Origin of the sequence: Micromonospora sp. NPDC051196, from assembly GCF_040682415.1 — a bacterium.
Lineage (GTDB): Bacteria > Actinomycetota > Actinomycetes > Mycobacteriales > Micromonosporaceae > Micromonospora.
Window position 1 is genome coordinate 166,318 of sequence record NZ_JBFBAY010000011.1, and the last position, 46,998, is coordinate 213,315.

A 46,998-nucleotide genomic window follows, 5' to 3' on the forward strand; every position below is an offset into this window, starting at 1 on the left:
CCGCAGCACCGCCGCATCCTCGTAGCGCTGGTCGGCCGCCAGCGCCTCGATCCGGGCGAGCAGGGCGTCCACCACCGGCCGGGGGTCGCCGGTGGTGGCCTCGGCGAACGGCGTCACCGCGACCGCGTCGTACTCCTGCGGGGTGATCCGGTGCTCGCAGGGTGCCGGGCAGCGGCCCAGCTCAGCCAGCGCGCAGGCCGGCGTGACGGTGCGCAACGACAGCCGGTGGGTGCACTGGCGCAGTGGCACCGCGTCGTGGAAGCCGGCGGCGGCCAGCTCCGCCGTCCGCCGCGAGGAGAACGGCCCGAGGTAGGCGCGGTCGTCGGGGGAGATCTCCCGCACCACGGACAGTCGGGGGTAGGGCCCGTCGGTCAGCTTCAGCCAGACCACCCGCTCCGGATATTTCGACCGCCGGTTGTACGGCGGCGCGTGCGCCCCGATCAGCCGCAGCTCACGGACCTCCGCCTCGAGCGAGTGGGCGCACTCCAGCGCCTCGACCCGCTCGGCGGCGGCCAGCATCTCCGAGATCCGGGCGCGTTTCTCCGCTGCGGTGAAGTAGCTGCGGACCCGGGTGGCGATGTCGCGTGAGGTGCCGACGTAAAGGGGACGGTCGTCGGCGGCCCGGAAGATGTAGACCCCGGGAGAGCGGGGCAGACCCTCGGCCAGGTGCCGCTTGCGGCGCTGGGTCGGGGTGACCGCACGGGCGAACTCGATGGCCTCGCCGATGGTGTCGACCCGGTGACCGCCGAGCCGCCCGATCAGCCCGTGCAGCACGTCCACGGTCGCCCGGGCATCGTCCAACGCCCGGTGGGTCGGCGTGGTGCCGGCCCGGAAGTAGGCGGCCAGCGTGCCGAGTTTGCGGTTGGGCACCTCGTCGCGCAGCAACACCCGCCGGGCCAGCGCGGCGGTGTCCAGCACCCGGGGGTTCGGCCAGCGATAGCCGTGCCTGGCGCAGGCGGCCTTGAGGAACCCCACGTCGTACGGCGCGTTGTGGGCGACCAGCACGGCATCGGAGACGAACTCCAGAAAGCTCGGCAGCACCTGTTCGATCGGTGGCGCGGGCAGCAGCATCGCCTCGGTGATGCCGGTCAGCACGGTGATGAACGGTGGAATCGGCACACCCGGATTGACCAGGGTGGCCAACACTCCCAACTCCTCGCCGCCGCGCACCTTCACCGCGCCGATCTCGGTGATGCCCCCGCCGTCCGGTGCCCCGCCGGTGGTCTCCAGGTCGACCACCACGAACGTCGTCGCGTACAGCGGCAGCGCCGGGTCGACACCGTCGGTGGCCGGGTCGAGTCCGGCCAGTGCCGGCTGGAGGTACTCCTGTGCTGCCATCGGCGGCACGGTAACCGCCCCGTCCGACACTCGCGCCCCACCGGCCCCATTCGCCACCACCGGTCTAGGATGAGAGATCGGCTCACTCACCGGGCGGTGGGCCCGGTCGCGGTGGGAGACTTGCCACATGCCCCTCACCGAGCCGCACGACGACAACCTCTCCCAGGAGGAGCAGGTCGTCGCGGTGCCGGCTGCCGGTGACGCCGCTGATGTGCCCGCTCCCGACGCCCCGGCCGACACGCCGCGCGTCGAGGCCGCTGCCGACGGCGATCCTGCCGGGACCGCCCCCACCGAGACCGCTGCCGACGGCGGATCGTCCCGAGCGGAGATTGCTGCCGACGGTGATGCGGCGGAGCCGCCGGAGCCGGAGCCGATCCTGCCCGAGCCGGTTCGGCAGCGGATCGTTTCGCTCACCGCCACCGTGCTGCCCGGCCTGCCGGCCGACGAGGTGCCCGTGCCGCTGCGTCGGGTCGCCAAGTTCGCCCCCAACCGGCGGGCCCGCCTCGGCGCGCCGGTGATCGCCGCCCAACTCACCGCCGACCCGCTGTTCCGCCAGCGGGTCACCGCCCGCGTACTGGCCGACGCCGGTGACCTGGGCGCCGCCGTCATCGAGGGGACGGCCCCCGCCGCCGCCGACCCGGTCGAGGTGGCTGCCCTGGCCTACCTGGCCCGGCCGCGCGGTTGGCGCCAGCTGATCGAGGCCAGCGGTGCGGTCGTGCGCGCTGAGGCGGACACCGCCGTGGTGGCCGAACTGGTCCGCCAGGCCGAGCAGCGGGCCACCCGGGCCGAACACGACCGCGCGGTGGCCCGTGTCGAGGCCGACAAGCTGCGCGACGAACTGGCCCGGGTCCGCGAGGAACTGGGCCAGCTGCGCGAGGAATCCCGTCAGCTGGCCCGTACGCTGCGGGAGAGTCAGGCACGCGAGCGTAAGGCGAGCGAGTTGCTGGCCACCGAGCGGGGCCGCGCCGCGCGGGCGGCGGCGGACGCGGACGCCGAGTTGCGCCGTGCCCGGGCCCGGCTGGCCGAGGCCGAGGCGACGGCCGGCGTGGCCCGGGCCAGCGCCAAGGAGGCCCGCTCGGTCGACGACGCCCGCCTGTGGCTGCTGTTGGAGACCATCGGTCAGGCCGCCGTCGGGCTACGCCGGGAGCTGGCGCTGGACCCGGTGGAGAAGCTGCCCGCCGACTTCGTCGCGGACTCCTTCGCCGACTCCTCGACGGCCACCTCGACCGGGGCCGCCGCCCGGGCCCGGGACACCGACGACCCGGCCCGGCTGGACCAGTTGCTCGCCCTGCCCCGCGCCCATCTGGTGGTCGACGGCTACAACGTCACCAAGCGGGGCTTCGGCGAGATGTCGCTGGAACAGCAGCGCAAGCGTCTGATCACCGGCTTGGGTGGGATCGCCGCGCAGACCGGTGACGAGATCACCGTGGTCTTCGACGGAGCCGAACGGATGCACGGGCTGCCGCCCACCCCACGCGGGGTGCGGGTGCTCTTCTCCCGCAAGGGCGAAACCGCCGACGAGCTGATCCGCCGACTGGTCCGCGCCGAGCCGCCGGGCCGTCCGGTGGTGGTGGTCTCCTCCGACCGCGAGGTCGCCGACGGGGTGCGCCGACACGGCGCGTACCCGTTGGGCGCGGACTCGCTGCTGCGGCGGCTGTCCCGGTCCTGATCGATGCGGCTGTGCTCGACTCGCAAGGGGGACAGCGCGGGCCGGGCAATAGGATTGGCGCCCATGGCGACAGGAGCGACGGTATGAGGCGCAGAGCGGACGGCCGGTCCGGTCCCGGTCGCTGCGGCGGCTCGCCGCAACCGGGCGGGGCGGCCCGGTGAGTCCGCGCGGCTGGGCCGTACTCACCCTGGCCGGTCTCGGCCTCGCGGTGCTGGTGGCGGTGCTGGTGCTGATCCCCTGGAGCCGCCCGCCGGCGCCCCGCGCCGACCAGCTCGCCGCACTGCGGGAACTGCCCGCCGACCAGGTGGAGCGGGCCCGGCAGTTCCGTTCGGCGCTGCGCCCCGGCAGCTGGGCGGCGCTCGGCGTCGGGCTGCTGGTGGCGCTCGCGCTCGGGCTCACCCCGCTGGGCAGCCGCCTGATCGAGCTGGCCGGGCGCCCCTTCGGTGACCACTGGACCGCGCAGGCGATCCTCGGCGGGCTCGCCGTGGTGCTCGTGGCCGACCTGGTGACGTTGCCGTTCGCCGCCTGGCGCCACAACGTGCTCACCCGGTACGGGCTGGCCACCAACGGCTGGGGTGGCTGGGCCGTCGACCTGCTCAAGTCGTACGCGGTCAGTGCCGTCATCGGCGCGGTGGCGCTGCTCGGCTTCTACACCGTCGTGCGGCTGGCACCCCGTTGGTGGTGGGCGTTCGGCGCGGCCGGGGCGGCGACCCTGGTGGTGCTGCTCTCCTTCGTGCTGCCGGTGCTGGTGGAGCCGGTGTTCAACCGGTTCAGCCCGATGGAGCCGGGGCCGCTGCGTACCCAGCTGATGGACCTGGCCGCCCGCGACGGCGTACCGGTGCGCGACGTGCTGGTCGCCGACGCGTCCCGGCGCACCCGGGCGGTCAACGCCTACGTCTCGGGATTCGGCCCGACCCGCCGGGTGGTGGTCTACGACAACCTGCTGCGGGAGGCGACCGACGCCGAGGTGACCGCCGTGGTCGCCCACGAACTCGGCCACGCCAAGGACCGGGACGTGCCGGTCGGCACCCTCACCGGCGCGCTCGGCGCCGCAGCCGCCGTGGTGGCGCTCTACCTGATCGGCTCCTGGCCGCCACTGCTGCGCCTGGCCGGCGTCGACTCGGTCGCCCAGCCGCGCGCGTTCGGGCTGCTGCTCGCCCTGGTCACGGTGACCGGTCTGGTCTTCGCGCCGGTGCAGGCGTTGATGTCGCGGCGGGTCGAGGCCCGCGCCGACGCGCACGCGCTGGCGCTCACCGGTGACCCGGCCGCCTTCGAGTCGATGCAACGGCGGTTGTCCTCGGTCAACCTCTCCGACCCGGATCCGCCCCGATGGGAGTACCTCTACTCGGCCTCCCACCCCTCCACCGTGGAGCGGATCGCCGCCGCCCGCGCGTACGCCAGAAAGGCCGGTTGATGGGTCGCACGTTGCTGGTCACGAACGACTTCCCGCCCCGGCCCGGTGGCATCCAGTCGTTCGTACACAACCTGGCGGTACGCCAGCCGGCGGGCTCGGTCGTGGTGTACGCGTCGAGTTGGCCGGACGCCGACAAGTTCGACGCCGACCAGCCCTTCGAGGTGATCCGCGAGCGCACCCGGATGTTGCTGCCGACCCCGCTGGTGGCGCGCCGCGCCGCCCGGCTGGCTCGGGCCTACGACTGCGACAAGGTCTGGTTCGGCGCGGCCGCCCCGCTGGGCCTGCTCGCCGCGGGGCTGCGCCGGCGGGCCGGCGTACGCCGGGTGGTCGCCCTCACCCACGGGCACGAGGCGGGCTGGGCGGCGCTGCCGCTGGCCCGGACCGCCCTACGGCGCATCGGTCGGGGCACGGACGTGGTCACCTACCTGGGGGAGTACACCCGCAGCCGGCTGGCTCGCGCCCTGGACGGGCTGACCGAGCTGCGGCAACTCGCCCCGGGTGTGGACACCGGGCTGTATCACCCGGCGGTCGACGGCACCGACGTACGACACCGGCTGGGACTGACCGACCGGCCGGTGGTGGTCTGCGTCTCGCGGCTGGTGCCCCGCAAGGGCCAGGACATGCTGATCCGGGCGATGCCGCTGATCCGCCGCCGGGTGCCCGACGCGGCACTGCTGGTGGTCGGTGGCGGACCGTACCGAGCGACCCTGACCCGGCTGGCCCGTCAGGTCGGCGTCGAGCGGGAGGTGGTCTTCACCGGCTCGGTGCCCGCAGCCGAACTACCCGCCCACTACGCGGCCGGTGACGTGTACGCCATGCCCTGCCGTACCCGCAACCGTGGCCTGGACGTGGAAGGGCTCGGCATCGTCTACCTGGAGGCGTCGGCGACCGGCCTGCCCGTGGTGGCCGGTGACTCCGGCGGGGCACCGGACGCGGTGCGGCAGGGGGAGACCGGGTACGTCGTCAACGGTCGGGATCTCGCCGAGCTCGCCGACCGGGTGTCCACCCTGCTCGCCGACCGGGACCTGGCGCGTACCTTCGGCGCGGCCGGTCGTGCCTGGGTGGAACGGGAATGGCGCTGGGAGACCCAAGCCGAGCGCCTGACCGCTCTGTTGAACAGCTGACTGTTAACAGGGGTCCCCTGCTCTACCGCAGGCGTTAACAGGGTGCCCTTCCTTACACCTCAGCGCAGGCGGGCGAGGATGTGGTCGGCGGGGGCGGGGCGGCCGAAGTGCCAGCCCTGGCCGGCGTCGCAGCCGATCGCGCGCAGCCGTTCGGCCTGCCCGACGGTCTCCACGCCCTCGGCGGTCACCGTCAGGTCCAGCGCGTGGGCCAGCGAGACCAGCGAGGCGAGGATCCGCTCGTCGGCGGCCTCCGGGGCGCGTAGGCCCCGGACGAACTCGCCGGCCACCTTCAGCTCGGTCACCGGCAGGTCCCGCAGGTAGGCCAGGTTGCTGTAGCCGGTGCCGAAGTCGTCGATGGCGATCCGTACCCCGAGGTCGGCAAGCGCCCGTAGGGCCCGCACCGGCTCCTCGGCGCTGCTCATCATCATGCTCTCGGTGATCTCCAGCTGGAGCCGGTTCGGTGGCAGGCCGGTACGCCGCAGCAGGCCGCACACCTCCTGCACCAGGTCGGGGCGGCGCAGCTGGCGTACGGCCAGGTTGACGCTGACGTACGGCGGTTCGCCGGTGGCGGCCGACCAGCCGACCGCCTCCCGGCAGGCCTCGCCGAGCACCCAGGAGCCGAGCGGCACGATCAGCCCGGTCTCCTCGGCCAGCCCGATGAAGCTGTCCGGACGCAGCACCCCCAACTGCGGATGCTGCCAACGCACCAACGCCTCGACCCCGAGCACCGAACCGTCCTGCAACGAGGTCAACGGCTGGTAGTCGAGGTAGAACTCGCCCCGCTCCAGCCCGCCGGGGATGGCCGCGCTGAGCGCCTGCCGAGCCTGCTCCCGGCTGTCGCGTTCGGCGTCGTACAGCGCCCAGCCCGCACCGCCGGCGCTCTTGGCCCAGTGCAGCGTGCTGCCGGCGGCCCGCCACAGGTCGTCCGGTGTGGTGCCGGCGACCTGGCGTTCCACCACGCCGACACTCGCGGTGACCGTGACGTCGTGCCCGTCGACCAGCACCGGCTCGGCGAGGGCGGCCAGCGCCGACTCGGCGACCGCCACCACGTCCCCGGTGCCGGTGGAGCGTTCGACGAGGATCATGAAGGCGTCCCCGCCGAGGCGGGCCACCAGGTGAGGTTCCACGGCGCGGCTGAGCCGGTGGGCCGCCGCCACCAACGCCCGGTCGCCGATCTGGTGCCCGTACGAGTCGTTGATCCGTTTGAACCGGTCGATGTCGAGGAAGCACAGCCCGACCCGGTGGACGTCGTCGCGGTGCTCGGTGCAGACCGCGGCGAGCCGTTCGGCGAACAGCGTCCGATTGGGCAGGTCGGTGAGTGGGTCGTGGGTGGCCTGGTGCCGGAAGCGTGCCTCGCTGGCCCGCAGCGCCCGTTCCGCGTCGGCCCGGGCGATCAGGGCGGCCCGCCGGATCGCCTCCTGCTCGTCCAACGTCCGGTCGCGCAGCGCGCGGGCGTAGCCGGTGGCGATCGCGGCGAGCAGCCGGGCCATCCGGTCGGCGATGTCGTCGGCGACCAGGTCGAGGTCGCGGACCAGCCGGAGTTGGATCACCTCGACGGTACGACCGAGCGCCTCGGCGGAGGCGATGTGCGCGGCGACGAGTTCGGTCGCCACCCGGTGCCCCGTGCGCAGGTCGAGCGGCTCCGTCCGCAACGCCTCGGCCAGCTGATCGGTGAGCCGCTGCAACAGCGTCTCCAGTTGGGCGTGCGTCATCGGGAGGTAGCTGGTGCCCGACAGCGCCTTGGCCCAGGCCCGGGCGAACGCTCCGGGGCGGGCAGTGCCGTCCGGAGGCTCAGCCACCGAGCCGCCCGACCCCACCCAGGAAGACCGCCCGCTCGGCGTCCTCGACGCTGTCCAGGGTCTCCGGACGCCACTGCGGCACCCACACCACCCCCGGCTCGACCAGCTCGAAGCCGTCGAAGAACGCGGTCAGCTCGGCCCGACTGCGGACCCACAGCGGGTTGTCGGTGCGTTGGTAGACCTTCCGCGCCTCATCCCGTTCGGCAGCGCTGCGGCCGTCGTCGCTGGCCTGCGACAGCACCAGGTAACTGCCCGGGGCCAGCGCCGCCCGCAAGGTGCGCAGCACCTCGGCCGGACGGTCGTGCTCGCCGACGAAGTGCAGCACCGCCACGACCAGTACGGCGATCGGCTGGGAGAAGTCGAGCATCGCGCGTACGTCCGGGTGGTCGAGGATGCGCTCGGGGTGGCGCAGATCCTCCTGGACCACCGTCGCGCCCTCGTTGCCGGCCAGGATCTCCCGGCTGTGCGCCACCGCCACCGGGTCGACGTCGACGTAGACCACCCGAGAGTCAGGGGCGTGTCGCTGGGCGATCTCGTGCACGTTGCCGACGGTGGGGATGCCTGAACCGATGTCCAGGAACTGCCGGATCCCCGCGTCGGTGAGGAACTGCACGGCCCGGCGCAGGAAAGCGCGGTTGGCCTGGGCCATCAGCGGGGCCTCCGGCACCGCAGCCACCATTGCCTGGGCCGCTGCCCGGTCCACCGCGAAGTTGTGTGAACCGCCGAGGTAGTAGTCGTACATTCGAGCGACGCTGGGCCGCTCGACATCGATCGTCTCGGGTGCCCAGTCCGGCCGCTGCAATGTTCTCACTCCTCCGCACACCGTGTCGGGCGTGAGTGCCCCGGCGGGTATTCTGCCCCGCTTTCGTCAGCGAGGCCAGAGCGCGTTGCGTACGGCGGTTGATACGGAGGATCCGTGCCCGCACGGGTGGCGGACACGGATCCCCCGTCGACGTGGGTGCTTTAGAACTTGGGCGCGTCCGGCGCTTCGAGCAGACCGAGCCGCAGCGCGGTCATCAGCGCCTGGGCCCGGTTGGCCGCACCGAGCTTCTCGTAGAGCTTGGAGATGTGCGTCTTGGCGGTCGACTCGCTGACGAACAGCTGCTTGGCGATGCCGGCGACGCTCATGCCGTCGGCGAGCAGTCGCAGCACCTGACCCTCGCGCGGCGACAGCTGCGGCCCGGACGGGGCGAGCCGGCGCTTCATCGCCTCGGCCAGGTCGGCTGCGGTGAAGGCGCTGGGGGAGGAGGCGGCGTGCCGGGCGGCGGCGACGACCTCGTCGGCCGGCGCGGTCTTCGGGACGAACGCGCTCGCCCCGGCCTCCAAGGCACCGAAGAGCTGGTCGTCGCCCGCGTACATGGTGAGCACCACGATGCCCATCGACGCGCTGGACTTGCGCAGCGCCCGGGTGGCCTCCAGGCCACTGCCGTCGGGCAGCCGCAGGTCCATGATCACCACGTCCGGCTGCAACGCGCCGGCCTGCCGTACGCCCTCCGCCGCGGTGGCGGCCTCGCCGACGACCTCGAACTGCCGGTCGCGCTCGAAGGCGTGCCGCAGGCCTTTACGGATCAAGTCGTGGTCGTCGACAAGGAGGACCTTGGTACGGGTAGCCGGTGTCGGACTTGTGGTCATCCTCGGGTTACTCCCCTTCTGCTGCGGCGGCGCTACCGCGAAGGTTATCGCGCCGGGGCGAGGAGCCGACCACCACTGCCACGGTCGTCCCACTGGGCTGACGTGGTCTGATCTCCAACCGGCCCCGGATACGTTCCGCTCTCTCGGCCATGATCGCAAGCCCATAGTGCCCGTCGGAACGTTGGTCGCCTATGCCGTGACCGTCATCCGACACTTCGATCTGGGCGTACGGGGGATCCACCTCACAGGTGACCCAGAGATTGGACGCCCCGGCGTGCTTGCGGGCGTTGGTCACCGCCTCCTGGGCGATGCGCAGCAACTCGGCCTCGGTGGCTGCGGGCAGCCGGGCGGTGGACTCGTCCAGCGACAGGTGCACCCGCAGTCCGCCGGAGGCACCGACGGTGCGGGCGTACTCGGCGATCGCGGCGGCCAGGCCGCCGTGCCGGTCCACCTCGCTACGCAACTCGAACAGGCTCAGCCGCAGCTCGGTGATCACCCGGGTGACCTCCTGTCGCAGGGTGCGCAGGCTCTCGGCGGTCTCCTCGGTGTCGTCGTGCACGGTGGCCAGGGCGTTGTCGATGCCGTAGCCGACCATCACCAGTTCCTGGGCTACCCCGTCGTGGATCTCCCGGGCCAGCCGCTGCCGCTCCTCGTTGGTGGCCAGCGACCGCACCTCGTCGAAGAGCAGGGCGGCCTCCAGCCGCAGCGCGGCCGGACCGGTCAGCCCGGTCACCTGGGCCGTCACCGATCCCGGGTACGCGTGGTTGGCGTCGGCCTCCAACACCACCAGTCCGACCGTGCGGACCCCGGCGACCAGCGGCACGATCAGCGCCGACACCTCGCCGCCACGGTGGGAGCGGGACTGCGAACGGGCCGCGGTCTGCGGCTGCTGACTGGCCCAGGCGTCGGCGATGGCCGAGTCCGCGTCGAGCGTGGTCTCCCAGTCGACCCGGTCCGCACCGATCTGGGCGAGCACCACCAGCCGCCCCCCGCCGCTGGCGGACAGCACCGCCCCCCGGTCGGTGCGGGCCACCGTACGCAACTCCTCCAGCAGGTGCTCGGAGATCCCACCCGGGTCCAGCGTCGCGCCGGGCAGTTGGCGGGCGACGGTACGCAGCTGGGTCAGCAGCCGGGTCGCCTCCGCGTACGGCTGGGGTTTGGCGTCCTGTCGCAGCTGCATCACCCGGTGCAGGGTCTGCGCCGCGTAGAGGCCGAGCACGGCCAGGATCAGCCACTGGGCGCAGACCGCGAGATAGCCCGTCTGGCTCACCTGGCGCGCTCCGCCGACCTCGGTGAACGCACCCGCGATGAACAGGGTGCCCGCGACGGTCGCGATCAGCAGGGTGCCCTCGCGGAAGCGGCGTCGCAGCGCGGTGACCGTCACCGGCACAGCCAGGTACGGCAGCACCGCGGAGGCACCGAGCCCGTCGATGTGTCCGCCGATGGTGGCGACGGCCGCGACCTGGCTCGCCGCCAGGCCGAGCACCACCACCTCCGCCGTCCGGCTGATCGGTCCGATCAGCCAGTGCTCGGGGGCCAGCGACGCGGGCATGCCGGCGACCGCGAGCAGGACGATCCACCAGAGCTGGGTCAGGTCACGGGTGGCGAGCAGGGTCAGGACGGCGACCAGTGCGAGCACGACCACCCGCGTCGCCGAGGCGAGCGGATGCGAGCGGGCCAGGGCGGTTGTCGAGGCGGGCACGTGACGGATGGTAGTCAGCTGCGGTAGATGTCCGCGATTTCCGCCGCGTACGTCTTGTGTACGACTTGACGCTTGACCTTCATCGACGGGGTCAACTCGCCGGTGGCCTCGGTGAAGTCCCGGGGCAGGATCCGGAACACCTTGATCGCCTCGGCCCTGGAGACCGACTGGTTGGCCCGGTCCACCGCGGCCTGGATCTCCGCCCGCAGCCCCTCGTGCTCGCGCAGCGTCTCGGCGCTGGTGTCGGCGGGCAGGCCGACCGACTCCAACCAGGCGGGCAGCGCCTCCTCGTCGAGGGTGATCAGCGCGGCGATGAACGGCTGCCGGTCGCCCACCACCACGCACTGGCTGACCAGTTGGTGTGCTCGCACCTGGTCCTCCAGCACGGCCGGGGCGACGTTCTTGCCGCCGGCCGTCACGATGATCTCCTTCTTCCGGCCGGTGATGGTCAGGTAGCCGTCGCTGTCGAGCGAACCGAGGTCGCCGGTACGGAACCAGCCGTCCGGGCTGATCGCCTCGGCGGTGGCCTCGTCGTTGCGCCAGTAGCCCTGGAAGATGATGTCGCCGGCGATGAGGACCTCGCCGTCGTCGGCGATCCGGATGGTCACGCCGGGCAGCGGCCGACCGACCGTGCCGATCCGGGTGAAGCCCGGCAGGTTCGCCGACGCGGCCGGCGAGGTCTCGGTGAGGCCGTACCCCTCGCAGACGGTCACCCCGACGCCCCGGAAGAAGTGTCCCAACCGGGCGCCGAGCGGCGCCCCTCCGGAGATCGCGTCACGGCAGCGCCCGCCGAGCGCGGCGCGCAGCTTGCCGTAGACCAGCTTGTCGAAGAGCGCGTGCTGGACTCGCAGGGCCAGACCCGGCCCGGCGGAGGTCTCCAGCGCCTCGCTGTAGGCGATGGCGACCGCCTCGGCGCGGGCGAAGATCTTGCCCTTGCCGGCGGCCTCGGCCTTCTGCCTGGCGCCGTTGTAGACCTTCTCGAAGACCCGGGGTACGGACAGCACGAAGGTCGGCTTGATCTCTTGCAGTTCGGCGACCAGGTTCTTGGTGTCCGAACAGTGCGCCATGGTGGCCCGGGCCTGGATCGCGCCGATCTGGATGAGCCGGGCGAAGGCGTGCGCGAGCGGCAGGAACAGCAGCGTCGAGGCGTTCGGACCGAACAGGTTCGGCAGCACCGGCACCGCGTTGGCGATGTCGGAGTACATGTTGCGGTGGGTGAGCACACAGCCCTTGGGTCGGCCGGTGGTGCCGCTGGTGTAGATGATGGTCGCGACGTCGGAGGAGCGCAGTCCGGCCCGCCGTTGCTCGACCTCGGCGGGCTCCACCGTGGCGCCCGCGGCGACGAGGTCGTCGATCCCGCCGAGGTCGATCTGCCACAGGTGCGCCAGTTCGGGCAGCCGGTCGCGGACGCCGGCCACCAGCGTGGCGTGCGCGGTGCTCTCCACCACGGCGGCCACCGCGCCGGAGTCGGCCAGGATCCAGGCGGCCTGTTCGGCGCTGGAGGTCTCGTAGACCGGCACGGTCACCGCGCCGGCGGCCCAGATCGCGTAGTCGGCCAGGGTCCACTCGTAGCGGGTCCGGCTCATCAGCGCGACCCGGTCGCCGGGTCGTATTCCGGCGGCGACCAGACCACGGGCGACCGCCACCACCTCGTCGCGGAACTGGCGGCAGGTGACGTCCACCAGCCCACCGGTGGCGTCGCGACGGATGAACTGCACCGCGTCCGGCGCAACCTCGGCGTTGTCCCAGACGGGATCGGTGAGGTTGGCCGAATCGCCGACGGTGACGATCGGCGGGACGGAGAACTCGCGCACCTGCACTCCCTCGTGCTTGCACTGGCCGGTCGGGGGCGCCACCGGCGGGGTCGGCTCTGTCGAAACCTACCTGCCCGGCCTTTGCCGAGCACACCGCAGGTGGGGCGGCGCGGCACGACTGTGGCCCGGGACGGGTAGCCTCCCCCCATGGCGGACTCCTCCACCCAGTCGATCATCATCGGCGCGTCACCGGACCAGGTGGCGGCGGTCATCTGTGACTTTCCGAGCTATCCCCAGTGGGCCGACGCGGTGCGCCGGGCGGAGGTCGTCGAGGAGTACGAGGACGGTTACGCGAGTCAGGTCCGGTTCGTCCTGGATGCCGGTGTGATGGCCGACGAGTACGTGCTGGAGTACGCCTACGCCGAGGACCTGTCCCGCATCGAGTGGCACCTGGTGGCGCCGTCGAAGATGCAGAGGCTCCAGCGCGGATCGTACGACCTGGTCGGCAACGCCGACGGGAGCACCACCGTGACCTACACCCTGGAGGTGGAACTCGCGGTCGGGATGCTCGGAATGTTTCGGCGCAAGGCCGAAAAAATGATCATGGACGCCGCGTTGAAGCAGCTCAAGCGCCGGGTAGAAGCAACTGGTTCGGCGCAGTGACGCGTCTGGCGACGCGTTCGCCACGGCAGAGGGGCCCAGGATGGGTGCAACGGATCCGGGTTCGGCCCGGGAGGAGGCGGAGCGGCTCGTCGCCACTCTGCTGGCTAGCGCGCGGTTGGCCTCCGCCAGCCCGAATGGGGGCCCCTTGGGCTCACTGGGCGGGATCGTGACCAGTGTCCTCGGTCACAACGATGCGCCGCACTCGTCCACGGACGCACCTCGGGCGGGTTTCGCCACCGGTGCGGCGGAATGCTGCGTCTGCCCGGTCTGCCGGGGAATCGCCGCGTTACGTGACCCGAGTCCGGAATTCGCCGAGCGGTTGGCCACCGGCGCGGGCGATCTGGCCGCCGGACTGGCGAGCTTTCTGCGGGCCTTCGCCCCCGCCGAGCCGTCCAGCGACCCCTCCGACGGGCCGGGCGAGGGCACCGAGGACGACCACGTGTGGCGCGAGGCGACCCGTACCGGGCATGATTCTCAGCCGGCACCGGATCGGCACGTCTGGACCGCCGCGACTCGGGCGGAGGATGTCGCCGTCCCGGCCGTCCCGCCCGTCGATGCCGCCGGGCCGGTCGCGGACGCCGTAGTCCCGACGCCGGAGGCCGGTCGCCCGGTGGTGCCCACCTCGCGGACGCCGGACGACGTCGACCGGACCGCCCCGGACGCCGTGGCGCCCACCGGCGCCGAGCAGCAGGGCGCACCAGGCGACGAAGCCTGATCTCAGGACGACCCGCACCACCGGCCAGGGCAGGTACGGCGCGGGGCACAGCAGAGGGGAGTGGCAGCGGTGACGCTGACCATCGGAGTCGACGTGGGTGGCACGAAGGTGGCCGGCGGTGTCGTCGACGACACCGGCACGGTGCTGGTGCAGACCCGACGGGACACCCCCGCCGACGATGTGGGCAAGACCCGCGACGTCATCACCGAACTGGTCACCGAACTGGCCGCCGGGCACGACATCCAGGCGGTCGGCATCGGCGCGGCCGGCTGGATCGACGCCCGCCGTTCCACCGTGCTCTTCGCCCCGAACCTGGCCTGGCGGGACGAGCCACTGCGGGCGTACGTCAGCACGGCGGTCGGGCTGCCGGTGATCGTGGAGAACGACGGCAACGTGGCCGCCTGGGCGGAGTTCCGCTACGGCGCGGCCCGGCACGCCGACGACTCGATGGTCATGTTCACCATCGGCACCGGCGTCGGCGGCGGCATCGTGCTGGGCGGCGAACTGGTCCGTGGCGCCAACGGCATCGCCGCCGAGTTGGGCCACATGCTCACCGTCCCGGACGGGCACCAGTGCGGCTGTGGGCGGCTCGGCTGCATCGAGCAGTACGCCAGCGGCAGCGCCCTGGTCCGCTTCGCCCGGGCCGCGGCCCGGCAGGAGCCGCAGCGGGCCACCGCACTGCTGGAACTGGCCGGCGGCGAGGCGGAAGCGATCACCGGTCCGATGGTGACCGCCGCGGCCAAGGGCGGCGACCCGGTCTCCGCCGAGGCGTTCGCCCAGGTCGGGCGCTGGCTCGGCACCAGCCTGGCGGACATGGCGCAGATGCTCGACCCGCAGGTGCTCGTCGTCGGCGGTGGCGTCATCGACGCCGGTGACCTGCTGATGGGTCCTACCCGGCGGTCCTACACCGAGTCGCTCGCCCAGCGCAGCCGGCTGCCGGTGGCCGAGATCCGTCCCGCCGAGCTGGGTAACTCCGCCGGGGTCATCGGTGCGGCCGACCTGGCCCGGAAGATCAACTGAGGTGGCCGACTCCGGTGTGCCGCTGCGCGTCGTGTCGTACAACGTGCACGGCCAGCGCGACGACGTCGCCGCGCTGGCCGCGGTCGTCCGTCAGGTGGCCCCCGACGTACTGATCGTCCAGGAGGGGCCGCGGCGGTTCGGTTGGCGGGCGAAGTCGGCCACGCTGGCCGCCTCGCTCGGTCTCGTGGTCGCCGCCGGTGGGTTGCCGTCACTCGGCAACCTGCTCCTGGTCAGCCTGCGGGTACGGGTGACCGGGGTGCGCCACCAGCGGTTCCCGCTGACCCCCGGCCGCCATATGCGCGGTGCCGCGTACGCCGACTGCCTGGTGGGCACCGGCGCCCGGTTCACGGTGGCCGGCTCGCACCTGGCCACCGACCCGGCTGAGCGGCCTGAACAGGCGAAACTGTTCAAGCGGGAACTGGATTCCGCGCCGTTGCCGGTGATCGCGGCGGCCGACCTCAACGACGAACCGGGCGGGCCGGCCTGGCACACCGTCGCGCACGGACTGACCGACGCGGCGGTGGCGGCGGACCGGGCCGACCGGCTCACCTACTCCTGCGCGAACCCGCGGCGGCGCATCGACGGGGTCTTCGTCGACCCCCGGATCACCGTGGTCGACTACGACGTGCCGGACACCCCGCTGACCCGCCGCGCCAGCGACCATTTCCCGATCGTCGTCGATCTGCTCCTACCCGCCGCCGGCTGAGCTGCGGCGCTCGGGCCGGGCTGGACATACCGCGCGGATGTGGAGAGGATTTCGCGCGACCCGGCATGCGTGCCGAGACGAAGGAGATCCCCGGTGCCCACCCACACCGAGCACGGCCGGCCCGATCCGGAGACGACCACGCTCGCCCGCAGCCACGACGGTCGCCCGGTCTCCGACCGGGGTGACACCGTCTGTGTCATCGGCGCCGGAGCCAGTGGTCTGACCGCGATCAAGAACCTCGCCGAGCACGGCTTCGGTGTCGACTGCTACGAGCGGGAGACCGGCATCGGCGGCGCCTGGAACTGGCGACACGACCGCAGCCCGGTGTACGCCAGCACCCACCTGATCTCGTCGCGGCCGTTCACCCAGTTCCCCGACTTCCCGATGCCCGACGACTGGCCGGACTACCCGCACCACAGCCAGCTGCTGTCCTATTTCGAACGCTACGCCGACCACTTCGACCTACGCCGGCACATCTGGTTCGGCACCGAGGTGGTACGCGTCGAGCCGGTCGCCGGCGACCGCTGGGACGTGACCACCCGCAGCACCGGTGGCTACGGGCCCGAGCGCACCTCCCGGTACGCCGCCGTGGTGATCGCCAACGGGCACAACTGGTCACCGAAGCTGCCCCGCTACGACGGGCTGGAGCAGTTCCGGGGCGAGGTGATGCACGCCTCCTCCTACAAGGACCCGGCGCAGCTGCGCGGCAAGCGGGTGCTGGTGGTGGGCGCCGGCAACACCGGCTGCGACATCGCGGTGGAGGCCGCGCAGCAGGCGTCGCGCTGTTGGCACTCCACCCGCCGGGGCTACTGGTACGCCCCGAAGTACGTCTTCGGTCGTCCGGCCGACCAGGTCAACGACACCCTGCTGGCCCTGCGGGTGCCGCTGCGCCTGCGGCAGTGGCTCTACCACCGCACGTTGCGGTTGACCGTTGGCGACCTGACCCGCTTCGGCCTGCCCGAACCGGACCACCGGGTGTACGAGACCCACCCGATCGCCAACAGCCAGCTGGTCTATCACGTCGGCCACGGCGCGATCACCCCGGTGCCGGACGTCGCCCGGTTGCATACCCACTCGGTGGAACTGACCGACGGCCGGCTCATCGATCCGGAGTTGGTCGTCTTCGCCACCGGCTACCTGCCGCGCTTCGAGTTCCTCGACGCGAAGATCCTCGGCGACGACGAGGGGGTGGGCCGCCCCCGGCTGTGGCTCAACGCCTTCGTGCCGAACTATCCGACCCTCGCGGTGGCCGGTCTGGTCCAGCCGGACTCCGGCATCTTCCCGCTGGTGCACTGGCAGGCGGTGTTGTTCGCCCAACTGTTGCGCAGCCGCACCACCCGCCCGGATCGGGCCGACGCCTTCGCCGCCCGGGTCTCGGCGGGCGCGGGCGAACGCTACTCGGGGCGGGTCAAGGACTCGACCCGGCACTGGTTCGAGGTCGGCCACGTCGACTACCTGCGCGCCCTGGAGCGTGCGCTGCGCGACCTGGAGGGCAAGTGACGCAGTTGAGCGAGCGGGCGCGGGTGGTGCGCAGTTGGGAGTGGGCGCGCCCGGTCCGCCCGGTCCGGCGTGAGGTGCTCAGCGCCAGCCCGGAACTGGAGGAGGGGCATCCGCCGCTGCTGTTCGTACCCGGCTTCGGTCACGGCGCCTGGGCGTACGCCGAGCACTGGCTCGGGCACACCGCCTCCCGGGGCTTCCCGGCGTACGCGGTGAGCCTGCGCGGACACGGCGGCAGCGGCCCGGCGCCGGAGGCGGACCTGCGGGCGTACGCACACGACGTGGTCCAGGCGGCGGCGGGCCTGCCGAGCCAGGCGGTGCTGGTGGGGCACGGCGCCGGTGCCCTGGTGGTGGCGCACGCCCTGGCCCGCTACCCGGCCCGGGCGGCGGTGCTGGTGGCCCCGGTGTTCGGTGGCTGGGCGAGCTTCGGTGCCGCCCTGCGCCGTAACCCGTTCGGCACCCTACCGGCGGTGTTCGGTGGCGGGCTGCGGTTGAGCCGCAGCCAGCTGTTCAGTCGGGAACTGCCCGATGTCGACGCCCGGCAGTACACCGCTCGGCTGGGCCGGGCCGCCCGACGCGCCCAGTGGCAGCTGCTCACCGGCGGGGACCCGGAGCCGGCGGTGGGCGCTCCGCCGGTGCTGGTCCTGGGCAGCCCGGACGACCGGGTGGTGCCGGCGGCGGCGCTGACCCGCGCCGCCCGGCGCTACGGCTGCGCACCGCTGCTCTTTCCGGGGATGGGACACGACCTGATGCTGGACGCCCGGTGGCAGGAGCCGATCGATGCGATCCTCGACTGGCTGCTCAAGCAGCCGACCCGCGCCGGCCGGCCTGGACCGGGCCGCTAGGCCGACCCGCGAACGTCGGCCCCGACCGGGCCGTCAGGCCGACCCGCGACCGTCGGCTCGGTCGGGACCGTCGGCTCAACCGCCGAGCCGGGTGAGCAGCGAACCGCTCTGATCCAGGGTGGACAGATAGGAGCGGGCCCAGGCGCGGATGTCGTGCACCCGCAGATGCGCGCGCATGGCCTGCATCCGCGTCCGCACGTCGGCCGGTTCGGCGCGCAGGGCCGCGAGCAACCCCTGCTTGAGCCCCTCCAGGTCGTGCGGATTGACCAGGTACGCCTGCGGCAACTCGGCGGCGGCCCCGGCGAACTCGCTGAGCAGCAGCGCGCCGGCGTCGTCCACCCGGGCCGCCACGTACTCCTTGGCGACCAGGTTCATCCCGTCCCGTAGCGGGGTCACCGCCATCACGTCCGCCACCCGGTAGAGGGCGGCCAGTTCGGTCCGGTCGAACGGCTGGGTGAGGTAGTGAATCGCGGGCTCACCCACCCGGCCGAACTCGCCGTTGATCCGTCCGACCTCCCGCTCGACCCGGTCGCGGAGGATCTGGTACTGACCGACCCGTTCCCGGCTGGGCACCGCCACCTGCACCAGGACCGTGTCGCGGACCTTGACGTGCCCGCCTTCGAGCAGTTCGCTGTACGCCTTGAGCCGCTGCTCGATGCCCTTGGTGTAGTCCATCCGGTCCACACTGAGGATCACGTGATCCGGGCTGCCGAGGTCGTGACGCAGCCGGCGGGCCCGGTCGGCCACCTCCGGCCGGCTGGCGAGCGCCGCCATCTCGTTGGTGTCGATGGACACCGGGAACGCCCCGATGCGTACCATCCGGTCACCGACGGCGATCCGCCGGTCGGTGGCCGGCAGTCCCAGCACCTTGGTCACCAGTTGGGCGAAGTTGTGCGCGGCCTGCGCCCGCTGGAAGCCGACGAGATCCGCACCGAGCATCCCGCGCAGCAGTTCGGCTCGGCGGGGCAGTTGCATGAACAGCTCCGGCGGCGGGAACGGCACGTGCAGGAAGAAGCCGATGCGCAGGTCGGGTCGCAGGGCACGGAGCAGGCCCGGCACCAGTTGCAGGTGATAGTCCTGCACCCAGACCACCGCGCCGTCCTCGGCGACCTGGGCGGTCGCCTCGGCGAACCGCTGATTGACCCGCTGGTACGCGTCCCACCAGCGCCGGTGATGCTCCGGCTGCTCCACCGCGTCGTGATAGATCGGCCAGAGCGTCGCGTTGGCGAAGCCCTCGTAGTGATCGCGCAGGTCGTCGCCGGTCAGCGGCACGGTGTGCATGCGTACCCCGTCGACGTCGGGCAGGGTGGGTGCGGGACCGGTCCCGCCGGCCCAACCGACCCAGGTAGCCGGGGTGTGTCTCAGCAGCGGGTGCAGGGCGCTCACCAGCCCACCAGGGCTGCGTCGCCACTCGCAGGCGCCGTCGAGCGCCACGTTGTCGTTGATGGGGAGGCGGTTGGCTACCACCACGAGGGAACTCTGTCGCATCTCGGGCATTCCGATCAGCAGGGGAGTGACCGCCACGAGAAGGAACAACCGGGCAGTCAGGGGGGTGACGTGACGTACTGCGGTATTCCTACTGACAGTAAGTTACACCACTGTTACATCCCTCGGCGCGGGCGGTCTACATCCCGCTATCCGGGCGATCACTGCGCGGTGGGCTCAGACGACCGCCCCGTCGTCGGGGTCGTGCTCCTCGTTGCCGGGACGCAGCCGCCACACCAGCGTGACGAAACCGGCGAGGATGCCGGTGAAGCCGAGCAGCGTCACCACGCCACGGTCGGCCGGGACCAGGTCGGGAAAGAGGAACAGCACGAACCCGAACACCACGGCGAGCACGCCGGCCAGCGCGTACTTCGACACCCGGGGCAGCGGCGGGGGCGGGGGCGGGACGTAGCGCTCGTTGTCGTCCGGGTCGTCGGGCAGGTCCGTGCCGAAGGTGTCCAGGCCGTCCAGCAGCGACGGGCCGTCGCCGTCGCGTGGGCCGCGTCCCACCGAGACACCGGAGATGTCCGCCGCGTACGGCAGTCGGCGTACGTGGGTCGCGGTCGGCCCCACCGGATCGTCGCTGCCCGGCAGCGTCGCGGTGGTGGTGCCGGCCCGGCCCGGCGGCTCGTCCACGTCCTCCGCGGCCGGCCACGGATGCGCGCCGGTGCCAGGGGAGGCGTGGAAACCGGCGACGATCTGAGCCCATTCGGCGTCGATGTCCGGTTCCTCACTGGCACGCCCGGGGGTGCTCTCATCGCTGAGTTGGCTGAGGTAATCCCGCGCGGTGCTCAGGTGCGAGCGGTCCACGTAGAGCCGGTCGACCGGTCGGGGCGGCACGGTGGTGGTGCGGGTGACCGGGTTCAGATCCGCCGACGGTTGCAGATAGGCGGCGATGCCGCCGGCCGCCAGCACGTCGAGCAGGTGCTCGCCGACGCGCGGGTCGACATCGCCGGCCACGGCGTACTCGCTCGCGTCGATCCCGTTGTCCCGCCGCCCCCGACGGGCTCCACCCGCTGACACCGGACCATCCTCCTCATCGCGCCGCCGGCGCGCCCCGCGTCCAGCCCCTGGGCGCCACCCACACGCCGTGCTCTGAATCGTGACACGTCCGGACCAGGTTCGGGGAGTGCCTTGTGGCGTGGGGTACCTCGGCGCGTCCTTCACCGCTGGTCGAGGCGAGACTCTTTGTCCCTTTGTGCGGGGCGTGCCAGGGAACCAACAGATGATCAGCGGTCAGGCGCAGAGGTTGGCGACGGCGACGCGGACCGGGTCGGGGTTGGCCCAGCTCCAGTTGGGATGGGCGCGGTTGGTCAGCAGGACCAGGACCAGCTTGCGGTCGGGATGGACGAGTAGCGAGGTGCCGGTGAAGCCGGTGTGTCCGAAGGTGCGGGTGGTGGTGAGTTTGCCCATGAACCAGGGTTGGTCGAGCACGACGCCGAGGCCGTGGTCGGAGGTGCGGTTGGGGCGTTCGGCGTCGACGGCGGGCAGGCCGGCGTTGACGTTGGTCAGCATCTGCCGGGTGACGGCCTCGGAGAGGATCCGGGTGCCGCGGTAGGTGCCGCCGTTGAGCAGGAGTTGTCCGATGACGGTGAGGTCGGCGGCGGTGGAGAAGATGCCGGCGTGTCCGGCGATCCCGCCGAGGATGTTGGCGACGTCGTCGTGCACGGTGCCGCGCAGCAGCCCGCGGGAGGACCGCGCGTCGGTGGCGACGAGCCGGGCGGCCTGATCGGTGTTGCTGAGCCAGGTCTTGGGGTTGAAGCCGGTGTCGTGCAGGCCGAGCGGGCCGGTGATGCCGGACTTGAGGGCCTTGTCGAGTCGTTGGCCGGTGAGCTTCTCGACGAGTTGGGCGGCGACCATGAGCCCGACGCTGGAGTAACGGAAGACGGTGCCGGGGGTGGCGCCCTTGATCAGCGGGGTGGCGAGTACGGCGGCGCGTCGGGCGGCGTCGTCGGGCAGACCGGTGACCTTGGCGCCGACGGGCAGCCCGCTGGTGTGGGCCAGCAGCATGGCGACGGTGATCTTGTTCTTGCCGGCACCGGTGAAGCCGGGCAGGTAGTCCACCACGGGGGCGTCGAGGGCGATCCGGCCGGCGTCGACCTGTTGCAGGGTCAGGATGGCGGTGAAAACCTTGGTCAGCGAGGCGGTGTCGAAGATCGAGTCGTGGCGCATGGCGACCTGTTTCGACTCGGGTAGCAGCACCGGGCCGGCGTCGTAGCGCAGGGCCTTGCCGACCGCGGTGCGGGCGAGGAGTTTGCCGTCGACCTGCACGTAGGCCACCGCGCCGGCGTACGCGGGGTGGTTCGGGTTCGCGCTGGTCGGTTTGAGGTGTCGGGTCAGCTCAGCGGTCAGGGCTCGGCTCAGCGGCGAAGGTGTACCGATACCGGCCTGCCCGCTCAAGCTGCCGCCGGCCGCCGCCTCGGCCGAGCTGCCGGGTGCCGCGCCGAGCGCCTCGCTAGCCGCCGCCGAGGGGGCTCCTGACGACGGCACCCCCGACGTGCCGGCGCCGGGACCGTGCGTTGCGGCGGGGCCGGCGGGTGAACCGGTGGCAGCAGCGGCATCCACCGTGGACGGCGAAGCCGGCTCGCGGCAGCCGGTGACGACAGCGGTGACCGCGGCCAGGCCAGCCCCCAGCACGGTACGGCGGTGCACAGACATGCGCCGCATCATGACAGGCGTGGATCGCCGGGCAAAGTCCGGCGCCCGGCTCGCCTGGTCCGTCCGCCCGAACGGATAGTGATCATTGCCACACGTCCTGCTATTGACCAGGGAGCTGGGCCGTGCCGATAGCCGCAAGGCGGGCTTCACGGTCGGTGATCGGCGGGCGGTGTCGGACGCCCTCGTCCGGGGGGCGGACGGTCGAACGATTCCCCTCGTGACCTGCCCGGTGGGCCGAGAACGAAGTTGCCCCGCCGTGACATCGCCGACAGTTACTGCCTGATCGACTGAGGGTAGTCTGTCCGATTTGCATCATCGGTCGTTTGTGGTGCCCCTCGGGTGGTATTGCGCTGCCCTTAATGGTTCACAACGTCATCCGTCAATGTGTTGATCTCATTTACCGCTCTCCATAGGCTGCGCTGACTTTCGCTGGGTTCTGCCTTACGGGGAGGCTGACTGTGCCGGAACAGTGGATGCGTGGCGGCGTGTTCGTCGCGTTGGCGGGCAACGGATCCGTCCGCTGGGCGAGACGGATCGTGGTGGTGGCGCTGGCGGCGCTGCTGGCGATGACCATGTCGGACATTCCGGTTCGCCCTGATCGGGCGGTGGCCGCGCCGCCGCCGACTGCCGAGCCGAGGCCGGTCGCGAAGCCGACGTGCCCGGAGGACCGGCCGGACGAGGTGTCGGCGGCGGTGGCCGCGCGGTTGTGTGGCGAGCGGGTCGAGGTGGCGGACCGACGGTCGGAGACCGTGCAGGTCTTCGCCAACCCGGACGGCACCATGACGCAGGAGCAGGCGCTCGCCCCGGTGCGGGTGCGCCGGGGGGACAGCACCTGGGTGCCGGTGGACCTCACGCTTGAGCGCCGGGCCGACGGCACGGTGGTGCCGAAGGCGCACGCCCGCGACCTCACTTTCGCCGGCGGCACCTCGGCCGAGGGCGAGCACGAGGTGGTGTCGTTGGGCTCCGGCGCGGAGCAGTCGGCGCTGGCCTGGAACGGTCCGCTGCCCGAGCCGGTCCTCGACGGCCGGACCATCACCTACCCGCAGGTCCGCCCCGGGGTCGATCTGGTGTTCCACGCGCACGCGAGTGGCTTCGAGCAGCACTTCGTGGTGAAGGAGCGGGCCGGGCTGGCGCAGGTGCGCAAGCTGACCCTGTCGATGCGGACGGGCAAGCTCACCGTTGCCGGTGACGGCATGGGCGGTCTGGTGCTGCGCAACTCCCGGGGCAAGCAGGTCGGTCGGGCGCAGACGCCGATCATGTGGGACGCGGAGGTCTCGCCGCACTCCGCCCAGCACCTCAACGTGGCGCCGGTCAAGCTGCGTACGAAGGCGGCCGGCAAGGGCCGTACGGTGCTGGAGTTGACCCCGGACGCGGAATTCCTGGCCCGCGAGGACCTGACCTTCCCGGTGACGATCGACCCACCGACGTCGTTGTCGCCGGCGTTCGACGCGTTCGTGCAGAACACGTTCTCCAGTGACCAGTCCGGGGCCAGCGAACTGCGGCTCGGCTACTCCAACGACGGTGGCACCTTCTATGCCCGGTCGTACCTGCGGTTCAACACGACGGGCTTCGCCGGCAGCAAGATCATCACGGCGAAGCTGCGGCTTTGGAACTCCCACTCCTGGTCGTGCACGGCGGCCTCATGGGAGGCGTGGCGTACCGACAACGTGACCTCGACGGTGCGGTGGACCAACCAGCCCACCGCGCGGGCGAAGGTCGGCACGTCGACCGAGACCAAGGGCTACAACTCGTCCTGCAACGACGGCTACGTCTACATCGAGGTCGGCGGGGCGTTGCAGCACAGTGCCGACAACAGCCTGTCCAGTGCGAGCGTGATGCTGCGCGCCACCTCCGAGTCGGCCACCGCCGGCTGGAAGAAGTTCGACTCCGCCGAGGGCACCCGTCCGCCGCTGGTGACAATCACCTACAACAGCACGCCGACGGCGCCGTCCGCGCTGGCCGTCGCGCCGTGTTACACCGCCTGCGGGGCGGGGGCGCGGACCGCGTCGCTGCGGCCGACGTTGTCGGCGAAGCTGGCCGACGCCAACGCGGGGCAGACGTTGCAGGCCGAGTTCGAGGTACGCAACAAGAGCACCCTGGCGGTGGTGTCGACCTCGGGGCTGCGCTCGGGTAGCCCGGCGTGGACCAACGGGTCGACCGCCTCCTGGCAGGTGCCGGTCAACCTGGTCAACGGCACCGAGTACGAGTGGCGGGTACGCGGCAAGGACCCGCACACCTACGGGGGCTGGACCGGGTGGACCACGTTGACGGTGGACACCACCAAACCCGGGGTGCCGTTCGTGTCGGCGACGATCTATCTCGACGACGGGCAGCCGCACGGTGGTGCGGAGGCACCGGACACGTTCACGTTCACTCCGGCGGCCGGCACCACCGACCTGGCCGCGTTCGTCTACAAGCTCGACTACGAGGCGAGCGCGACGACGGTCGCGGCCACCGGCGCCATGTCGGTGACCCTGCGCCCCCGCGACGGCCAGCGCACACTGACGGTGCAGGCCAAGGACTCGGCGGGCAACCTGTCCGACCCCAACATGTACGTCTTCTCCGCCGGTGACGCGGCGCTGGCGCAGCCACTGCCCGGCGCGACCATCGTCAAGCGCACCAAGCTGGAGATCACCACCCCGGTGACCGGCTACACCCGGGCGTACTTCGAGTACCGGCGAGGACCGGGCGGCGCGGTGCTGCCTATCCCGTCGGCGAACCTCACCTCGGCCACCGGCGCCCCGATCACCGCGACGGCGGCGAGCCCGGTCGCGTTGTCGTCGCTGGGCGGGTACGCGATCTGGAACGCCACCGACACCCTCGGCCTGACCGGCGGCGTGGTGGAGGTGCGGGCCCGGCTCTACACGGCTGGCGGCAGCACCCCCGCGTACACGATCCCGTGGGTGCGGGTGACGGTGGACTCCAGTGGCGCGGGCGCTGCGGTCACCGACGTCGGCCCGGGGTCGGTCAACCTGTTAACCGGCGATCACGCCCTGTCCGCCACCGACGCCGACGAGTTGGGTCTGTCGGTGTCCCGGACGTCGTCGTCACGCAAGGGTGGTGACGGCTACCTGCCGATGGGGCAGCGGCTGACGCCAAACCAGCAGCAGATCTCCACGAACCTGACCGGCTTCACAGTGCCGACCACCTCGTCGGCGGTCCGCTCCACCGTCCGCGGCCAGGGCGAGACCACCCCGGCCGACTCGTTGGAGATCACCCCGGTCACCACCAGCAGCAACGACACCTACGTGGCGGTCGGTGGTGACGGTGGGGCGCTGCGGCTGGGCATGACCGCCGGCAAGACGTACCGGATGACCGGTTGGATCTTCGTGCCCGCCGCGACCGGCCTCGTTCCCGAGAACACCCACCGGGGGCTGCGGATCGTCGGTATCCACCGGGTCGGCAGCACCTACACCGAGGTGGTCTCGCCGATGGCCGCCTACACCGAGGGCTGGCAGGAACTGTCGGTGGACATGACCGTCCCCGCCGGCGCCACCGAAGCCTTCTTCCGCCTCTACAACGGCGCCCAGGGCGGCTCCGGCCGCCGCGTCTACTGGGACAACCTCTCCTTCACCGAGATCGTCGCCCCCTTCGGGCCTGCCTGGAACGGCGGCGCCACCGGCGGCGCGGCGGACGTCGACTACACCACGCTCGAACTGCCCGAGCCGTCGATGGCGGTGGTCAACACCATGGGCGGTGACTGGATCACCTTCGCCAAGAACGCCGACGGGACGACGTTCACCCCGGAACCGGGTGCGGAGGGGATGGTGCTGAGCCGGGTGGGCAGCACCGCGTACCGGCTGTCCGAGCTGGACGGCGCGATCACCGAGTTCACCCAGCAGGGCGGGGTGTGGGCGGCCACGTCCTCGTGGACGGCGGAAGCACACACCACCACCCGCTACACCTACGAGACCACCGGTGACCGACTGCTGCTCAAGAAGGTGATCAACCCGGTCGAGCCGGGCGTGGACGACACCAACAACTGTGCCGCCGCCACCTTGGTCCGGGGCTGCGAGGTGTTGGAGTACGAGTACGCCACCGCCACCACCCCCGGGCTGAGCCCGACCGTCTTCGGCGACCACATCGACCGGGTCACCGGCGTGAAACTCTGGGCCTGGGACCCGGAAACCTCCGCGATGACCGCCACCCACATCGCCCGCTACGCCTACGACAACCTGGGCCAGCTCCGTGAGGTCTGGGACCCCCGCGTCACCCCCGCCCTGAAAACCAGCTACGAGTACGCCGACGGCCGGGTCGTCAAGCTCACCCCGGCCGGTGAGCTGCCGTGGCACTTCGACCACGGCAACCCCGACGTCGACTCGGCGGCACTGCGCTGGGACCTCGACGCCGGCACCGGCACCGCCGTGGCCGACTCCTCGGGCAGCGGCCGCAACGGCACCATGGCCAGCGGCGTGACCTGGGGTCAGGGCAACGATCCCGACAACCCCGCCGACCGGGCCGCGGTCTTCACCGGCGGCTCCGGCCAGCAGGTCAGCGTCGCCGGCTCGGCGCTGTCCAACACCTCCTCCTACACCGTCTCGGCCTGGGTACGCCTGAAGACCAAGACGGCCAACCGCACCGCCGTGTCCAAGGACGGCTCGCGTACCAGCGGCTTCTTCCTCAACTACGTCGCCGCCGACGACCGGTGGGCCTTCTCCCGGGTCAGCGCCGACAGTGACAGCGCCACCCCGGTCCGGGCCACCTCCAACACCGCCCCCGTGGCCGGCCGGTGGACCCACCTGACCGGCGTCTACGACACCGCCAGCGGACGGATGAAGCTCTACGTCGACGGCGTACTCCAGAACACCACCGCCGCTGTCGGCGGCTGGAACGCCACCGGCAACTACGTCATCGGCCGCGCCAAGTGGGCCGGCGCCGCCGCCAACGTCTGGGACGGCGAGATCGACGACGTCCGCGTCTACGGTAAGGCGCTGAACGACGACCAGGTCGCCGACCTGGCCGGCGACGAGAACGCCGGCCGACTGCTCCGGGTCCGCCGCGCCGCCCTGCAACAGGGCTCCAAGACCGTCACCGACGGTGAGATCGCCACCAACGTCGTCTACAACGTCCCGCTGACACAACTCGGCGGTGGTCCGTACAACCTGAACGCCACCGCCATCTCGGCGTGGGGCCAGGTCGACCTGCCCACCGACGCCACTGCCATCTTCGGACCGGAGGACGATCCCGGCCGCAACAGCGCCACCCCGGCCGCGCCGAGCAGCACCGGCTACCCGTACGCCACCGTCCACTACCTCGCGGCCGGCGGTAAGGAGGTCAACACCGCGACCCCGGGCGGTCACATCGACACCCAGGAGTACGACAGGTTCGGCAACGTCATCCGCACCCTGGAAGCCACCGACCGTTCACTGGCCCTCGGCGTGTTGCCCGACGCCGACACCTACCTCGCCGAGCTCGGCCTCGCCAATTCCGACACCGCCAGCCGAGCGCTCGCCCTGTCCACCGTCAACACGTACAGCACCGACGGCATTGACCTGCTGGAGACCGTCGGCCCGACCTCGACACTGGTGTTGGAGAATCCCGTCGCCGATCCGGACGGCAGCGGACCGCTGGAAGAGATTCCCGCCGGGGCGACGGTCATCGGTCGGGCCCGCACCGTCAAGACGTACGACGAAGGCAAACCCGACGGCGCCACATACCATCTCCTGACCACCGAGCAGTCCGGTGTGCAGGTCGTCGGCTACCCGGACGCCGACGTACGGGTGAACCGGAACGGCTACCAGGCCGCGTACGGCGGTGTGTCCGGCTGGACGCTGAAGAAGTCCACCAGCCGGACCGTGGACGCCGTCACCGGCGGGAAGAATCTCACCTCGCACACCGTTCACGACGCCGCGGGCCGGGTGGTCAAGCAGGTGGAGGTCGGCTCGACGGGAAGCGACGCGAGGACGCGGGAGACCATCTACTACACGGCCGGAGCGAACGAACAGGACAGCGCCTGCGGCAACCGGCCGGAGTGGGCCGGGCAGCCGTGCCTCATCCGGGCAGCAGGGACGGTCGCCGGGCACGATCCGGCGCGGATGACCACCGAACTGCCGGTCCGGCGGGTCACCGCCTACAGCCGCTACGGCAAGGAATCGGTGGTGACCGAAACCTCGGCCGGCAAGACCCGGACCACCACCACGACGTACGACGCGGCGGCGCGGGTGACCGGTACCACGATCACCTCCGACGAGGGGACGGCGATCGGCACGATCACGACCACCTACAGCCCGCAGAACGGCCAGACCACCGTCACCACCATGGGCGCCGTCACCATCAGTCAGGAGTACGACGACCTCGGCCGGCTGGTGTCGTACACCGACGCCGACGGAGCGACCACGGTGACGGAGTTCGACCGGTTCGGCAAGGAGGTCAAGGTGTCGGACCCGACCGGACACAAGACGTACGCCTACGACCGTGCGATCGAGCCACGCGGCCTGCTGACCGGCGTCACCGACAGCATTGCCGGGACCTTCACCGCCAAGTACTCGCCGGACGGGCAACTGACCGAGATGACCTATCCCGGTGGTCTGACCCGCACCGACCGGCTGGACGCGAACCTGCAGCCGGTGGAGCGCACCTACACCCGCGACTCCGACAGTGAAGTCATCTACTCTGAGTCGGTGGTGGAGAACACCGCAGGCCAGTGGGTGACCCACACGTACACCGGCGGAAGCAAGAACTACCGGTACGACCGACTGGGCCGGCTGACGCGTACGCAGCACGACACCGCCCTGACCGGTGGGTGTGTCACCCGCACCTACCACTACGACGACCGGTACAACCGCACCGACCTGTGGGCCTACGCCCCGGACGAGGACGGCGAGTGTCAACAGGACACCTCCGCCGAGCACGAGGAAGTCGTCTACGACACCGCCGACCGGGTGACCGACGCCGGGTACGTCTACGACGCGTTCGGTCGCACGAGCGACCTGCCGACAGGGCTGAGCAACTCCTACTTCGCCAACGACCTGGTGCGGCGGCAGCAGCTCGGTGACTCGCGTCAGACGTGGACTCTGGATCCGGCTTTGCGCTTCCGGGCGTTCACCACCGAGACGCTGGTCGACGATGAGTGGATCAACACGGCGTCCAAGGTCAACCACTACGGCGACGACTCCGACGAGGTCACGTGGGTCAGCGAGGATCCGACCGGCACCATCACCCGCAACGTGTGCGGCCCCGATGGTGATCTCGCCGCGACGACCTCGGCGACCGGTGACATCGTCTTGCACTTGACGAACCTGCACGGCGATGTGGCGGTGACCATCGACACCGCGCTGACGGAGCCGGAACTGTTCGACTACGACGAGTTCGGTGTGCCGATGGCAGCCCAGTCCGACCAGCGCTACGGGTGGCTGGGCGGTAAGCAGCGCTCCAGCGAGGCACTGGGCGACAGCATCCTCATGGGTGTGCGGCTGTACAGCCCGGCCCTGGGCCGTTTCCTCCAGGTTGACCCGATCTACGGTGGAAGCTGCAACGCCTACGAGTACACCTGCGCCGACCCGATCAACGCGACCGACCTGGACGGCAAGCGGAAGTGCTCGCGCTGGGCCAGGTGGGCTTGCCGGGCCTACAACAAGGCACAGCGCGGATATCGCACCACCCGCAACGTCGTCCGCTATTCGACTCGTACCTACCGGGCGAACGGGGCCTGCTGGTCCGGGACGTCGGGCAGCAACTGCGGGCGCAACAGCTACCACGCCAGGGTGGGCCGCGCCATCCGCCGGGACGTCAAGCGCGCCTGCCGTGTCTACACCAACGGCCCGTCCTGGGGCTGGGCCGGCGCGTCAACGGGCTACGGGGCTGCGGCGGCGAAGTGGGGATGGCGAGGCGCCCGCCTGGCTGGACGGGCAGGCTGGGTCGGTTGGACAGTCGAGGGCGTATGTTTCCTGCACAGGTGACGAGGGTGACGAGGGTGACGAGGGTGACGAGAGTCGGTTGGATTCTGGCGGGTGTGGGTTTTCTGCTCTGGGCTCTCTCGCCGCTGCTGTGGATCGTGGGCAGCCTTGAGCTCGACACGAGCCTGTTCCTCGGCTCCACCGCGTTGCTGCCCTGGATGACCTACCTGAGCCTGAGGCGTCGCGGTGACGATGAGGCTTCGTAGCCTGGCGACGGTGGTCGGCAACGGGTCAGCGTCGTAGTTCCACCGACGAGGTTGCCGCGCTGCGGACCGCAGGGTCCGCAGCGCGGCGTTTGGTGGGCGAAGGCACGTACCTCGGCCAACTCGCCGAGCAGGTCGGCGGCGCGGTTCACGGCGCTCGTTCGACGGAGGGACCGAGGGTGATTCGATGGGCAGAGTGAGCTTGCTGCTGAGAACGAGGCTGGGATGGTCGCTGCTCATCGGAGTAGGCGTTCCCTATGTCCTCGCCCAGCGGTATCTGCCAGCTCCGTGGGCGACCTGGATCTCACTCGGGATACTTTTCGTGGGAATCCTGATCTCGATGGTTGCGATCAATGTCAAGTTTGATAGTGGCCGATTCCAGGATGCCGACAGTCCTGAGAGTGATGGTGATCGAAGAAGGTGACCGGCGGACGGGGCGGCGGGGTCAACTGGCGAGCGGCTGCGCGCCGGCCGGCGGGTGGGCCAGGGCGAGCAGGCCCGGTGCGGCGTTGCGGTGGGCGAAGGCGCGTAGCTCGGTCAACAGCGGGCCGGCTGCGGCCGGGTCGTCGCCCGCCGTCAACTCCCGTACCGTGAAGGTCAGCGACAACATCCGGTCGGTGACGTCGGGGATACCGGCGTAGATCTCGGCGGCGGCCAGGTGCAGCTCGGCGGCGTGCCGGTGGTCGCCGTCGGCGCCGGCCAGGGCGGCCGTCACGGTCCGCAGCGTCGCCTCCGACCAGGGTGTACGGTGACCCACCTGGCCCAGCATGGCGCGTACCCGCGCGGCGGACCTGCGACCGGCGAGGGTGGCCGCCCAACCGGCCGCGGCGATCCACTCGCCGCTGGCCAGCGCCGGGACCTTCGTCCACGCCTCGGCCAGCTCGTCGACCAGGGCGGCGGCCTCGTCGGTGCGCCCCTGCACCGCCCGGCACAGCGCGCCCATCGCCAGCATCGTCCAGTGCAGCCGGTGGAAGCCGCTGCGCCGAGCGGTGTCCAGCGCGGCCGCCACATCGTCGTACGGCGGCGGGGCCTGTCCCGCCGAAAGCGGTGTGGGGCCGGCGACGTCGGATGGTGAGGCTGCGGCATCGGCAGCCGGCTGCGGGTCCGCCTCCGGTCTGGCGGGCGGACCGGCGGGCGGCGGTACCGGTCGGCCGCGCAGCACCAGCAGGCACGACCGTAAGCCCCGGACCTGCATGTCCCAGCTGCCGGTCGGGGTGTGCACGAACGCCTCGGCGGCGGCGAGCAGCCGGCCGAAGTCACCCTCGAACCAGGCCCGCATCGCCTCCCCGGAGTAGCTGGTGGTCAGCGTCTGCCCGCTCGCGGTTCGCGCCGGGGCCGCCGAGAGCAGGGCGTCGGAGCGCAGCCAGTCGCCCTCCTCACGGACCGCGTACGCGAGGTTCTGGGTGGCCCGGGGCAGCGCCAGCAGTTGCTGCGCCCGGCTGAACTCCACGATCGCGTACAACTCGTCCAGGCCGGACCGGTCGCCGGCCTGGTAGCGGGCGGTGGCGGCGGTGATCCGGGCGTTGGTGCGGGTCTCGGTCAGCCCGAGCCGTTCGCCGATCTCGGCTGCGGTGTCGGCCGCCGCCACCGCCGGGTCACGCTCGTAGTTGAGCATGTGCAGCCGGCCCAGCTCGGCGAAGGCGTCCGCCTTCTGGGCGCTGTCCGGCAGCGGATCGAACAGCCGTACGGCGTGGTTCAGGCAGGCCAGCGCCGCCTGCCGGTCGGCGCGCAGCCACGCGGCCTGGCCCAACAGCGTCCAGGCCCGCGCCGCGCACGCCTCGTCGCCGTAGGCCAGCAGCCGGTCGGCCAACGTCTGCATCTGCTCGGACCCACCGCCGGAGAGGAACGCGTTGCCGTCGCGGTAGAACGAGATCTCGGTGCTGAGCAGTTCCAGTTGGAGCCGTCCCACCGGGTCGGAGTCGTCGGCCAGCCCGAGCGCCCGGCCCGCGTGACCGGCGGCGGCGTCCAGCCCGTGCAGGGCGTACGCCCGACGGGCCGCCCGGTGCAGCGCGGCCCGTGCGGGGCCGGCGTAGCGGGTGGTGTCCATGCCCAGCGACCGGGCGATCTCGTGTGCCGCCCAGCGATGATGGGCCAGCACCTCGGCCAGGTCGGTGTCCCGGCTCTGCGACAACGTGTCCAGCCAGTCGGCTGTGCGGTCGTGCCGGGCCACCCGCTCGGTACGCGGCAGCCGCTGGTAGCAGACGTCGCGTACCAGCACATGCCGGAAGCGGTACTCCGGCTGACCGGCCATGGTGGACGCAGCCTGCTCGTGGACGAAGTCGCGCTGTTCCAGCCGGCGCAGGGCACGTTCGACGGCCTCGACCGGCTGCCCGACCGCCGCCGCCACCGCCCCCGGCCAGAACTGCACGCCTACGACGGCCGCCGCCAGCAGCACCGCCCGGTCCTTCGCGTCGAGCAGGTCCACCCGGTTGGCGATGACCGCGTGCACGCTCTCCGGCATCGGCAGGTCGAGATGCTTTTCCAGCGACCAGCCCCGCCCCGACTGGCGCAACGCACCCTGCTCGATCAGCATCCGGACGTACTCGTGGGCGTAGAGCGGGTTGCCGCCGGCCACCTCGATCAGCGGGGTGAGCAGGTCGGCGGAGAACGCGGCCTGGCCGAACATGTGCGCGTACAGCGCGGCGATGCCGGTGTCGCGCAGCGGCGGCAGGGTGATGGTCACCGAGCCGGTGATCGTCCCCGCCCAGCTCGGGTCGCGGTCGACCAGTTCGGGGCGGGCGGTGCAGAGCAGCAGCAGCGGCACGTCCCGGGCCGCCGCGCCGAGCAGTTCCACGAAACGCAGCATCGCGTCGTCGGCCCAGTGCAGATCCTCGAAGACCAGCACGGTGGGGCGGCGGGTCGCCAGCGCCAGCAGGAACCTTCGCCACGCCGATTCCGCCTCCTCGGCCGGCAACGACGTGCCGGGCAGACCGACCAGCGGGCGCAGTGCGTCGGCGACCCGGTCCCGCTCGCCGGGGCCGACCAGTTCACCGACGGCTGCGGCGAGCCGCTGGGCGGCGGTGCCGGCCGGGTCGGTGTCGAGGATGCCCGCTTCGGCCTTGACGATGTCGGCCAGCGCGGCGAACGTGACGTTCTCGCCGAACGGCGGGCACCGCCCGATGCGCCAGGTCAACGGTTCGTCCACCAGCCGGGCGGTGTGCCGGTGCAGTTCCCGGACCAGCCGGCTCTTGCCGATGCCGGCCCGCCCGAAGACGGTGACGACCTGGGGACGGCGGTCGCGCAGACTGCGGTGCAGGGCGTTGACCAGCATGCCCAGCTCATGTTCGCGGTCGATCAACGGGGTGGCGTCCGGTTCCCGGTCGGCGGGCTGCTGGCGTACCGCGGCCAGGGCCAACCACACCTCGGTCGGTGCGGAACGCCCGCGCAGGGTGACCGGGGACTGCTCGTCGTAGCGGATGGTGTCCCGGGTCAGCGCGTGCGTGGCACCGTCGACCAGCACCCCGCCCGGCGGCGCCACGGACTGCAACCGGGAGGCGGTGTTGACCACGTCGCCGGCCACGATCGCCTGCCCACCGTCGCGGGCGGCGGCCACGTCGACCAGCGCCTCGCCGGTGGCCACCCCGACCCGGAAGCGCAACCCGTCGGTACCGGTGGGCGCGAAGCGGGTGAGTATCCGTTGCAGCTCCAACCCGGCCCGTACGCACCGCAGCGCGTCGGTCTCGGTGGCCACCGGCGCGCCGAACAACGCCATCACCGCATCGCCGATGTACTTCTCGACCACCCCGCCGTACTGGCCGACGACTCGGCGGGCGGCGGAGAAGAACCCGGTCTGCATGCCGCGGACCAGCTCCGGATCGGCCCGCTCGACGTACGGGGTGAAGTCGATCAGGTCGACGAACAGCACACTGACCCGGCGGCGGTCCTCCTGAGGAATCGCCGGGGCGCGGTCGTTGCCGGCCCGGGGCGCACCGCAGGAGGTGCAGAAGACCACGTCCGGCGCGAGCGGACGCAGGCAGTGTGGGCAGACGGCACCGAGCTCCGCCCCGCAGCCACCGCAGAAGCGGTCGCCGTCGGTGGCGGTGCGTCCACAGCGATCACACTGAGTGGCGATGACACCCTCCACTGGCGAGCCCCGACACCGGAGCGCAGGATCGAGTATTGCGGCCCAGCACAGTGTCGGGTACCGGGCTGTTGGCTTGTGGACACTCCACCGGGCAGTCCAGCGCGTTGCGCAACGGCTAGATTCAGGCAGCCGATTCGTTGATCGCTTATCAGGGGGACAGCCTCATGGTGTACGTCATGTTGAGCAGCGACTGGACCGACGGTAACGGCGTCACTCACCTGGCCGGGGACTCGGTGGACGTGGACGCCGCGACTCTCGCCCAGCTGCAGGCACAGGGAATCGTCGGCGAGGTGCCGGGGTCGGGCAAGGACGGCACCGACTGGGCCGGGCCGGGCGGCACCGACTGGGCCGGCCCGGGAAGCACCAAGCCCTGACCGAGTAGCCAAAGGGCGGTGCCGGGGCCGACAGGCCCGGCACCGCCCTTTCAGCTTTGGCTGGTCAGCCTTCGCTCATGCCGGTCTGGCTGGTCAGCGTTCGCTCATTCCGGCGCGGCGACGCAGCGCCGGTACGTCGGTGACCACGATCCGGCGACCTTCGGTCCGCAACCAACCCCGGCTGGCGAACGAGCCGATCGCCTGGTTCACGCTCTGCCGGGAGCCACCAGCCATCTCCGCGAGCTGGCTCTGGTTCAGCTCGATGGTGATCATCGGTGCCTGGCTCTCGCCGGCGAGCCGCACCAGCGTCTTGGCCACCCGGCCGGGCAGGTCGAGGAAGACGTGGTCGGCGTTCTGCTCGGTCAGCCGGCGGATGAGCCCACCCAGGGACCGCATCACCGCGTCGAGGATGCGTGGGTTCGAGTGCACCAGCTCCATGAAGGCGCCCCGGGACAGGGCGAGGGCGGTGCAGTCCTCGATAGCCTCGGCCGAGGCGGACCGGGTGGAGGCATCCAGCAGGGAAACCTCGCCGAGGACGTCCGGCGGTCGGATCACCGACAGCACCGCCCGTTCACCGGTCGGAGCGGTGCGGAACACCGCCACCGCACCCCGGCGCAGCACGATCAGCGACTCGCCCGGGTCGTTCTCGACGAACAGCAGCTGACCCTTGCGGTACGTCCGGGGCACCGCAGCGGCGATCACGCGCTGGCGTACCTCGGGCTCCAGCCCGGCGAACATCTCGACACCCGTGAGCGCGTCGCCCGGCTCTGGCAGGCGCATCTCCACGGACCCACCCCTCCCCGGTCAAGGATCCAACTCGCTCACCGGGTGAGCCTGGTGGCCCCTGACAAGGCGAACTGACACCCGTTCGGCGTCCGGCAGCGGTACACATCAGATCATGACGGTCCGGTCGCGTGCTGTACACCCCTCAAATCACTTCTGTGACACCTTCAGCTGCGATGTCGCTGTCAAGGATGACGTGGAAGCGCTCCCGCTTCCGCCCCGCGCCCCGCCCGCCCGGACCCTGTCGGCGTCGGCGAGGATGGCAGGGATGGTCTACCGCTATTTCTACGACTGCGAATTCATCGAGGACGGCCGCACGGTCGAACTGGTGTCGATCGGCATCGTCGACGAGTACGGCCGCGAGTTCTACGCGGTCTCCACCGAGTTCGACGCGTCCCGGGCCGTGCCCTGGGTCCGCCGCAACGTGCTGGACAAGCTGCCCTCCCCGGCGGACCGGGCCTGGCGCTCCCGGGAGCGCATCCGCGACGAGTTGTACGACTTCCTCGTCGAGCCGATCCGCGAGCGCCCCGGCGAGGAACTGGAGCTGTGGGCCTGGTACGCCGCGTACGACCACGTGGCGCTGGCCCAGCTGTGGGGTGCAATGCCGGCGCTGCCCCGGGAGATCCCCCGGTTCACCAAGGACCTGCGGCAGTTGTGGGACGACCGGGGGCGGCCACGGCTGCCGAACGCCGACTCCGCGCGGCATGACGCCCTGGTCGACGCTCGGCACAACCTGGCCCGGTGGCGGGCGATGACCGGGTCGTAGGTTTGGTCGGTTCCGTCCCGGGCACGGGTTCGGCCTACCGGGGGTCGACGCGAGGGAGCAGCGCCATGAGCGAGCGCCAGCATGAGTGACGAGGCGATGGCCGTCGGAGCGGCCCGGCAGCGGCTGACCGGGCTGATCCGGGCGGCGGGCAGTTGCACGCTCACCACGATCTCGCTCGACGGTCGGCTGGTGGGCCGGCCGATGCTCCTGCAACGGGCGGAGTTCGACGGCGAGCTGTGGTTCTTCGCGTACGCCAGGTCGGCGACGTTGCGCCAGCTTCGGGTCAATCCGGAGGTCGAGGTGAGCTTCGCCGACCCGGGGGAGCAGGTCCGGGTGTCGCTGTCCGGCACCGCCCGCGACGACCACGACCCGGCGCGGGCACAGCGGCTGTGGCGCCCGGAACTGGCCGTCTGGTTTCCGGACGGGCCGACCACGGCCGGCCTGACCCTGGTCGCCGTGCACGTCACCGCTGCCCGCTGCTGGGACCGCACGGGTGGCCGCCGACTGAATCTGCTCGGCAGCGCCGAATAGCCGGCCAACGGCGGGCGGTTCGGCGGCGGGTGTCCGGTCGGTGGAGGTCGGTATGGCGTCGAGTGTCCGATCGGCGGGGCCGGGTCGGCGCCGGGTGGTCGGTCGGCAGCGGACGATGAGCTTCGCGATGAGCGCTACTGGCCGGTAGTGGGGCGCGGTGTCAGGTCGGGCCAGCGGCGACTACAGTCGCAGTGACGGCCCGCCCCGGGCCGGCAACGGCGCCGATGGTCTTACCTGACACATATCCTGGGGCTTGATCGGGCTTCACCAGATGCTCCCCAGGAGGATGAGCAGATCATGCGTATCGGCGTGCTCACCGGCGGCGGCGACTGCCCGGGTCTCAACGCGGTCATCCGGGCGGTGGTCCGTAAGGGCGTCGCCAGCTACGGCCACGAATTCGTGGGTTTCCGCGACGGCTGGAAGGGGCCGCTGGAGGGCCTGTCCCGGCCGCTGGGCATCGCGGAGGTCCGGGGGATCCTGCCGCGCGGCGGCACCATCCTGGGCTCCTCGCGGACCAACCCCTTCAAGATCGAGAACGGCGTCGAGCGGATCAAGGACAACCTGGCCGCCCAGGGCGTCGACGCGCTGATCGCCATCGGCGGTGAGGACACCCTTGGTGTGGCCACCAAGCTGCACGAGCTGGGCGTCAACGTCATCGGCGTGCCGAAGACCATCGACAACGACCTCGGCGCCACCGACTACACCTTCGGCTTCGACACCGCGGTCAACATCGCGATGGAGGCCATCGACCGGCTGCACACCACCGCCGAGAGTCACCACCGCACCCTGGTGGTCGAGGTGATGGGCCGGCACGCCGGCTGGATCGCCCTGCACGCCGGCCTGGCCGGCGGCGCCAACGTGATCCTGCTGCCGGAGCGGGCCTTCGACGTCGAGCAGGTCGCCGGCTACGTCGAGAAGCGCTTCCAGCACCAGTACGCGCCGATCGTCGTGGTCGCCGAGGGCGCCCAGCCGCTGGAGGGCCAGATGGTCCTGCAGAACCAGGAGCTGGACGCGTTCGGTCACGTCCGCCTCGGCGGCATCGGCCAGTGGCTGGCCGAGCAGCTGGAGGCCAAGACCGGCAAGGAGGCCCGCACCGTCGTGCTCGGGCACATCCAGCGCGGCGGCACCCCGACCGCGTTCGACCGGGTGCTGGCCACCCGGCTCGGCCTGCACGCCATCGACGCCGCGCACGAGGGTGACTGGGGCAAGATGGTCGCGATGCAGAGCACCGACATCGTCCGCGTCCCGCTCGCCGACGCCACCCGCGAGCTGAAGACCGTCCCGCTGGAGCGCTACGCCGAGGCCGAGGTCTTCTTCGGCAGCTGATCGTGGATCCGGCGTCGCGGCGGGCCGCCCGGTCCGCCGCGACGCCCATCTCCGGAGGAGGTACGTCAGGTGTCAGCTGGAGTACGCACCGTCGCGGTGATCGGTGCGGGCAAGATCGGCGAGTTGATGCTGTCCGGGCTGCTGCGCTCGGGCTGGCCGGTGGACCGCCTGCTGGCCACCGCCCGACGGCCGGCCCGTGCCGAGGAGTTGACCGCCCGCTACGGCGTACGGGTGGTGGACAATCTGGCCGCGGTGGAGCAGGCCGAGGTACTGGCCGTGGCGGTCAAGCCGCAGGACGCCGCCGCGCTGCTGGACGAGATCGGGCCGAAGGTGCCCGCCGACAAACTGGTCATCTCGCTCTGCGCCGGCCTGCCCAGCAGCTTTTTCAGCCGCCGGCTGCCCGAGGGCACCCCGGTGGTCCGGGTGATGACCAACACCCCTGCCCTGGTGGACCAGGCGATGACCGCCATCTCCGCCGGGGCGTACGCCACCGGTGCTCACCTGGCGCTGGCCGAGGACATGTTCAAGCCGCTCGGCGCGACGATCCGGGTGCCGGAGAGCCAGCAGGACGCGGTGACCGCACTGTCCGGCTCCGGCCCGGCCTACTTCTACCTGCTGGTGGAGGCGATGACCGACGCCGGCATCCTGCTCGGCCTGCCCCGGCAGGTGGCGCACGACCTGATCGTGCAGACCGCGATCGGTGCGGCGGTGATGCTGCGGGAATCCGGCGAGCACCCGGTGAAGCTGCGCGAGGCGGTCACCTCACCCGCCGGCACCACCATCTCCGCCATCCGCGAGCTGGAGAATCATGGCGTACGCGCGGCGCTGCTGGCCGCCGTGGAAGCCGCCCGCGACCGGGCCCGCGAGATCGCCGCCCAGGCCGGATGAGCTGCCCGGACAACTGATGATCGACTCCGTTGCGCCGATCCGGCGGTATCCCCGAACCGGTGGTGCCACCAGATCGGCGAAACGGAGCCAATCACCGATCCGTCGGCCCGGCGCCGGTACCCGAGGAATAACCGGGTGACGCATACTGGCGCGATGTTCACTCTCGCCCAGGCCCGGCACCTGGTGGCCACCCTGCACCCTCGGATCGACGAGCTGATCCGGGTCCGCGCCGACCTGACCGAGTTGCAGACCGACCTGACCAACCACGGGCTGAGCGCGCTCGGCGGCCGGCCCGAGGTCAAAGGGCTGGAAGCTCGCCTGCACGCGATCCTCGACGAGATCGGACAGCACGGCATCGAGATCAAGGGCGTGGCGCCGGTGCTGCTCGACTTCCCCGGCGAGCGCGAGGGCCGGCAGGTGCTCTGGTGCTGGCTGGAAGGGGACACCGACGTGCGCTGGTACCACCGCGCCGACTGCGGCTTCGCCGGCCGCCGCCCCCTCTGATCTCCGCTGATCTCCGCGTCGGGCGCGGGTCCGATGTGGAGATCATGTCATTCCGATGGCGACGAGGCCTGGTGGTGCTCTTCAACACCCTCGTGGCACTCGCTACGGTGGGCGCGATCATGCTGACCAACGGGGGAGGACACTGATGTTCGCTGTGCCGTTGACCGCCGATGCCGAGCTGCGCCCGCTCAATCCGTGGCACGCGGCGGAGTTCCTGGCCAACCTGGACCGGGCCCGGAAGAACATGACGCCCTGGGTGTCGCCGGCCTTCGTGGCCACCGACCTGGACGGGGCACGGCTCGTGCTGCAGCGCTACGCCGACCGGTGGGCCCGCGACGACGGCGGCATCTGGGGCATCTGGTCCGACGGGACACTGGTCGGCGGAGTGCTGCTGGTGTCACTGGACGTCGGGACGGGAGTCTGTGAGGCGGGCTGCTGGTTGGAGCCAGCCGCCGAGGGACGCGGGCTGGTGACCCGAGCGGTCAGCCGGCTCATCGACTGGGCGGTCGTCGAGCGCGGCCTGCACCGGGTCGAGTGGCGGGTCCTCGCCGGCAACGTACGCAGCATCGCGGTGGCCCGTCGGCTCGGCATGCGTCGCGACGGCGTACTGCGTGAGGTGGCTCCGGGCTCGAACGGGCGAGTCGACCTGGAGGTCTGGTCGCTGCTGGCCCCGGAGTGGCGCGCCCACCGCGCCGGTGCACCGCGCGATGCGGACGGCGGCGAGGGACGAGAACACTAGGGTGCGGCGCTCGACGACCCTCGTCCGACCTGCACCGGCCCGACAGGTTCGGTGCGCTGATCGCGCGGACCATGCCCCCGGCCGCTGACCGCCGGCCTGGTACAGGTCAGCCCCGCTCGGCCTGGGACAGCGTGGCACGCAGCTTGTCGGCGTCGCCGGGGGCCTCCTGTTCCCAGTTGGCCGGGTCAGCGGAGTAGATGGTGCCGTACGCCGGGGTGTCCGGCTGGAACCGCCAGCTGTCGGCGAGCGTGCCCGCGTCCACCGCGTCGTAGCCGATCCGGTCGAGGAAGGCGGTGACGACGGCCTTGGCCTCGGCGTCGTCACCGGCGATCGGCAGCGCGCTACGGTCCGCCGCGCCGGTGGGTCGGGCCAGGGCGAGCAGGTGCTTGAAGAAGATGTTGTTGAACGCCTTCACCACCCGAGCCTCGGGCAGGTGCTGTTGCAGCAGCTCACTGCTGGTGACGCTGTCCTCGTCCAGCTCGGGGATCTGGCCGTCGCGCTGCGGGTAGTAGTTGTTGGTGTCGATGACGACCTTGCCGGCCAGCGGCTGCGCCGGCACGGCCCGGTACGACTTCAGCGGGATGCTGACCACCACCAGGTCACCGGCGCGAGCCGCCGCGTCGACGGTGCCCGCGCTCGCCCTCGGCCCCAGCTCGTCGACCAGGTCGGCCAGCGTTTCCGGGCCGCGCGAGTTGCTCAGCACCACCTCGTACCCGGCGGCCACCGCCAACCGCGCGACGGTGCCTCCGATGTGTCCACTTCCGATCAACCCCACGACCGACACGTCAACCCCCATCGACTCGGCTGTCCACGTCGAACCTACTCGCCCGGCCGGCACTTGCGGCCCATCCCGGGCGATCTCCGGGCGGGCCTGCGGTGGCGGTGCCCCTCGACGGGGCACCGCAGGTGGATCGGTGGTCCGGATGGAAACTCAGGGAAGGGTCTTCTCCAGGGTGGCGCGCAGCGTGGGGTCGTCGGGGGTGACCGTCGGGGCGAAGCGGGCGGCCACGGTGCCGTCCGGAGCGACCAGGAACTTCTCGAAGTTCCATCGGACGTCGCCGGTGTGCCCGTCGGCGTCGGGGGTGTCCACCAGGGCGGCGTAGAGCGGATGGCGGTCGGGCCCGTTCACCTCGACCTTCTCCGTCAACGGGAAGGTGACCCCGTAGTTGACCTGGCAGAACTCGCTGATCTCCGCAGCGCTGCCGGGTTCCTGGCCGGCGAACTGGTTGCACGGGACGCCGAGCACCACCAGCCCGCGGTCGGCGTACTCGTCCTGGAGGGCCTGCAAGCCGGCGTACTGCGGGGTGAGACCGCAGCGGGATGCGACGTTGACCACCAGCAGGGCGCGCCCACGGTACTGCGCGAGATCGGCCGGGCCACCGGCGAGGGAGTTGATCGGAATGTCGAAGACGGACATGGCGCGAGGGTACCGCCGGGTGCCGGCGGTCGGCGGGTTCGCCGCGCGGTGGTTACCTCCGGGTAATGCCGCTCGACCGGCGGCGACGTAGCGAGCGATGCGGTTTGACCCGAACCAGGAAATCGATACATCGACATCTTGACGAAGTGAGGTCGTGTGAGTAGCGTCTCATCAACATTTTGGAAAGTTTCCTAACTGTTTGGAGACGCCACATGAAGAGATCGCTCCGCCGGGCCCTCTGGGCCAGCGTCGTGGTCGCGGTGACCGTCGCCACGGTCCCGATGGCCTCGGCGTTCGGCGCCGGGAGTGTGACCGCCTCGTTCACCCGGGTGCAGGACTGGGGGACCGGTCACGAAACAAGGGTCACCATCACCAACGGTTCCAGCGCCAGCGTCAGCACCTGGCGCATCGAGTTCGAGCTGCCCTCGGGCACCAGCATCGGCAGCTCCTGGGACGCCGACGTCACCCGCGACGGCAACCGGTACGTGGCGGTCAAGAAGAGCTGGGCCGGCGCGTTGGCTCCGGGCGCCTCCTTCAGCTGGGGCTACAACGGCACCGGTGCGTACCGGGCGCCCGTGAACTGCACCATCAACGGTGCGGCCTGCGGCGGTGGCACCCCGCCGCCGACCACCCCGCCGCCCACGACCACGCCTCCGCCGCCGACCTCCCCGCCGCCGCCGACCACGCCGCCGCCGAGCGGCCAGAAGGTGGTCGGCTACTTCACCCAGTGGGGTGTGTACGGCCGCAACTACCACGTCAAGAACATCCACACCAGCGGCTCGGCGTCCAAGCTGACCCACATCCTGTACGCGTTCGCCAACACCACCGGCGGCCGGTGCACCATCGGGGACAGCTACGCCGACTACGAGAAGGCCTACACCGCGGCGGAGAGCGTGGACGGCGTCGCCGACACCTGGGACCAGCCGCTGCGGGGCAACTTCAACCAACTGCGCAAGCTCAAGCGGATGTACCCGCACATCAAGGTGATCTTCTCGATCGGCGGCTGGACCTGGTCCGGCGGCTTCACCCAGGCCGCGCAGAACCCGACCGCCTTCGCGGAGAGCTGCTACAACATGGTCGAGGACCCGCGCTGGGCGGACGTCTTCGACGGCATCGACATCGACTGGGAGTACCCGAACGCCTGCGGCCTGACCTGCGACGCCAGCGGCCCGAACGCGTTCAAGAACGTGATCAGCGCGCTGCGTACCCGGTTCGGCTCCTCGGCGCTGGTCACCGCCGCGATCACCGCGGACGGCAGCAACGGCGGCAAGATCGACGCGACCGACTACGCCGGTGCCGCGACCCACCTCAACTGGATCATGCCGATGACGTACGACTACTTCGGCGCCTTCAACGCGCAGGGGCCGACCGCACCACACTCGCCGCTCTACTCGTACGCCGGCATCCCGCAGCAGGGCTTCTGGTCGGACGCGGCCATCCAGAAGCTCAAGAGCAAGGGCATCCCGGCCAACAAGCTGTTGCTCGGCGTCGGTTTCTACGGCCGGGGCTGGACCGGGGTGACCCAGACGACGCCGGGTGGCACTGCGACCGGCCCCGCCCCGGGCACCTACGAGCAGGGCATCGAGGACTACAAGGTGCTGAAGAACACCTGCCCGGCCACCGGCACCATCGGCGGCACGGCGTACGCCAAGTGCGGTAGCAACTGGTGGAGCTACGACACCCCGTCGACCATCGGCGGCAAGATGACGTACGCGAAGAACCAGGGCCTGGGTGGCGCCTTCTTCTGGGAACTCTCCGGGGACACCAGCAACGGGGAGTTGATCAGCGCCATCAGGGGCGGTCTCGGCTGAGCCGAGCGCCGACGCATCACCCACACGACGGGGAGGGGCCGCACCAGCCCCTCCCCGTCCAGCTGGGAGGTAAGGAAGGGCCCCCTGTTAACGCCTCCGGTAGAGCACGGGCCCCCTGTTAACACTTCGGCACCTCGGTCATGCCGCGTGTTGACAGGGGCTCTTCCTATGCGAAAGGTGATAAAAAGGGGCCCTTCCTTGCACCTGAGCAGGGGTGTGACAGACTCGCCGGTCGAACGGTGCGATGTCCGCAGATGGGGAGGTAACGATGCGGGTGTACCAGCGTTCGGCCGCCCTGGTCCTGCTCACGGCCGTGCCGTTCACGCTGGTCGGCTGCGGACTGATCGGCGGCGAGAAGAAACCGGCGGAGCAACCCGGCCGGGCTCCGGCCGAGGAGGCCTTGGCGAAGTCCCGCGAGCGGGTGCAGGCGTACCTCGACGCGATGGCGGCCAAGGACGTCACGGCCGGGCGCAGCCAACTCTGCGCGGTGCTGCACGATTCCTTCGACGAGGCGGCCACCGGGCCGAACGGTGACTTCGCCGACCACTTCAAGGTGGCGCAGACCGAGATCACCGACATCCGCCCCGGCCCGCTCGGGCAGGAGGTAAGCACCGTGGTCAGTGTCACAGTGGGTAAGCGCGAGGCCGATCGGCCGCTGCTGTTCACGGTCACCCGTGACGGGCTCGACTGGTGCATCTCGGGGGAACGGCCCGGTGGGCACAGCCCGGCGCCTGCGCCGACGCCCTGACCTGCGGCGGCGCGTACCGTCGTCCATCTGCCGGAACCCGGCCCCTCGCCGGTCGATCACCGCGTCGGTCGCCGTACGCTTTCTGTCATGCGCCATGAGTGGCATCAGTTGAGTCATCCGGCGGTGGGCAGCCCGGTGTTGCAGACCAGCCGTCCGACCGTCGACTCCGCCGAGGACGAGGCCCTCGGTCTGGACCGCTGGCGGGAGTTGCCCCGCGCCCAGATCCCGCCGTGGGACGATCCGGCCCAGGTCGCCGAGGTCTGCAAGGTGCTCGACCGGGTTCCGTCAGTGGTCGCCCCGTACGAGGTCGACCAGTTGCGGCAGCGTCTCGCGCTGGTCTGCGAGGGCAAGGCGTTCCTGTTGCAGGGTGGTGACTGCGCGGAGACCTTCGCCGACAACACCGAGAGTCACCTGCTGGCCAACGCCCGCACGCTGCTGCAGATGGCGATCGTGCTCACCTACGGCGCGTCGCTGCCGGTGGTGAAGGTGGCCCGGGTCGCCGGGCAGTACACCAAGCCCCGGTCGCTGCCGACCGACGCCCGGGGCTTGCCGGCCTATCGCGGAGACATGATCAATTCGCTGGAGGCCACGCCGGAGGCCCGGGTCGCCGACCCGCAGCGCATGATCCGGGCGTACGCGAACTCGGCAGCCGCGATGAACATGCTCCGCGCCTACCTCGCCGGTGGACTGGCCGACCTGCACGCGGTGCACGACTGGAACAAGGGCTTCGTGCGCAACTCCCCGGCCGGGGAGCGGTACGAGGCGATCGCCCGGGAGATCGACCGGGCCCTGGCGTTCATCCGGGCCTGCGGGATGACCGACGACGAGGCCCTGCGTACGGTCACTCTCTACTGCTCCCACGAGGCCCTGGCGTTGGAGTACGACCGGGCGCTGACCCGGGTCTCCGATCGTCGGGCGTACGGGCTGTCCGGGCACTTCCTGTGGATCGGTGAGCGCACCCGGCAGATCGACGGCGCGCACATCGACTTCATCTCCCGCATCGCCAACCCGATCGGGGTCAAACTCGGCCCGACCACCACGCCGGACGAGGCGATCGAGCTGTGCGAGAAGCTGAACCCGGAGAACATCCCGGGTCGGCTCACCTTGATCAGCCGGATGGGCAACCACAAGGTACGCGACGCGCTGCCGCCGATCGTGGCGAAGGTGACCGCTGCCGGGGCGAAGGTGGTGTGGCAGTGCGACCCGATGCACGGCAACACCCACGAGTCGTCCAACGGCTACAAGACCCGCCACTTCGACCGGATCGTCGACGAGGTGCTGGGCTACTTCGAGGTGCACCGGAGCCTGGAGACCCATCCCGGTGGCCTGCACGTCGAGTTGACCGGCGAGGATGTCACCGAATGCCTCGGTGGCGCCCAGGGCATCGCGGATCTCGACCTGCCCGACCGGTACGAGACCGCCTGTGACCCGCGACTGAACACGCAACAGTCGTTGGAACTGGCTTTCCTCGTAGCGGAGATGCTCCGTGGCTGACGCGAGGAGTGAGCTTGCGAGCCCCGCAGTCGGTAGCCGAAGGGACGACAGTGGCTGACTCGATGATCGATCTGCGTTCGGACACGGTGACGCGACCCACCGCCGGGATGCGGGAGGCGATGGCCACCGCCGAGGTCGGTGACGACGTCTACGGCGAGGACCCGACGGTCAACGCTTTGGAGGCCGAGGTCGCCGCGCTGTTCGGGCACGAGGCGGCGCTGTTCTGCCCGACCGGCTCGATGGCCAACCAGATCGCCCTGCAACTGTCGGTGCCGCCTGGCGCGGAGTTGCTCTGCGACGCCGACGCCCACGTGATCACGTACGAGATGGGGGCGGCTGCCGCGTACGGCGGAATCACCTCGCGGACCTGGCCTGCGGTGGGTGCGGACGTGGACCCCGACGTGGTCGCCGGCATGATCCGTCCCGACGGCTACTGGGCGGTGCCCACCCGGGCGATCGCCGTGGAGCAGACCCACAACCGCAGCGGTGGCGGCGTGATCCCCCTCGATACGCTGCGCCAGCTGCGCCGGGTCGCCGACGAGGCGCAGGCGGCGCTGCACTGTGACGGCGCCCGGATCTGGCACGCCCACGTCGCCGACGGGGTGCCGTTGGCCGACTACGGCGCGCTGTTCGACACGCTTTCGGTCTGCCTCTCCAAGGGGCTCGGCGCGCCGGTCGGCTCGCTGGTCGTCGGTGCCGCCGACAAGATCGAGCGGGCTCGGGTGATCCGTAAGCGAATGGGTGGCGGGATGCGTCAGGCGGGCATCCTGGCTGCCGCCGGCCGGTACGCCCTCGCCCACCACATCGACCGCCTTGCCGAGGACCACGCGAAGGCGGCCCGGTTGGCCGAGGCGATCGCCCCGTTCGGGGTGTTGGCCGCGCCGGTACGCACCAACCTGGTCCCGCTGGACCTGACCAAGGCGTCGCTGGACGCGCCCTCGCTGGCTGCGGCGGCTCGCGCCGAGGGCGTACTCATCTCGGTGCTCGGCCCCCGCACCGCCCGCCTGGTCACCCACATGGACGTCACCGACCCCGCCATCAACCAAGCCACCACCACCCTCACCCGCATCCTGCGCGCCTAACTCGGAAGTAGACCTACTTCCTCCCGATTAGGGCCGCTTCGCGCAGCGGAGCGACAGCAACTACCCCCACCCCCCACCCTCCCGCTCCCCGCCTCCCACTCCCCGCGATCTTGCACTTTCTGTCGGTGCGCAAGCCGCGTAACGGGGCATTTCGGCGACCGAAAGTGCAAGATCGGCGGGGAGGGGGAGGCGCGGCGGCGCGGGGCGGGAGGGCGCGGAGGCGGGAGGGTGGGGTGGGGGTCAGACATCCCAGGAGCTTGGATGTCAAGCAGCGACGGGTTGGGTTCGGTGTGACCAGGCGGTTGCCTGGTCGTAGTGGGTGGCGGTTTTGA

The 46,998-nt window shown here is 71.3% G+C and carries 35 protein-coding genes (1 of these 35 only partly in view); 22 read left to right on the plus strand and 13 right to left on the minus strand.

Going from position 1 to position 46,998, the window contains the following annotated elements; all coding sequences use genetic code 11:
* Positions 1-1,338 carry the 5' portion of a DEDD exonuclease domain-containing protein gene (locus AB0M35_RS21490; protein ID WP_363747327.1) on the minus strand. 417 nt of this gene lie to the left of the window's left edge, so the window shows 1,338 of its 1,755 coding nt (coding positions 1-1,338); the start codon lies at positions 1,336-1,338; its stop codon lies beyond the left edge, outside the window.
* 127 nt (positions 1,339-1,465) lie between these two features.
* Here AB0M35_RS21490 and AB0M35_RS21495 point away from each other — a divergent pair, with 127 nt between their 5' ends.
* From AB0M35_RS21495 to AB0M35_RS21505, 3 genes are all read left to right on the plus strand, one after another.
* A complete protein-coding gene (locus tag AB0M35_RS21495) occupies positions 1,466-3,007 on the plus strand; it encodes an NYN domain-containing protein (protein WP_363747328.1) in 1,542 nt (513 codons plus the stop codon).
* Positions 3,008-3,164: 157 nt separating this feature from the next.
* Positions 3,165-4,421 carry a M48 family metallopeptidase gene (locus AB0M35_RS21500; protein ID WP_363747329.1) on the plus strand — a complete coding sequence of 419 codons (1,257 nt, stop codon included), beginning with the start codon at positions 3,165-3,167 and terminating at the stop codon, positions 4,419-4,421.
* Complete coding sequence (locus AB0M35_RS21505; protein WP_363747330.1) at positions 4,421-5,545, plus strand: glycosyltransferase family 4 protein; 1,125 nt, start codon at positions 4,421-4,423, stop codon at positions 5,543-5,545. The genes AB0M35_RS21500 and AB0M35_RS21505 overlap by 1 nt, the downstream gene beginning before the upstream one ends.
* Before the next feature lie 59 nt (positions 5,546-5,604).
* Here the strand turns inward: AB0M35_RS21505 and AB0M35_RS21510 are convergent, their stop codons facing one another.
* From AB0M35_RS21510 to AB0M35_RS21530, 5 genes are all read right to left on the minus strand, one after another.
* Positions 5,605-7,257: a bifunctional diguanylate cyclase/phosphodiesterase gene (locus tag AB0M35_RS21510; RefSeq protein ID WP_363747369.1), complete on the minus strand. Its 1,653-nt coding sequence runs from the start codon at positions 7,255-7,257 to the stop codon at positions 5,605-5,607.
* Positions 7,258-7,336: 79 nt separating this feature from the next.
* Entirely contained in the window at positions 7,337-8,146 is an 810-nt protein-coding gene (locus AB0M35_RS21515; protein ID WP_363747370.1) for an SAM-dependent methyltransferase, read from the minus strand.
* Between the two features lie 161 nt (positions 8,147-8,307).
* The gene (locus AB0M35_RS21520; RefSeq protein ID WP_007072219.1) at positions 8,308-8,976 is read right to left on the minus strand and encodes a response regulator transcription factor; all 669 of its coding nucleotides are present in this window, start codon (positions 8,974-8,976) and stop codon (positions 8,308-8,310) included.
* Between the two features lie 7 nt (positions 8,977-8,983).
* On the minus strand, positions 8,984-10,678 hold the full coding sequence (locus AB0M35_RS21525; RefSeq protein ID WP_363747331.1) for a GAF domain-containing sensor histidine kinase: 1,695 nt from the start codon (positions 10,676-10,678) through the stop codon (positions 8,984-8,986).
* A gap of 14 nt (positions 10,679-10,692) precedes the next feature.
* Positions 10,693-12,492 (minus strand): AMP-dependent synthetase/ligase, encoded by a 1,800-nt coding sequence (locus AB0M35_RS21530; RefSeq protein ID WP_363747332.1) that lies wholly within the window; start codon positions 12,490-12,492, stop codon positions 10,693-10,695.
* A 147-nt stretch (positions 12,493-12,639) separates the two neighbouring features.
* Here AB0M35_RS21530 and AB0M35_RS21535 point away from each other — a divergent pair, with 147 nt between their 5' ends.
* The 6 genes from AB0M35_RS21535 to AB0M35_RS21560 all read left to right on the plus strand — a co-directional run bounded on the left by AB0M35_RS21535 (position 12,640) and on the right by AB0M35_RS21560 (position 17,878).
* Complete coding sequence (locus tag AB0M35_RS21535) at positions 12,640-13,095, plus strand: SRPBCC family protein (protein WP_363747333.1); 456 nt, start codon at positions 12,640-12,642, stop codon at positions 13,093-13,095.
* 40 nt (positions 13,096-13,135) lie between these two features.
* Positions 13,136-13,810 carry a hypothetical protein gene (locus AB0M35_RS21540; protein ID WP_363747334.1) on the plus strand — a complete coding sequence of 225 codons (675 nt, stop codon included), beginning with the start codon at positions 13,136-13,138 and terminating at the stop codon, positions 13,808-13,810.
* Positions 13,811-13,879: 69 nt separating this feature from the next.
* Positions 13,880-14,830, plus strand: coding sequence for an ROK family glucokinase (locus AB0M35_RS21545; RefSeq protein WP_363747335.1), 951 nt, complete (start codon positions 13,880-13,882; stop codon positions 14,828-14,830).
* A gap of 1 nt (position 14,831) precedes the next feature.
* Positions 14,832-15,536 carry an endonuclease/exonuclease/phosphatase family protein gene (locus tag AB0M35_RS21550; RefSeq protein ID WP_363747336.1) on the plus strand — a complete coding sequence of 235 codons (705 nt, stop codon included), beginning with the start codon at positions 14,832-14,834 and terminating at the stop codon, positions 15,534-15,536.
* Between the two features lie 93 nt (positions 15,537-15,629).
* Positions 15,630-17,036, plus strand: coding sequence for an NAD(P)-binding domain-containing protein (locus AB0M35_RS21555; RefSeq protein WP_363747337.1), 1,407 nt, complete (start codon positions 15,630-15,632; stop codon positions 17,034-17,036).
* 5 nt (positions 17,037-17,041) lie between these two features.
* Positions 17,042-17,878 (plus strand): alpha/beta fold hydrolase, encoded by an 837-nt coding sequence (locus AB0M35_RS21560; RefSeq protein ID WP_363747371.1) that lies wholly within the window; start codon positions 17,042-17,044, stop codon positions 17,876-17,878.
* A gap of 75 nt (positions 17,879-17,953) precedes the next feature.
* Here AB0M35_RS21560 and AB0M35_RS21565 read toward each other — a convergent pair whose 3' ends face one another.
* From AB0M35_RS21565 to AB0M35_RS21575, 3 genes are all read right to left on the minus strand, one after another.
* The gene (locus AB0M35_RS21565; protein ID WP_363747338.1) at positions 17,954-19,366 is read right to left on the minus strand and encodes a trehalose-6-phosphate synthase; all 1,413 of its coding nucleotides are present in this window, start codon (positions 19,364-19,366) and stop codon (positions 17,954-17,956) included.
* 174 nt (positions 19,367-19,540) lie between these two features.
* Positions 19,541-20,386, minus strand: a complete 846-nt coding sequence (locus AB0M35_RS21570) for a DUF308 domain-containing protein (protein WP_363747339.1) — start codon at positions 20,384-20,386, stop codon at positions 19,541-19,543.
* 213 nt (positions 20,387-20,599) lie between these two features.
* Positions 20,600-22,021, minus strand: coding sequence for a serine hydrolase domain-containing protein (locus tag AB0M35_RS21575; RefSeq protein ID WP_363747340.1), 1,422 nt, complete (start codon positions 22,019-22,021; stop codon positions 20,600-20,602).
* 458 nt (positions 22,022-22,479) lie between these two features.
* On the opposite strand from AB0M35_RS21575, the gene AB0M35_RS21580 reads away from it, so the two are divergent.
* Both AB0M35_RS21580 and AB0M35_RS21585 read left to right on the plus strand, forming a co-directional pair.
* Positions 22,480-29,919, plus strand: a complete 7,440-nt coding sequence (locus AB0M35_RS21580; RefSeq protein ID WP_363747341.1) for a LamG-like jellyroll fold domain-containing protein — start codon at positions 22,480-22,482, stop codon at positions 29,917-29,919.
* A 23-nt stretch (positions 29,920-29,942) separates the two neighbouring features.
* A complete protein-coding gene (locus AB0M35_RS21585) occupies positions 29,943-30,122 on the plus strand; it encodes a hypothetical protein (protein WP_363747342.1) in 180 nt (59 codons plus the stop codon).
* Positions 30,123-30,564: 442 nt separating this feature from the next.
* Here AB0M35_RS21585 and AB0M35_RS21590 read toward each other — a convergent pair whose 3' ends face one another.
* A complete protein-coding gene (locus AB0M35_RS21590) occupies positions 30,565-34,203 on the minus strand; it encodes an adenylate/guanylate cyclase domain-containing protein (protein ID WP_363747343.1) in 3,639 nt (1,212 codons plus the stop codon).
* 176 nt (positions 34,204-34,379) lie between these two features.
* Here AB0M35_RS21590 and AB0M35_RS21595 point away from each other — a divergent pair, with 176 nt between their 5' ends.
* On the plus strand, positions 34,380-34,577 hold the full coding sequence (locus AB0M35_RS21595) for a hypothetical protein (protein WP_363747344.1): 198 nt from the start codon (positions 34,380-34,382) through the stop codon (positions 34,575-34,577).
* Between the two features lie 93 nt (positions 34,578-34,670).
* Here AB0M35_RS21595 and AB0M35_RS21600 read toward each other — a convergent pair whose 3' ends face one another.
* Positions 34,671-35,363, minus strand: coding sequence for a Crp/Fnr family transcriptional regulator (locus AB0M35_RS21600; RefSeq protein ID WP_363747345.1), 693 nt, complete (start codon positions 35,361-35,363; stop codon positions 34,671-34,673).
* 265 nt (positions 35,364-35,628) lie between these two features.
* Between AB0M35_RS21600 and AB0M35_RS21605 the strand changes: the two genes are divergently transcribed.
* The 6 genes from AB0M35_RS21605 (at position 35,629) to AB0M35_RS21630 (ending at position 40,114) form a co-directional block, all read left to right on the plus strand.
* Positions 35,629-36,126: a polyadenylate-specific 3'-exoribonuclease AS gene (locus AB0M35_RS21605; RefSeq protein ID WP_363747346.1), complete on the plus strand. Its 498-nt coding sequence runs from the start codon at positions 35,629-35,631 to the stop codon at positions 36,124-36,126.
* Between the two features lie 81 nt (positions 36,127-36,207).
* On the plus strand, positions 36,208-36,657 hold the full coding sequence (locus AB0M35_RS21610; RefSeq protein WP_363747347.1) for a pyridoxamine 5'-phosphate oxidase family protein: 450 nt from the start codon (positions 36,208-36,210) through the stop codon (positions 36,655-36,657).
* A gap of 297 nt (positions 36,658-36,954) precedes the next feature.
* A complete protein-coding gene (locus AB0M35_RS21615; RefSeq protein ID WP_363747348.1) occupies positions 36,955-37,983 on the plus strand; it encodes a 6-phosphofructokinase in 1,029 nt (342 codons plus the stop codon).
* A 69-nt stretch (positions 37,984-38,052) separates the two neighbouring features.
* Positions 38,053-38,871 carry a pyrroline-5-carboxylate reductase gene (proC, locus tag AB0M35_RS21620; protein WP_363747349.1) on the plus strand — a complete coding sequence of 273 codons (819 nt, stop codon included), beginning with the start codon at positions 38,053-38,055 and terminating at the stop codon, positions 38,869-38,871.
* A 153-nt stretch (positions 38,872-39,024) separates the two neighbouring features.
* Complete coding sequence (locus AB0M35_RS21625; RefSeq protein ID WP_363747372.1) at positions 39,025-39,375, plus strand: DUF2203 domain-containing protein; 351 nt, start codon at positions 39,025-39,027, stop codon at positions 39,373-39,375.
* Between the two features lie 145 nt (positions 39,376-39,520).
* Positions 39,521-40,114 (plus strand): GNAT family protein, encoded by a 594-nt coding sequence (locus tag AB0M35_RS21630; RefSeq protein WP_363747350.1) that lies wholly within the window; start codon positions 39,521-39,523, stop codon positions 40,112-40,114.
* 106 nt (positions 40,115-40,220) lie between these two features.
* On the opposite strand, the gene AB0M35_RS21635 is transcribed toward AB0M35_RS21630, so the two are convergent.
* Positions 40,221-40,898, minus strand: coding sequence for an NADPH-dependent F420 reductase (locus tag AB0M35_RS21635; RefSeq protein ID WP_363747373.1), 678 nt, complete (start codon positions 40,896-40,898; stop codon positions 40,221-40,223).
* Between the two features lie 147 nt (positions 40,899-41,045).
* Positions 41,046-41,531, minus strand: coding sequence for a glutathione peroxidase (locus AB0M35_RS21640; RefSeq protein ID WP_363747351.1), 486 nt, complete (start codon positions 41,529-41,531; stop codon positions 41,046-41,048).
* Between the two features lie 212 nt (positions 41,532-41,743).
* On the opposite strand from AB0M35_RS21640, the gene AB0M35_RS21645 reads away from it, so the two are divergent.
* The 4 genes from AB0M35_RS21645 (at position 41,744) to AB0M35_RS21660 (ending at position 46,666) form a co-directional block, all read left to right on the plus strand.
* Entirely contained in the window at positions 41,744-43,342 is a 1,599-nt protein-coding gene (locus AB0M35_RS21645) for a glycosyl hydrolase family 18 protein (protein ID WP_363747352.1), read from the plus strand.
* Positions 43,343-43,610: 268 nt separating this feature from the next.
* Positions 43,611-44,090, plus strand: coding sequence for a hypothetical protein (locus AB0M35_RS21650; protein ID WP_363747353.1), 480 nt, complete (start codon positions 43,611-43,613; stop codon positions 44,088-44,090).
* 87 nt (positions 44,091-44,177) lie between these two features.
* Positions 44,178-45,584 (plus strand): class II 3-deoxy-7-phosphoheptulonate synthase, encoded by a 1,407-nt coding sequence (locus tag AB0M35_RS21655; RefSeq protein WP_363747354.1) that lies wholly within the window; start codon positions 44,178-44,180, stop codon positions 45,582-45,584.
* Positions 45,585-45,646: 62 nt separating this feature from the next.
* Complete coding sequence (locus tag AB0M35_RS21660; RefSeq protein ID WP_363747374.1) at positions 45,647-46,666, plus strand: GntG family PLP-dependent aldolase; 1,020 nt, start codon at positions 45,647-45,649, stop codon at positions 46,664-46,666.
* Positions 46,667-46,998 lie beyond the last annotated feature (332 nt).

Coding starts and splice junctions, on each gene's coding strand:
- AB0M35_RS21630 (WP_363747350.1), top strand. CDS start 39,521: ATGTTCGCTGTGCCGTTGACCGCCGATGCCGAGCTGCGCCCGCTCAAT.
- AB0M35_RS21505 (WP_363747330.1), top strand. CDS start 4,421: ATGGGTCGCACGTTGCTGGTCACGAACGACTTCCCGCCCCGGCCCGGT.
- AB0M35_RS21540 (WP_363747334.1), top strand. CDS start 13,136: ATGGGTGCAACGGATCCGGGTTCGGCCCGGGAGGAGGCGGAGCGGCTC.
- AB0M35_RS21565 (WP_363747338.1), bottom strand. CDS start 19,366: ATGCGACAGAGTTCCCTCGTGGTGGTAGCCAACCGCCTCCCCATCAAC.
- AB0M35_RS21535 (WP_363747333.1), top strand. CDS start 12,640: ATGGCGGACTCCTCCACCCAGTCGATCATCATCGGCGCGTCACCGGAC.
- AB0M35_RS21655 (WP_363747354.1), top strand. CDS start 44,178: ATGCGCCATGAGTGGCATCAGTTGAGTCATCCGGCGGTGGGCAGCCCG.
- AB0M35_RS21605 (WP_363747346.1), top strand. CDS start 35,629: ATGGTCTACCGCTATTTCTACGACTGCGAATTCATCGAGGACGGCCGC.
- AB0M35_RS21625 (WP_363747372.1), top strand. CDS start 39,025: ATGTTCACTCTCGCCCAGGCCCGGCACCTGGTGGCCACCCTGCACCCT.
- AB0M35_RS21660 (WP_363747374.1), top strand. CDS start 45,647: ATGATCGATCTGCGTTCGGACACGGTGACGCGACCCACCGCCGGGATG.
- AB0M35_RS21520 (WP_007072219.1), bottom strand. CDS start 8,976: ATGACCACAAGTCCGACACCGGCTACCCGTACCAAGGTCCTCCTTGTC.
- AB0M35_RS21610 (WP_363747347.1), top strand. CDS start 36,208: ATGAGTGACGAGGCGATGGCCGTCGGAGCGGCCCGGCAGCGGCTGACC.
- AB0M35_RS21650 (WP_363747353.1), top strand. CDS start 43,611: ATGCGGGTGTACCAGCGTTCGGCCGCCCTGGTCCTGCTCACGGCCGTG.
- AB0M35_RS21575 (WP_363747340.1), bottom strand. CDS start 22,021: ATGTCTGTGCACCGCCGTACCGTGCTGGGGGCTGGCCTGGCCGCGGTC.
- AB0M35_RS21495 (WP_363747328.1), top strand. CDS start 1,466: ATGCCCCTCACCGAGCCGCACGACGACAACCTCTCCCAGGAGGAGCAG.
- AB0M35_RS21645 (WP_363747352.1), top strand. CDS start 41,744: ATGAAGAGATCGCTCCGCCGGGCCCTCTGGGCCAGCGTCGTGGTCGCG.
- AB0M35_RS21640 (WP_363747351.1), bottom strand. CDS start 41,531: ATGTCCGTCTTCGACATTCCGATCAACTCCCTCGCCGGTGGCCCGGCC.
- AB0M35_RS21615 (WP_363747348.1), top strand. CDS start 36,955: ATGCGTATCGGCGTGCTCACCGGCGGCGGCGACTGCCCGGGTCTCAAC.
- AB0M35_RS21510 (WP_363747369.1), bottom strand. CDS start 7,257: ATGACGCACGCCCAACTGGAGACGCTGTTGCAGCGGCTCACCGATCAG.
- AB0M35_RS21595 (WP_363747344.1), top strand. CDS start 34,380: ATGTTGAGCAGCGACTGGACCGACGGTAACGGCGTCACTCACCTGGCC.